Origin of the sequence: Pseudidiomarina sp. (assembly GCF_048267825.1) — a bacterium.
In the GTDB taxonomy this organism is placed as follows: Bacteria; Pseudomonadota; Gammaproteobacteria; order Enterobacterales; family Alteromonadaceae; genus Pseudidiomarina.
In genome coordinates this window covers 1-55,664 of sequence record NZ_JBLWWR010000006.1, presented here as the reverse complement: position 1 = coordinate 55,664, position 55,664 = coordinate 1, and the positions used below count along the sequence as shown (strand labels likewise).

At 47.3% G+C, this 55,664-nt stretch carries 58 protein-coding genes and 1 pseudogene (1 of these 59 running past the window's edge); 34 read left to right on the top strand and 25 right to left on the bottom strand.

Features of this window, described 5'->3' with window-relative positions; all coding sequences use genetic code 11:
- Positions 1 to 26, top strand: partial view of an L-threonylcarbamoyladenylate synthase gene (locus tag ACN0UN_RS06695; RefSeq protein ID WP_417659314.1) — the final stretch only. It extends 541 nt beyond the left edge of the window; only the last 26 of its 567 coding nucleotides appear in the window; its start codon lies beyond the left edge, outside the window; the stop codon is at positions 24 to 26.
- A 2-nt stretch (positions 27 to 28) separates the two neighbouring features.
- On the top strand, positions 29 to 946 hold the full coding sequence (gene hemF, locus ACN0UN_RS06690) for an oxygen-dependent coproporphyrinogen oxidase (RefSeq protein ID WP_417659313.1): 918 nt from the start codon (positions 29 to 31) through the stop codon (positions 944 to 946).
- On the opposite strand, the gene ACN0UN_RS06685 is transcribed toward hemF, so the two are convergent.
- Positions 943 to 1,359, bottom strand: a complete 417-nt coding sequence (locus ACN0UN_RS06685) for a group II truncated hemoglobin (protein ID WP_417659312.1) — start codon at positions 1,357 to 1,359, stop codon at positions 943 to 945. The genes hemF and ACN0UN_RS06685 overlap by 4 nt on opposite strands.
- Between ACN0UN_RS06685 and aroE the strand changes: the two genes are divergently transcribed.
- Positions 1,358 to 2,173, top strand: a complete 816-nt coding sequence (gene aroE, locus ACN0UN_RS06680) for a shikimate dehydrogenase (protein WP_417659311.1) — start codon at positions 1,358 to 1,360, stop codon at positions 2,171 to 2,173. The two genes, ACN0UN_RS06685 and aroE, sit on opposite strands and share 2 nt — an antisense overlap.
- Positions 2,174 to 2,181: 8 nt before the next feature.
- Here aroE and ACN0UN_RS06675 read toward each other — a convergent pair whose 3' ends face one another.
- Positions 2,182 to 2,445, bottom strand: a complete 264-nt coding sequence (locus ACN0UN_RS06675; RefSeq protein ID WP_417659310.1) for a hypothetical protein — start codon at positions 2,443 to 2,445, stop codon at positions 2,182 to 2,184.
- Between the two features lie 558 nt (positions 2,446 to 3,003).
- Between ACN0UN_RS06675 and polA the strand changes: the two genes are divergently transcribed.
- Positions 3,004 to 5,787 (top strand): DNA polymerase I, encoded by a 2,784-nt coding sequence (gene polA / locus ACN0UN_RS06670; protein WP_417659395.1) that lies wholly within the window; start codon positions 3,004 to 3,006, stop codon positions 5,785 to 5,787.
- A 177-nt stretch (positions 5,788 to 5,964) separates the two neighbouring features.
- Here polA and ACN0UN_RS06665 read toward each other — a convergent pair whose 3' ends face one another.
- Both ACN0UN_RS06665 and yihA read right to left on the bottom strand, forming a co-directional pair.
- Entirely contained in the window at positions 5,965 to 6,876 is a 912-nt protein-coding gene (locus ACN0UN_RS06665) for a DMT family transporter (RefSeq protein ID WP_417659309.1), read from the bottom strand.
- On the bottom strand, positions 6,863 to 7,501 hold the full coding sequence (yihA, locus tag ACN0UN_RS06660; RefSeq protein WP_417659308.1) for a ribosome biogenesis GTP-binding protein YihA/YsxC: 639 nt from the start codon (positions 7,499 to 7,501) through the stop codon (positions 6,863 to 6,865). Before yihA ends, ACN0UN_RS06665 begins: the two co-directional genes overlap by 14 nt.
- A 115-nt stretch (positions 7,502 to 7,616) precedes the next feature.
- On the opposite strand from yihA, the gene ACN0UN_RS06655 reads away from it, so the two are divergent.
- The 3 genes from ACN0UN_RS06655 (at position 7,617) to ACN0UN_RS06645 (ending at position 9,750) form a co-directional block, all read left to right on the top strand.
- Positions 7,617 to 8,243 (top strand): c-type cytochrome, encoded by a 627-nt coding sequence (locus tag ACN0UN_RS06655; RefSeq protein WP_417659394.1) that lies wholly within the window; start codon positions 7,617 to 7,619, stop codon positions 8,241 to 8,243.
- Positions 8,244 to 8,783: 540 nt separating this feature from the next.
- A complete protein-coding gene (yihI, locus tag ACN0UN_RS06650; RefSeq protein WP_417659307.1) occupies positions 8,784 to 9,299 on the top strand; it encodes a Der GTPase-activating protein YihI in 516 nt (171 codons plus the stop codon).
- Complete coding sequence (locus tag ACN0UN_RS06645; protein ID WP_417659306.1) at positions 9,286 to 9,750, top strand: DUF2489 domain-containing protein; 465 nt, start codon at positions 9,286 to 9,288, stop codon at positions 9,748 to 9,750. Before yihI ends, ACN0UN_RS06645 begins: the two co-directional genes overlap by 14 nt.
- Positions 9,751 to 9,753: 3 nt before the next feature.
- Here the strand turns inward: ACN0UN_RS06645 and ACN0UN_RS06640 are convergent, their stop codons facing one another.
- Positions 9,754 to 11,028 (bottom strand): amidohydrolase family protein, encoded by a 1,275-nt coding sequence (locus tag ACN0UN_RS06640; RefSeq protein WP_417659305.1) that lies wholly within the window; start codon positions 11,026 to 11,028, stop codon positions 9,754 to 9,756.
- Positions 11,029 to 11,194: 166 nt separating this feature from the next.
- Between ACN0UN_RS06640 and cysE the strand changes: the two genes are divergently transcribed.
- Together cysE and ACN0UN_RS06630 are read left to right on the top strand one after the other, a co-directional pair.
- A complete protein-coding gene (gene cysE, locus ACN0UN_RS06635) occupies positions 11,195 to 12,016 on the top strand; it encodes a serine O-acetyltransferase (RefSeq protein ID WP_417659304.1) in 822 nt (273 codons plus the stop codon).
- Positions 12,017 to 12,053: 37 nt separating this feature from the next.
- Positions 12,054 to 13,241 (top strand): tetratricopeptide repeat protein, encoded by a 1,188-nt coding sequence (locus ACN0UN_RS06630; RefSeq protein ID WP_417659303.1) that lies wholly within the window; start codon positions 12,054 to 12,056, stop codon positions 13,239 to 13,241.
- A 64-nt stretch (positions 13,242 to 13,305) separates the two neighbouring features.
- Here ACN0UN_RS06630 and ACN0UN_RS06625 read toward each other — a convergent pair whose 3' ends face one another.
- Together ACN0UN_RS06625 and ACN0UN_RS06620 are read right to left on the bottom strand one after the other, a co-directional pair.
- Positions 13,306 to 13,512: a cold-shock protein gene (locus ACN0UN_RS06625; RefSeq protein ID WP_055439451.1), complete on the bottom strand. Its 207-nt coding sequence runs from the start codon at positions 13,510 to 13,512 to the stop codon at positions 13,306 to 13,308.
- A gap of 202 nt (positions 13,513 to 13,714) precedes the next feature.
- Positions 13,715 to 14,263 (bottom strand): hydrolase, encoded by a 549-nt coding sequence (locus ACN0UN_RS06620; protein ID WP_417659302.1) that lies wholly within the window; start codon positions 14,261 to 14,263, stop codon positions 13,715 to 13,717.
- A gap of 142 nt (positions 14,264 to 14,405) precedes the next feature.
- Between ACN0UN_RS06620 and ACN0UN_RS06615 the strand changes: the two genes are divergently transcribed.
- The 4 genes from ACN0UN_RS06615 to ACN0UN_RS06600 are packed head-to-tail and all read left to right on the top strand — an operon-like array spanning position 14,406 to position 18,092.
- Positions 14,406 to 15,416: a GGDEF domain-containing protein gene (locus ACN0UN_RS06615; protein ID WP_417659301.1), complete on the top strand. Its 1,011-nt coding sequence runs from the start codon at positions 14,406 to 14,408 to the stop codon at positions 15,414 to 15,416.
- 21 nt (positions 15,417 to 15,437) lie between these two features.
- On the top strand, positions 15,438 to 16,454 hold the full coding sequence (locus tag ACN0UN_RS06610) for a diguanylate cyclase (RefSeq protein WP_417659300.1): 1,017 nt from the start codon (positions 15,438 to 15,440) through the stop codon (positions 16,452 to 16,454).
- A 58-nt stretch (positions 16,455 to 16,512) separates the two neighbouring features.
- Positions 16,513 to 17,007: a 5-(carboxyamino)imidazole ribonucleotide mutase gene (gene purE, locus ACN0UN_RS06605; protein ID WP_417659299.1), complete on the top strand. Its 495-nt coding sequence runs from the start codon at positions 16,513 to 16,515 to the stop codon at positions 17,005 to 17,007.
- Complete coding sequence (locus tag ACN0UN_RS06600; RefSeq protein ID WP_417659298.1) at positions 17,004 to 18,092, top strand: 5-(carboxyamino)imidazole ribonucleotide synthase; 1,089 nt, start codon at positions 17,004 to 17,006, stop codon at positions 18,090 to 18,092. Before purE ends, ACN0UN_RS06600 begins: the two co-directional genes overlap by 4 nt.
- Here the strand turns inward: ACN0UN_RS06600 and ACN0UN_RS06595 are convergent.
- Both ACN0UN_RS06595 and ACN0UN_RS06590 read right to left on the bottom strand, forming a co-directional pair.
- Positions 18,089 to 18,742, bottom strand: coding sequence for an alpha/beta hydrolase (locus ACN0UN_RS06595; protein ID WP_417659297.1), 654 nt, complete (start codon positions 18,740 to 18,742; stop codon positions 18,089 to 18,091). The genes ACN0UN_RS06600 and ACN0UN_RS06595 overlap by 4 nt on opposite strands.
- A gap of 11 nt (positions 18,743 to 18,753) precedes the next feature.
- Positions 18,754 to 19,362: a DUF502 domain-containing protein gene (locus ACN0UN_RS06590; protein ID WP_417659296.1), complete on the bottom strand. Its 609-nt coding sequence runs from the start codon at positions 19,360 to 19,362 to the stop codon at positions 18,754 to 18,756.
- Positions 19,363 to 19,416: 54 nt separating this feature from the next.
- Here ACN0UN_RS06590 and ACN0UN_RS06585 point away from each other — a divergent pair, with 54 nt between their 5' ends.
- Both ACN0UN_RS06585 and ACN0UN_RS06580 read left to right on the top strand, forming a co-directional pair.
- A complete protein-coding gene (locus ACN0UN_RS06585) occupies positions 19,417 to 19,977 on the top strand; it encodes a glutathione S-transferase family protein (RefSeq protein ID WP_417659295.1) in 561 nt (186 codons plus the stop codon).
- 28 nt (positions 19,978 to 20,005) lie between these two features.
- Positions 20,006 to 22,144, top strand: a complete 2,139-nt coding sequence (locus ACN0UN_RS06580; RefSeq protein WP_417659294.1) for a prolyl oligopeptidase family serine peptidase — start codon at positions 20,006 to 20,008, stop codon at positions 22,142 to 22,144.
- A gap of 62 nt (positions 22,145 to 22,206) precedes the next feature.
- Here the strand turns inward: ACN0UN_RS06580 and ACN0UN_RS06575 are convergent, their stop codons facing one another.
- On the bottom strand, positions 22,207 to 24,243 hold the full coding sequence (locus ACN0UN_RS06575) for a diguanylate cyclase domain-containing protein (protein WP_417659293.1): 2,037 nt from the start codon (positions 24,241 to 24,243) through the stop codon (positions 22,207 to 22,209).
- Between the two features lie 247 nt (positions 24,244 to 24,490).
- Between ACN0UN_RS06575 and ACN0UN_RS06570 the strand changes: the two genes are divergently transcribed.
- Positions 24,491 to 26,623, top strand: coding sequence for a S9 family peptidase (locus ACN0UN_RS06570; RefSeq protein ID WP_417659292.1), 2,133 nt, complete (start codon positions 24,491 to 24,493; stop codon positions 26,621 to 26,623).
- A 127-nt stretch (positions 26,624 to 26,750) separates the two neighbouring features.
- Here ACN0UN_RS06570 and ACN0UN_RS06565 read toward each other — a convergent pair whose 3' ends face one another.
- The gene (locus ACN0UN_RS06565; protein ID WP_417659291.1) at positions 26,751 to 27,473 is read right to left on the bottom strand and encodes a YebC/PmpR family DNA-binding transcriptional regulator; all 723 of its coding nucleotides are present in this window, start codon (positions 27,471 to 27,473) and stop codon (positions 26,751 to 26,753) included.
- Between the two features lie 237 nt (positions 27,474 to 27,710).
- Between ACN0UN_RS06565 and ACN0UN_RS06560 the strand changes: the two genes are divergently transcribed.
- From ACN0UN_RS06560 to ACN0UN_RS06545, 4 genes are read left to right on the top strand one after another with little or no spacing between them, the layout of a single operon-like run.
- Positions 27,711 to 28,730: a sensor histidine kinase gene (locus ACN0UN_RS06560; protein WP_417659290.1), complete on the top strand. Its 1,020-nt coding sequence runs from the start codon at positions 27,711 to 27,713 to the stop codon at positions 28,728 to 28,730.
- Positions 28,723 to 29,250 carry a response regulator transcription factor gene (locus tag ACN0UN_RS06555; protein WP_417659289.1) on the top strand — a complete coding sequence of 176 codons (528 nt, stop codon included), beginning with the start codon at positions 28,723 to 28,725 and terminating at the stop codon, positions 29,248 to 29,250. Before ACN0UN_RS06560 ends, ACN0UN_RS06555 begins: the two co-directional genes overlap by 8 nt.
- Before the next feature lie 8 nt (positions 29,251 to 29,258).
- Positions 29,259 to 30,131, top strand: coding sequence for an MBL fold metallo-hydrolase (locus ACN0UN_RS06550; protein WP_417659288.1), 873 nt, complete (start codon positions 29,259 to 29,261; stop codon positions 30,129 to 30,131).
- A gap of 30 nt (positions 30,132 to 30,161) precedes the next feature.
- A complete protein-coding gene (locus tag ACN0UN_RS06545) occupies positions 30,162 to 31,103 on the top strand; it encodes a YeiH family protein (protein ID WP_417659287.1) in 942 nt (313 codons plus the stop codon).
- Here the strand turns inward: ACN0UN_RS06545 and ACN0UN_RS06540 are convergent.
- Positions 31,084 to 31,833 (bottom strand): sulfite exporter TauE/SafE family protein, encoded by a 750-nt coding sequence (locus ACN0UN_RS06540; protein ID WP_417659286.1) that lies wholly within the window; start codon positions 31,831 to 31,833, stop codon positions 31,084 to 31,086. The genes ACN0UN_RS06545 and ACN0UN_RS06540 overlap by 20 nt on opposite strands.
- A 171-nt stretch (positions 31,834 to 32,004) precedes the next feature.
- On the opposite strand from ACN0UN_RS06540, the gene ACN0UN_RS06535 reads away from it, so the two are divergent.
- From ACN0UN_RS06535 to ACN0UN_RS06525, 3 genes are all read left to right on the top strand, one after another.
- Positions 32,005 to 32,637 (top strand): peroxiredoxin, encoded by a 633-nt coding sequence (locus ACN0UN_RS06535; protein WP_417659285.1) that lies wholly within the window; start codon positions 32,005 to 32,007, stop codon positions 32,635 to 32,637.
- 13 nt (positions 32,638 to 32,650) lie between these two features.
- Positions 32,651 to 33,280, top strand: a complete 630-nt coding sequence (locus ACN0UN_RS06530; RefSeq protein WP_417659284.1) for a 4'-phosphopantetheinyl transferase family protein — start codon at positions 32,651 to 32,653, stop codon at positions 33,278 to 33,280.
- Between the two features lie 82 nt (positions 33,281 to 33,362).
- A complete protein-coding gene (locus ACN0UN_RS06525) occupies positions 33,363 to 34,043 on the top strand; it encodes a dUTP diphosphatase (protein WP_417659283.1) in 681 nt (226 codons plus the stop codon).
- On the opposite strand, the gene ACN0UN_RS06520 is transcribed toward ACN0UN_RS06525, so the two are convergent.
- Positions 34,040 to 34,483 carry a YaiI/YqxD family protein gene (locus ACN0UN_RS06520; RefSeq protein WP_417659282.1) on the bottom strand — a complete coding sequence of 148 codons (444 nt, stop codon included), beginning with the start codon at positions 34,481 to 34,483 and terminating at the stop codon, positions 34,040 to 34,042. The two genes, ACN0UN_RS06525 and ACN0UN_RS06520, sit on opposite strands and share 4 nt — an antisense overlap.
- A 28-nt stretch (positions 34,484 to 34,511) precedes the next feature.
- Positions 34,512 to 34,955 carry a hypothetical protein gene (locus ACN0UN_RS06515; RefSeq protein ID WP_417659281.1) on the bottom strand — a complete coding sequence of 148 codons (444 nt, stop codon included), beginning with the start codon at positions 34,953 to 34,955 and terminating at the stop codon, positions 34,512 to 34,514.
- A gap of 220 nt (positions 34,956 to 35,175) precedes the next feature.
- On the opposite strand from ACN0UN_RS06515, the gene ACN0UN_RS06510 reads away from it, so the two are divergent.
- Both ACN0UN_RS06510 and ACN0UN_RS06505 read left to right on the top strand, forming a co-directional pair.
- Positions 35,176 to 35,841: a cupin domain-containing protein gene (locus tag ACN0UN_RS06510; protein WP_417659280.1), complete on the top strand. Its 666-nt coding sequence runs from the start codon at positions 35,176 to 35,178 to the stop codon at positions 35,839 to 35,841.
- The gene (locus ACN0UN_RS06505; protein ID WP_417659279.1) at positions 35,838 to 36,104 is read left to right on the top strand and encodes a TIGR03643 family protein; all 267 of its coding nucleotides are present in this window, start codon (positions 35,838 to 35,840) and stop codon (positions 36,102 to 36,104) included. Before ACN0UN_RS06510 ends, ACN0UN_RS06505 begins: the two co-directional genes overlap by 4 nt.
- A 9-nt stretch (positions 36,105 to 36,113) precedes the next feature.
- Here ACN0UN_RS06505 and ACN0UN_RS06500 read toward each other — a convergent pair whose 3' ends face one another.
- Positions 36,114 to 37,250 carry a DSD1 family PLP-dependent enzyme gene (locus tag ACN0UN_RS06500; protein WP_417659278.1) on the bottom strand — a complete coding sequence of 379 codons (1,137 nt, stop codon included), beginning with the start codon at positions 37,248 to 37,250 and terminating at the stop codon, positions 36,114 to 36,116.
- Between the two features lie 30 nt (positions 37,251 to 37,280).
- Entirely contained in the window at positions 37,281 to 38,180 is a 900-nt protein-coding gene (locus ACN0UN_RS06495) for a LysR family transcriptional regulator (protein WP_417659277.1), read from the bottom strand.
- A 118-nt stretch (positions 38,181 to 38,298) separates the two neighbouring features.
- Between ACN0UN_RS06495 and ACN0UN_RS06490 the strand changes: the two genes are divergently transcribed.
- Entirely contained in the window at positions 38,299 to 39,228 is a 930-nt protein-coding gene (locus ACN0UN_RS06490; protein ID WP_417659276.1) for a sodium-dependent bicarbonate transport family permease, read from the top strand.
- Here ACN0UN_RS06490 and mscL read toward each other — a convergent pair.
- The 3 genes from mscL to ACN0UN_RS06475 form a co-directional block, all read right to left on the bottom strand.
- Positions 39,225 to 39,689, bottom strand: a complete 465-nt coding sequence (gene mscL, locus ACN0UN_RS06485) for a large-conductance mechanosensitive channel protein MscL (RefSeq protein WP_417659275.1) — start codon at positions 39,687 to 39,689, stop codon at positions 39,225 to 39,227. The two genes, ACN0UN_RS06490 and mscL, sit on opposite strands and share 4 nt — an antisense overlap.
- Positions 39,690 to 39,769: 80 nt before the next feature.
- Positions 39,770 to 40,810 (bottom strand): glycosyltransferase, encoded by a 1,041-nt coding sequence (locus ACN0UN_RS06480; protein WP_417659274.1) that lies wholly within the window; start codon positions 40,808 to 40,810, stop codon positions 39,770 to 39,772.
- 31 nt (positions 40,811 to 40,841) lie between these two features.
- Positions 40,842 to 42,113, bottom strand: a complete 1,272-nt coding sequence (locus ACN0UN_RS06475) for a diguanylate cyclase (RefSeq protein WP_417659273.1) — start codon at positions 42,111 to 42,113, stop codon at positions 40,842 to 40,844.
- 179 nt (positions 42,114 to 42,292) lie between these two features.
- On the opposite strand from ACN0UN_RS06475, the gene ACN0UN_RS06470 reads away from it, so the two are divergent.
- Positions 42,293 to 43,879, top strand: coding sequence for an ABC-F family ATPase (locus tag ACN0UN_RS06470; RefSeq protein ID WP_417659272.1), 1,587 nt, complete (start codon positions 42,293 to 42,295; stop codon positions 43,877 to 43,879).
- A gap of 25 nt (positions 43,880 to 43,904) precedes the next feature.
- Here ACN0UN_RS06470 and ACN0UN_RS06465 read toward each other — a convergent pair whose 3' ends face one another.
- Positions 43,905 to 44,984, bottom strand: a complete 1,080-nt coding sequence (locus ACN0UN_RS06465; protein WP_417659271.1) for a branched-chain amino acid aminotransferase — start codon at positions 44,982 to 44,984, stop codon at positions 43,905 to 43,907.
- Positions 44,985 to 45,054: 70 nt separating this feature from the next.
- On the opposite strand from ACN0UN_RS06465, the gene ACN0UN_RS06460 reads away from it, so the two are divergent.
- Together ACN0UN_RS06460 and ACN0UN_RS06455 are read left to right on the top strand one after the other, a co-directional pair.
- Entirely contained in the window at positions 45,055 to 46,140 is a 1,086-nt protein-coding gene (locus ACN0UN_RS06460; RefSeq protein ID WP_417659270.1) for a DUF2891 domain-containing protein, read from the top strand.
- A gap of 143 nt (positions 46,141 to 46,283) precedes the next feature.
- Positions 46,284 to 47,333 (top strand): isopenicillin N synthase family dioxygenase, encoded by a 1,050-nt coding sequence (locus tag ACN0UN_RS06455; RefSeq protein WP_417659269.1) that lies wholly within the window; start codon positions 46,284 to 46,286, stop codon positions 47,331 to 47,333.
- Positions 47,334 to 47,353: 20 nt separating this feature from the next.
- On the opposite strand, the gene ACN0UN_RS06450 is transcribed toward ACN0UN_RS06455, so the two are convergent.
- Together ACN0UN_RS06450 and ACN0UN_RS06445 are read right to left on the bottom strand one after the other, a co-directional pair.
- Positions 47,354 to 48,280 (bottom strand): hypothetical protein, encoded by a 927-nt coding sequence (locus ACN0UN_RS06450; RefSeq protein ID WP_417659268.1) that lies wholly within the window; start codon positions 48,278 to 48,280, stop codon positions 47,354 to 47,356.
- Positions 48,280 to 48,630 carry a PadR family transcriptional regulator gene (locus ACN0UN_RS06445; RefSeq protein WP_417659267.1) on the bottom strand — a complete coding sequence of 117 codons (351 nt, stop codon included), beginning with the start codon at positions 48,628 to 48,630 and terminating at the stop codon, positions 48,280 to 48,282. The genes ACN0UN_RS06450 and ACN0UN_RS06445 overlap by 1 nt, the downstream gene beginning before the upstream one ends.
- A 193-nt stretch (positions 48,631 to 48,823) precedes the next feature.
- Here ACN0UN_RS06445 and ACN0UN_RS06440 point away from each other — a divergent pair, with 193 nt between their 5' ends.
- Positions 48,824 to 49,651 (top strand): MipA/OmpV family protein, encoded by an 828-nt coding sequence (locus tag ACN0UN_RS06440; RefSeq protein WP_417659266.1) that lies wholly within the window; start codon positions 48,824 to 48,826, stop codon positions 49,649 to 49,651.
- A 69-nt stretch (positions 49,652 to 49,720) separates the two neighbouring features.
- Here the strand turns inward: ACN0UN_RS06440 and ACN0UN_RS06435 are convergent, their stop codons facing one another.
- The 3 genes from ACN0UN_RS06435 to ACN0UN_RS06425 form a co-directional block, all read right to left on the bottom strand.
- Positions 49,721 to 51,544, bottom strand: a complete 1,824-nt coding sequence (locus ACN0UN_RS06435; protein ID WP_417659265.1) for an SLC13 family permease — start codon at positions 51,542 to 51,544, stop codon at positions 49,721 to 49,723.
- Between the two features lie 74 nt (positions 51,545 to 51,618).
- Positions 51,619 to 51,894: a YebG family protein gene (locus ACN0UN_RS06430; protein ID WP_339879315.1), complete on the bottom strand. Its 276-nt coding sequence runs from the start codon at positions 51,892 to 51,894 to the stop codon at positions 51,619 to 51,621.
- Positions 51,895 to 52,028: 134 nt separating this feature from the next.
- Entirely contained in the window at positions 52,029 to 52,829 is an 801-nt protein-coding gene (locus ACN0UN_RS06425; RefSeq protein ID WP_417659264.1) for an endonuclease/exonuclease/phosphatase family protein, read from the bottom strand.
- A gap of 303 nt (positions 52,830 to 53,132) precedes the next feature.
- Here ACN0UN_RS06425 and ACN0UN_RS06420 point away from each other — a divergent pair, with 303 nt between their 5' ends.
- The 4 genes and pseudogenes from ACN0UN_RS06420 to ACN0UN_RS06405 all read left to right on the top strand — a co-directional run.
- Complete coding sequence (locus ACN0UN_RS06420; protein WP_417659263.1) at positions 53,133 to 54,350, top strand: diguanylate cyclase domain-containing protein; 1,218 nt, start codon at positions 53,133 to 53,135, stop codon at positions 54,348 to 54,350.
- A gap of 576 nt (positions 54,351 to 54,926) precedes the next feature.
- Complete coding sequence (locus ACN0UN_RS06415) at positions 54,927 to 55,169, top strand: AbiEi antitoxin N-terminal domain-containing protein (RefSeq protein ID WP_241967844.1); 243 nt, start codon at positions 54,927 to 54,929, stop codon at positions 55,167 to 55,169.
- Positions 55,108 to 55,278: a type IV toxin-antitoxin system AbiEi family antitoxin domain-containing protein gene (locus ACN0UN_RS06410; RefSeq protein ID WP_417659262.1), complete on the top strand. Its 171-nt coding sequence runs from the start codon at positions 55,108 to 55,110 to the stop codon at positions 55,276 to 55,278. Before ACN0UN_RS06415 ends, ACN0UN_RS06410 begins: the two co-directional genes overlap by 62 nt.
- 186 nt (positions 55,279 to 55,464) lie before the next feature.
- Positions 55,465 to 55,664 (top strand): annotated as a pseudogene (locus ACN0UN_RS06405) (nucleotidyl transferase AbiEii/AbiGii toxin family protein); the annotation flags it as partial.

Genomic DNA, 55,664 nt, shown 5'->3' with positions numbered 1-55,664 from the left:
TAACCCAACAGATTTTTAGAGACTAGATATGCAAGAAAACATGCTCGATCAGGTCAATCATTACTTAAAAGACTTGCAAGATCGTATTTGCTTGGCACTCGAGCAAGCTGACGGTGTTGGAACATTTAAAGAAGAAGTATGGCAACGCCCTGGTGGCGGCGGTGGTCGTTCGCGTGTATTGCGTGACGGAGCGGTTCTTGAACAGGGCGGCGTTGGTTATTCACATGTATTTGGTGAACAAATGCCGGCCTCGGCTACGGCACATCGGCCGGAGTTAGCGGGGCGAAATTTTAACGCATGCGGCGTGTCATTGGTGATGCATCCGAACAACCCGTATGTGCCGACAAGCCATGCCAACGTGCGGTTCTTTATTGCGGAAAAAGAAGATGCGGAGCCAGTTTGGTGGTTTGGTGGCGGTTTCGACCTTACCCCATTTTATCCGTTTGACGATGACATAAAACATTGGCACCAGGTGGCCCACGATGCACTAAAACCATTTGGTGATGATCTGTACCCGAAGTTCAAAAAATGGTGCGACGATTACTTTTGGCTCAAACACCGCAATGAAACTCGCGGCGTTGGCGGTTTGTTCTTTGATGACCTGAATGATCGCGGTTTTGAAGAAAGCTTTGCAATTATGCGCGCAGTGGGTGACGCCTACCTAAACGCCTACCTACCAATTATTGCAAGGCGCAAGCACACCGAATTTGGCCAACGTGAGCGTGACTTCCAGTTATACCGTCGTGGGCGCTACGTGGAATTTAATTTGGTGTGGGACCGGGGCACATTGTTTGGCTTACAAACCGGCGGGCGCACTGAATCTATTCTTATGTCGATGCCACCGCTGGCACGCTGGGAATACGGTTATCAGCCAGAACCAAATAGCGCTGAGGCGAAATTGTATGCTGACTATTTGCGGCCTCGGGATTGGCTCCAGGAGCTTTAGCCGGTATTGATCATGTGGTGAGCAAGCTGTGTGAACTGGCTGCGTAATTGCATTTTCAGCAAGGGGTCAGAAACTTGTTCATCGAGCACTTGGTACATACAAAGTAACCACTGGTCGCGCAATTTTATATCAATGGTAAAGGGCAGGTGCCTTGCGCGCAGCCTTGGATGCCCATATTTCTTTTCAAACAAAGCCGGACCGCCAAACCAACCACTTAGAAACTCGAAGAATTTTTGCCGAATGCCATGCATTGGTTGCGGGTGAATGGCCAACAAATCCTTTGCGCGCGGGTCGCTCTCCATGACATCATAAAAACGTTCTGCAATGGCACGCACAGCGACTTCACCACCAAGTTGGTCGTAGATTGATTGTGGGCCACTGGCCTTTTTGCTCGAGCGAAGGAAATTAAGCATGGCGTTATTTACTGTCTTTGGTAATCCAATATCTCACAGCTTGTCTCCGCAAATACATTTAGCTTTTGCTAAGCAAGTGGGAGTGAAGCTGAACTATACGCGCAGTTTAACATCGGTTAGCCGGTTTCGCCGAGCGGTTGCTCAATTTTTTCGTGAAGGGGGGGCTGGCGCAAATATTACCCTGCCATTTAAAGAAGAAGCCTATGAACTAGCGACACATGTTACCGCACGGGCGCAGCAAGCAGGCGCAGTAAATACGTTTGTGCCTCTTGGGCTCGGCCAACTGCTCGGCGATAATACCGACGGTATTGGCCTGGTGCGTGATTTGACGCAGAACCTGAAGCAAACTATTGCGCAAAGAGACATTGTTTTACTCGGCGCTGGCGGTGCAGCACGAGGCGTTGTAGGAAACTTACTGGCAGAGAGCCCCAGACAACTGATTATTGCTAACCGCACACACGAAAAAGCGAATGCTATTGTTGAAGCTTTTAAGCATAAAGCACTTGTCGCAGCGCCTTTAAACGAGCTCGTGATACCGCAAGACGCTTTGGTCATCAATGCGACCAGTGCATCGTTAGCCAATCAAACAGTCGCGATTGCGTCGGAACAACTGGGTCGAGCTGGAGCGGTTTACGACATGATGTATGGTGCGGAGCCAACTGCCTTTATGCAGCAGGCGCAAAAAGCGGGTGTGGCTGAAGTTTTTGACGGATTAGGTATGTTGGTTGAGCAAGCAGGGGTTGCGTTTAAGTTGTGGCATGAGGGTGTTGAGCTCAACACTCAAGCTGTTTTACGCGAATTGCGAGCGCAGTAGTGGGCCCGTTAATCACGCAAAACGATGTCTGGGCTTAAATCTACGTCACCCTCATGGTTAACGCTTGCGAATTCGCTACCACGGCGAACCACGGCCAACGGGCCGTCTTCCGTGTTGCGAATAAACGCGAGGTCAAAGCCAAATTTCTGCAATTGGTACACGCCAAACTTCTGGTCCATCGACAGCCTATCCCACCATTCAGAATGATTTAGAGCGATGCGTCGGCGCTCGAACTCTTCGAGTTGGCGCAGCTCATCTTTTGTAAGCTTCATCGATTCTGTTTCCATAGGACCACGTTTGATTAAAGGGATTATTTGTTGTTTTAGCGCAAAGCTGATTGCCTATTCAACACTAGTTCAGATCACATTTGCAAGAACTATGACAAGCAGTATATAGAAAAAGTAAGACAATGTTGATTCCTTTTGCGCATAACGGTTTTCAAGATCGTGTAAAAATTGTTCTAAAGAAATTTGTATTTGTGGCTGGCAATCCATGAGTAATGTGTTAGTCTTCTACTTCGATTCTAATAAGAATTGATGAAACATAATGTGACTCCCACATGTGTGTTTAAAATCAGTTTCCACAACTGAAAAAAATAAGAATAAAACGCTGTCAGGGCTTCAGTAATACTTCGAAACCCTTGTTATTCAAGACATTATGACATAATTCACCGCCAGAGATCCCCGATCTTGAACTGGCAAGTTCCCTCGTTTTCAACAGACTTATCCACAACGTATGCACAGGTTACGCAACTTATCGAGTAGCGAATATACGTGAGCTGTGGCATGCTACAAGGCAATTCAAAGCAGCCAAAATTCGAGATCCCAGCCATGGCCGATTCGTCACCAAAATCATCCCGAAGAACACCGCCCCAAGTTCCGGAAAATCCGTTTATTTTAGTAGACGGCTCTTCGTATTTATTTCGTGCGTTTTATGCACCGCCTCACCTTACCAATTCGTCAGGAGAGCCAACCGGCGCTATCTACGGCGTGGTGAATATGCTGCGTAGCTTATTGAAGAAATATAAGCCATCTCATATGGCGGTTGTGTTTGATGCCAAGGGTAAGACGTTTCGTAACGAAATCTACGATGAATATAAAGCGCACCGTCCACCGATGCCGGAAGACCTGCGACAACAGATTGAACCACTACATAAGATTGTAAAAGCGTTAGGGCTGCCACTTTTATGTATCGACAACGTTGAGGCTGACGATGTCATTGGTACCTTGGCTCAGCAGGCTGGCGACGAAGGCCGCTTCACGCTCATCAGTACCGGTGATAAGGACATGGCACAGCTGGTAAACGACCATGTCATGTTAATCAATACCATGACCGACACCTTGCTCGATTATGATGGCGTGATTGAAAAGTACGGTGTGAAGCCCGAGCAAATTATCGATTTTCTGTCATTGATGGGAGATAGTTCTGACGGTATTCCTGGCATGCCAAAAGTGGGTGAAAAAACCGCGTTGGCTATGTTACAAGGCGTCGAATCCATTGATGCGATGTTGGCTAATCCAGATGCGCTTGCAGAGTTGGATTTTCGTGGCGCGAAAACGATGCCCGCAAAACTGCGTGAGCATAAAGACATCCTGTTGATGTCACGCGAGCTGGCCACGATCAAACTGGATGTTGAGTTGACGACTAAGCCGGACGAATTGACGATTGGACCTGCGAATCGTGATGAGCTGATTGAACTATATAAACAATGTGAATTTCGCCGCTGGCTAGCCGAAGTTTTGGAGGAAGGGCCCGTCACAAATCAAGCGAGCCAACAAACTGATGACACACCGGTTAGTCATGAGCACTACGAAACAGTCACTGATAAGAAGAGCTTCGAGGCTTGGAAAACGGCCTTAGAAAAAGCCAGTTCATATGCGTTTGATACAGAAACGACTAGCCTCAATTACATGGAGGCTGAATTAGTCGGCTTGTCGTTTGCGATTAAGCCGGGGCATGCCTGTTATATCCCAGTTGGACATGACTATCCGGGCGCGCCGGAGCAGCTCGATAGAGATTGGGTATTGGCGCAGCTTAAGCCCTTACTGGAATCGACGTCGGCAAAAGTGATTGGCCAAAATCTGAAATACGATAGCCATATTCTACGTCGGTATGGAATTCGCTTGGGTGCTATTCATAACGATACAATGTTGGCTTCATACGTATATAACAGCGTTGGCTCACGCCATGATATGGATAGTTTAAGTCTGCAATACTTAGGGCATAAGCCGATAGGGTTTGAAGACATTGCCGGCAAAGGCGCGAAGCAACTAACCTTTAACCAGATTGGTTTAGAACAAGCTGCACCATACGCAGCCGAAGATGCTGACGTAACTTTGCGTTTGCATAACAAGTTATGGAAAGTCGTAAGCGCAGAGCAAGCCCTGTTGAATGTATTAACAAAAATTGAACTGCCGTTGCTTCCGGTACTTGTTGATATGGAGCAGCGCGGCGTACAGATTGATGCACCGCTATTGGCGCGCCAAAGTCATGAGATAGCAAAAGAATTGCAACAGCTGGAAAAGGCTGCTTATGACATTGCGGGCGAAGAGTTTAACTTAGGTTCGCCGAAACAACTGCAAACCATCTTATTTGAAAAGCTTCAGTTACCGATTCGAAAAAAGACCCCTAAAGGCGCGCCATCAACCGCTGAAGACGTTCTACAAGAGCTAGCGCTCGATTACCCGTTGCCTGACGTCATCATGCGACACCGCGGCTTGAGTAAGCTTAAATCGACCTATACCGATAAATTGCCGAAAATGGTGAATCCACGTACTAATCGTATCCATACGTCTTACCACCAAGCAGTTACAGCGACAGGTCGATTGTCTTCGAGTGACCCGAATTTACAGAATATTCCAATTCGAACAGAAGCTGGGCGCCGAGTTCGGCAGGCCTTCACAGCGCCCGCCGGTTACAAAATATTAGCCATCGACTATAGCCAAATTGAATTGAGAATCATGGCACACTTGTCGCAAGACCCTGCGCTGGTGGAGGCCTTTTCTAAGGGCCGGGATATTCATAAAGCGACGGCGTCGGAAGTATTCGGTGTGCCTCTTGATCACGTTTCGAGTGAACAACGTCGCCGCGCCAAAGCAGTAAACTTTGGACTTATTTATGGCATGTCGGCGTTCGGTCTGGCGCGGCAATTGGATATACCCCGACACGAAGCACAAGACTACGTGGATAAGTATTTCGACCGCTTTCCAGGCGTTTTGAAATATATGGAAGACACACGTTCGCAGGCAAAACGTGACGGGTATGTCGAAACGATTTATGGTCGTCGTTTACAACTACCTGAAATCAAGTCGCAAAACGGCATGCGCCGCAAAGGTGCCGAACGGGCCGCGATCAATGCACCAATGCAAGGTACAGCAGCTGATATTATTAAGCGGGCAATGATAGCGGTCGCAAAATATCTCAACGAAAATGTACATGCTCAAGAAGTTTGGATGATCATGCAGGTTCACGATGAATTAGTTTTTGAAGTGCGTGAGGATAAGGTGGCTGAGTACCAGCAAAAACTGGTGGAAATCATGGAGCAGGCGGCGGAATTAAAGGTGCCGCTTATTGCAGAAGCCGGAGTTGGGAACAACTGGGACGAGGCACACTAAAAAAAATTTAGATAAATTAAAAAATTTTTTGAACTAATTTTTAAAGGGTCAGTCAGAATCTGTGAAAGGCGCATTAAACGATTCGAGTTCGTTTGTCATTACCTTTCTGAGATGTTCTCTCCCTGGATTGTAAGAACTTTTGCCCGGCTTTATGCCGGGCTTTTTCTTTTCTGGAATTCAAACAGTGGGAGCGACGCGTGGCTTGCGAGCCCGGCGATTCGCAATAAACACACCGACCAATATAGCCGCCATACCAATTGCATGCTCTATCAAGAATGGTTCACCGTCTATTACGCCAAGAATTAGCGCAACGATAGGAATCAGATAGGTAACAGAGCTGGTAAAGGTAGTGTCCGTCATTTTCACCACAGTATTGAAAATCACCAGCGCCATCGCAGTTCCGACAATACCCAATACTAGAATTGCCCCAAGCGAAAACAACACGTCAGGTTGCGTTGCGAGTTGCTCAGTGAACGGCGTTGCGACAAGCAAATAAATTAAAGCGGGCGGCGCCACAAGGAATAAGCTAACACCTGTTATGGTTAACGCACCAAGATCAGGTATATGGTGCTTAATTAGGTTGAGGTTCATGCCATAACAAATGGTTGCGACAATGATGAGTAGCGCAAATGAATTAAATTGTAGCTCACCGCTGGCACTGGCTGTTATCAATACAAAAGTACCGGCCAAGCCGATCAAAACGCCCACCCATTGTTGCATAGCAACCATTTGCCGAAATACCAAAACGCCGATAATCAACGTTGCCAACGGTGTGAAGGTATTAAGTACACCGGTAACACCACTCGCTAATTGCGTTTGTGCAAATGCAAACAAAAATGCAGGAATAAAACTACCAACTAAGCCCACCGAAATTAATTTGGGCCAGTGGTGGCGACGCACTGTTTTGAAGCGTTGCATGAGAAATGGAAGTAGAAAAAAACCGGCTGATGCGATGCGGATTGCGGCCAACTGATCGGGGCGAAAGGCAATGAGCCCTTTCTTAATTAAAATGAATGAACTGCCCCAGATTAATGCGAGCAGCAACAGCAGCAACCAAGCCTTTAGTGGTGGGGCCTCAGTCTGCTGCATCGGCGTTAACCGTTGTCTTGGGCACGCTATTTAGCCACTCAGATAAGATAACTTCAACTTCAGCCAGGCCGATTTTATTCAGCGACGAAAACATTTCAACCTGAACGCCGTCACCGAACACAAGCGCAGCCTCACGTGCTTGTAGCAGTGTACTTTTACGTTGGCTGGGTTTCAGCTTGTCGGCTTTCGTGAGTAAAACTAACACTGGAATTTCGCATTCCGCTGCCCAATGCAGTAAATCCTGATCAGTATCACGGTAGGGATGGCGAATATCCATCAATAATACAAGGCCACGAAGTGACTCACGTTGTTGTAAGTATTCGCTGAGTGCTTGCTGCCATTTTTCTTTAACCGTAATCGGTACCTTGGCATAGCCATAACCGGGTAGGTCGATAAGACGTTTACCAGCTTGCACCTCAAAAACATTAATGAGTTGGGTACGGCCAGGCGTCTTACTTGTACGCGCTAAAGCTTTTTGACGCGTTATGGTGTTTAGTGCGCTTGATTTGCCCGCATTTGAGCGGCCAGCGAACGCAATTTCGACGCCGGTATCGTCAGGCAACTGTCGAATATTTGCCGCGCTCGTGATAAATTTTGTGGGTTGAAAATTCAACGTGGTGTTCATAGACGTGTTTTGGACCTCAATTGAAACGACATAGTATCATGATTAGACGTTTAATCCTTACAACTTTTGTGTAAAATAGCGTCTGTTACAACTACCCAGAGCAGAGATATCGATGATGAAAAAAATCGCAATGTTCGTAGGCCTGTACATTGGCTTAACAGGTGTTGCTATGGCAGCGACCGGTGATGCTGAAGCAGGACAACAAAAAGCCGCTGTGTGTGCTGCATGTCACGGACAAGATGGAAATGCACCATCTGATATGTATCCGAAAATTGCTGGCCAGCACGAAGGTTACCTGCTTAAGCAGCTAACAGACTATAAATTAGCCCACGAAACGGGTGGCGAGCAGGGTCGAGCTAACGCGATAATGCAGGGCCAGGTGGCTATGTTGAGCGAACAAGATATGGCGGATTTAGCGGCATTCTATGCTTCACAAGAAATGGAAGGTGGGGCCGCACCAGAAGATGTCATTGCTGCCGGTAAGAAATTATTTGTGGCAGGCGATGAAGCGCGCGGAATTGCGGCATGTGCAGCATGTCATGGTCCTCGTGGTGACGGCATGGGCTTGGCAAACTTCCCAGACATTTCGGGACAGCATGCAGCCTACACCAAACAGCAACTCGAGCTGTTCCGCAGCGGCGAGCGCGCTAATGATATGAATAATATGATGCGCGACTTAGCGAGCAAATTGACTGACAAAGATATCGAGATCTTGTCGCAATACGTTCAAGGGTTGTACTAAGACGCATCAAAAAGGCAGCATCAGCTGCCTTTTTTGTTTTATTTGTTGCAAAAAAACCGTAAAAAAAGCCCTATAAAAACGCGGGCTTGACAAAAAAGTTATAAGAAAATTCATTTTTAGAAGATAAAAATCATTGATAATTTGGCACGGATGAGTACTCTGAATGCCATTAGATTTTCGCAAGGCCAGATAATATAAGGCTTTGCAGAGTTAAAAGTTTAAAATCCAGGGAATAAAAATACGGCCAGGAGGCCACCTTTTAGTCAGGCAGAATAAAAATAATAGAGCTCGACTAAAGCACTTAACTAATAACAATAATAATAAAAAAGATCACGGACGTTATAATTAAAAACATGGAAGATAATGACAACCGTTCTCGAAATCGCACGTGCGCTGTGTGAAAAATTGAGAATAAATCAGGCGATGGAAACATCGCCTTTTTTATTGCCCGCTAGATAAGGTAAACTATGTGATACTTTACGCACCACTTCACTATTGGAAGTAGCGAAAGTTTCACATTCACCTGTTCTGGAAACACACATGACCCGCGTTAAGAAGACCCGCAAAACTGGACCGCTAGCGCCCGCGAAGCAGCCCCAAAATGATTGGGAAAAGCCGAAAGGCAAAACGGTACCACCGAAAACGACGCAAAAAACCAAAGGACATAAGCCGGGTAGTCGGTCAAATCCGGTTACAGGTAGTGCTAAAGGCTCGGCCAAAGTCGACTCGAGCGCATCACATGATCCGCGTCATGGCAGTAAAAAGCCAATCACATTAATCGATCCAGCTCAGCAGCACGTACAACAAGTTAAGCAGCCTGCTTTCGATCGCAAGGCGGCCTTGGCTGAATTATCAGCGTTAGAGAATGACCAGCGTTTAGAGCAGTTGTTAGACCGCGTTGACGCAGGCGAGACATTGAGCAAAGCCGAAGCTGCATATGTTGAAGAACGCACCGAGCGATTTGCGCAGCTTGCCGATTTGCTGGGCATAGACCTAGACGATGATGATGATTTTGACGACGAATTAGACCTTGAGGATGATGATGCTAGAGATTAATTTGCCAACTTGGGGTTGGTTAGTGGTGGTACTTGGTGTAGTTGTAGTGCTTGGCCTGGCTTTTTACGCCGGTCGTTTACTGGGGCAATTGAAGCAACAAAACCAACGCCGCGATAAAGCTCTGGAAAAACGCAATGAAAACCTCTATGAAAGCATAGTCACCATAGCCAAAGCCATGGACCAAGGGCAGTGTCCGTTGTCTGAGGGCGCGCTGCGGTTGGTTGTGTTACTTGATTTGCGGGTTGAGTCGCAGCAAGCGGGCTACGCAAAGCGTTATCCGGCGTTGCATGATATGTACGAACGCATTAAGCACATGCCAACTCATGAAGCACGAAAGCAGTATCCGAAAGGTGAAATTCGCAAGATGGATTCTGAAAGAGAAGGGTATGAACAAGAGCTGGAAGATGTCATTTTGAAAGACATCCGCCAGCTCTTGAAAGACTTCGGTTAAACCTTACTGTTTATAGACTGTGCCGTCTTTGATAACCAAGTTAATATCGCTTAATAACTCAATGTTATCTAATGGGTTACCTTGCACAGCAACCACATCTGCACGCTTCCCAACCTCGAGCGTGCCTATGTCGGTTACGCCAAGCAGCTTCGACGCTTCGGCCGTTGCGCTACGAATAGCCACCAACGGCGGCATACCCGCTTCAACCATGTAAATGAACTCACGATAGTTTTCGCCGTGGTCATACACGCCAGCATCGGTGCCAAAGGCAATTTTCACACCCGCTTTATAGGCGGCGGCAAAGGTACTTTGAATTTTAGGACCAATAGCTGCAGCTTTCGGGCGCACCAATTCAGGGAAGAAACCGTCAATTTTAGCGCGCTCAGCAACTGAGCGGCCTGCGGTAATTGTAGGTACGTAATACACACCTTTCTTTTTCATGGCGCGCATCACTTCATCGTCCATGTAAGTGCCGTGCTCAATCGAATCTACACCGGCCTCTATCGCGCGCAACATACCTTCTTTACCATGGGCGTGAACGGTAACTTTCATCTCGTAGTCTTTCGCGGTGGCCACAACGGCGTCCAACTCGTCTTTCATAAACTGCGGATTATGGCCGCTTTTTGCAACGCTCAACACACCGCCTGTTACAGTGAGCTTAATCAGGTCTGAACCGTCTTGATAGCGCGCACGAACTGCCTGACGTGCCTCGTATGGACCATTTAATACGCCCTCATAAGGCGTTGGTGGCGCAAACAGGTCACTATGCGCGCCATTAGTAGGGTCGGCATGTCCGCCGGTGGTGGCAAGAGATTTACCCGCAGTATAAACGCGTGGGCCAACTACCTTTCCGGCATTAATAGCATTACGCAGCGCAATGCTGGCGTTATAGGAATCGCCAAGGTCACGTACCGTGGTAAAACCAGCCATTAAGGTCTTGTTGGCATAGTTGACGGCGTTGAGGGTTACATCAGCAGCGCTGTTGGTGAATTTATGCATATAGCTGCCAGGACCTAGCTGTGATGTTAAATGCGTATGCATATCAATAAAGCCAGGCATTACGGTGCCATTGCGACGATCAATTACCACATCACCTTGTTGTGGCTCGCGGTAACCACTTTCAATGGCTTTAATGGTATTACCGTCAATAACTACGGTCATTTCCGATTTTGGATTGGCCTGAGTGCCATCAATCAGGGTTCCCGCGTGAATGAGCGTATCGGCTTGGGCTGTCGACGCTAAGCCTAGCGCGATAGATAATGTAAGAAACTTTCGCATAACAAGCACCTCTCTGTTTTTTGTTATAGTGACCACATTACAGAGCAAAGTCCTAAGCGGTCAATGAAGCTTCAGGCTTTTAACCGCTTATAATGAGTGAATTAACGCAAGAACCACGAGTTCTTGGTATACTAAGCATCTTTTACACCTATAGGCTTCAAGTTACATGTTTAAAGGTATTCGAGAAGACATCCAAAGCGTATTCGCCCGCGACCCTGCGGCGCGTAATGCTTTTGAAGTGTTAACAACGTATCCGGGCCTGCATGCCATTTGGTGGCATCGCATCAGTCACAAGCTCTGGAGTTGGCGCTGGTTTTGGCTTGCTCGATTTACTTCTACCCTATCGCGCTGGTTCACTGGTGTAGAAATTCATCCGGGTGCAAAAATTGGCCGCCGCTTTTTTATCGATCACGGTATGGGTGTGGTGATTGGTGAAACAGCGGAAATTGGTGATGATGTAACCATCTACCACGGGGTAACCTTGGGCGGAACCAGTTGGAGCCAAGGCAAACGCCATCCAACGCTGCGCAATGGCGTGGTGATTGGTGCTGGCGCTAAAGTGTTGGGCCCTATTGAAGTGGGCGAAAATGCCCGTATCGGTTCTAACGCAGTGGTGGTTAAAGATGTACCGGGCGAAGCGACTGTCGTAGGTATTCCAGCGCGCGTTGCGAGTACTACAGAGAATAAAGAAGTGACAAAGCGCCGCGAAGAAATAGCGAAACAGTATGGCTTTGACGCCTATGCAATTTCGGCCGACAACCCCGATCCAGTCGCCACTGCGATTGGTCGTATGCTGGATCATGTGCATCTGCTTGACCAAAAAGTAAGCGATTTATGTTGCGCAGTAAATAAACTTGGCGGTAATGTATGTGAAGAGATACCGGAAGTTGAATTAGACGATATGGACTTCCTCACTGCGGAACAGGAAGCAGCTGAACGTCGCCAAAAAGACCAACAAAAGAAGTCGCAAGGTGAGAGCGATCATTAGTTGACGATTGAACAGTTGCTAGCGGAGGTAATTAAAGATGCTAGCATCACGACTTACTCTTATAGCCCTACTGACAACCCTAACAGCTTGCGCAAGCGCTCCTGATGCGGGCCAGCAAGCCAGTGCTGACACGTCGGTAAAACTTAGCCAACCCCAATTTAATACAGCGCTATTTGAACCAAGAAGCTCTTTGGTGACACCACAACAACTGTTCGCCCTAACGGCGGAGCAGCAACAGGACTTTTTGTTCGATTTTAATGGGCGCTTAGCGCACCTTCCAGAGAACCAGCGAATTAGTGAATACCTGCAAGATTTGACCTATGGGTTTAATTACAAAGAGCAAACCTACACGGCAAGCGAGGCCTTTGCGCTGAGCGCAGGTAACTGCATGGCGTTAGCAATTTTGACAAAAGGGCTTGCGGACTTTGTTGGCGTAGAAATTAAATTTCAACGTGTAACGAATGCACCTGTTTATGACCGCAACAATGACGTGGTTATGGTTTCTGACCATGTTCGCGCACGGCTCTACAAGCCAGAACCTGAAGCCGGAAGTGAGAGTAAAATGTTCATTTTTCAGCGCTCATGGGTTGTGGTTGATTATTTTCCTTCAAAAGACACCCGTAGCACAGGTTTAATAAGTAATGACGAGTTTCTTGCACTCTACTACCGGAATCGTGCTGCAGAGTTAATGATGGCGGGGCAACTTGATGAAGCTTTCGCTTATGCACAAGAAGCATTACGTTACATGCCCAAAGATGCGGACACGTTAAACATTATTGGGTTGCTGCACCGTCGCGCTGGCGATGATCAAACCGCCGAAGCACTGTATCAGTATGCTCTACAGCAAAACCCACACAATTTAAATGTATTACACAACTACCAGACCTTGGCAAAACGTCAGCAACGCAACGTATTGGTGAATGAGCTAACGCAACGTATCCAGGCCATACCGGATAGTAACCCATATACTTGGATAGCATTAGCGGAACGGGCCTTTGAAAAAGGCGAGCTCGATACAGCATTAGTAATGTATAGCAAGGCTGCAGAATCTGCGCCCTACGTACACGAAGCGTATTGGGGGCAGGCGAGGGTGCATGCTGCGAAGGGGGATACTGTGCGTGCCAAGCGGGTATTGGAGCAAGGCTTAAAAGAGGCCCGGCTATCTGCAACGAAGCATACCTACAAGGCTGGTTGGTACAGTTATCAGGGTGTGGAGCAGCCATAAAAAAAGCCGCTCAAGGAGCGGCTTTTTGAAATCTTTTCGCTAATAGCGTTGCGAAGGCAACGTCTTACATAGGTACTACGTTTGAAGCTTGTGGGCCTTTAGGACCTTGTTCGATAGTGAACTGAACAGTTTGGCCTTCAGCTAAGGTTTTGAAACCGTCTGATTGGATAGCAGAGAAATGTACGAATACATCTGCGCCTTGTTCTTGTTCAATGAAACCGAAACCTTTAGCTTCGTTAAAGAATTTTACTTTACCAGTTACTGTAGACATGCTGTGATTCCTCGTATTGCATGTGAAAATCTAAGGTATTGCTAATAAAAATTACGTGTATTACTTGGGGACTTACAAAACGAGGTACAGCAATTGACTTCGTAACAGGCCACAATTAGACAGCCGAATTTTTCTAGCGACGACGAGTATACGCTTATCTTAACCCCTGTCAATTAAAGATTTATTAACCGTTGTTTAAGTCTTAGCCGCGAATCCAGTTTTTGGTGATATGACGAAACTGGTCTGTCCCTGAACGATGTAGCCATTCATAGGCGGCCATCTCAGATGAAATAATAACCACCCCTTCTTGTCGCAGGCGATTTAAAGCGGTTTGTTTGTCGCTATCGCGGCGCGAGCCGACGGCATCTTCAACGACAAAAACTTGATAATCATCAGCTATTAAATCAAGTGCGGTTTGCAGTATGCAAACATGCGTTTCCATACCCATCAGGATAATTTGCGAGCGGTTTTGCTCACTTAATGCATTCGTGAAATTGGGTTCTTGAACTGCGCTGAAATGCATTTTTTCAATAACCTGAGCGTTTTCAATAACCCCAGACAGTGCATCAACACTTAGACCAAGACCTTTGGGGTACTGTTCGGTCACCAATATCGGTACGTCCAATTCGTTGGCAATTTCGCCAAGCCAACGCATACGAGCAATGAGTTGATCACGCTGATGAATAACGGGCGCGAGCTTTTCTTGGGCATCGACAATAACCAGTACACTTTGGTCGGCTTGCATAAGCATGGCAACAACTCCTTCAGGACATTGACTAAAACGGTGTATTCACGTGATTATGCCGTAAAGCAGTTGCTATTCCCAATGCTAGACTATATTTTGAGCAGATTAACTTAACCTTTTCGTCAGGTACGTCAGAAGGAAGCTGGCCATGCCAAAGAACTCTGCAGATGCCTTACTGCAAAGCTTTCGCAACAAAGTTACGCGCAATATGGTGTGGGCTGGAGCCATCACGGAATTGCTCCTTGCAGGGGCGCAGTTGTGGCTTGGCAATTATATGCAATCGGCGATTATATTTACGGCGGGTGTCGTGTTTGCCGCTATTGCTTACACATTTCGCCATGGGCGCATTCCCAATTACTGGCGCCTGGTATTTATGGCGTTGCTCTGCTTGATTTGTGTCATGTCTATTCGCCAGAACGGCACCATCGGTGTTTATTGGACTTATCCATTGCTTGTGGCGAGTTTCTTCATGTTCCGCGACGGCTACGCCATCGCACTTGCCGCTGTCATTACCGTTTTTTTTAGTATAGCCGCGTTAGTGTACATGCCATTTGATGATGGTTGGCGCATAGCCGCCACATTGTCTGTTATTTTGGCCCTTGGCAGCGTTTTTGTGGTGATGCTCGGGCGTATGCAAAAGTTATTACACCAGTTGGTTGTAACTGACACTTTAACCGGTCTGCAGAATCGCCACCGGGTCAATAGCGTACTTAGCGACTTAATAAATAATTTCCGCAGGTATCATCGCGCTGCCAGTCTGATTCTGTTAGATCTCGACCACTTCAAACTCATCAATGACAAATATGGGCACTTGTTTGGCGATCAAATGTTAAAGCAACTGGGACGACGGCTGAAATTGAGTCTGCGCGTTAATGACCAGTTATTTCGCGTTGGCGGCGAAGAATTTTTAATCGTGTTACCGGAAACAGACATTAAAGAGGCCGTAAAGGTAGCTGAAAAAATTAGACAAATAGTGTCGAATACACCGTTTGATGGCAAAGATGCGCAGGTGCGGTTAACGGTTAGTGTCGGCGTTGCCCAACTGCGAGCCGAGCAAACTTGGGCAGAATGGATAAATACCGCAGATACTGCTTTACTTGAGGCAAAGCGCAAAGGGCGCAACCAAGTATGCGCCGCAGAACACTACTCAGCCGAATAGCATAGCGAGAAACCGATCAATATGAATACAGCAAGCGCATCAATGACTTCTACCCTTCCACTGAACCTTTGGCAGCAGTTCCGTCTTGTTGCTATGCGCACCATATACTTTGGTGTCGGGGTGGTGATATTTGTGCTGGCTGGCACAGTAGCCATACAAGGGCAGTGGCTCGAAACAGGGGCCTTAGTCAGTGTTGCACTCGCGTTCATTTTAACGGGGGTAGTTTACCGCAATGAGCTTGCGCCGCAGTGGATAAACTTTCTCTTTATATGTGCCTTAGGAACACTTGTTAGTGTGTCGATGAAAACCAGCGGCATGATGGGCGTCTATTGGATGTATCCAGTGTTGGCTATGGTCTTCTTTATGTTCGACCGCACCATTTTTGTGTTGGTTATCATGTTAATTTACGCGTTGTTTGCAGCGGTTATGTACAATTTTTTACCGTTTGACTACGCGTGGCGAATTGCACTATCAATGCTTGTTTTAATTGGTGTCGGCGCGGTATTTCTTATCATGATGAGCTACATGCAACGTAACTTATCGAAACTATACGCGACAGACCCGCTGACTGGGTTTTATCGACGCGAATACGTGGCTGATATGATGCAACGTGAGCTAGACCGTGCGCAGCGACAGCAGCAGCCGGTGAGCGCAATGCTGCTTGACCTCGATTCTTTTAAAAACGTGAATGACAAATTCGGCTATATGTTTGGTGACGAAGTGTTGCGTGAAACAGCAAGTCGAATCGCCCGTGTCTGCCGTAAAAACGATGTTATGGTGCGCTATGGTGGTGCTGAATTTTTAGTTGTATTCCCAAACACACCTGTCAAAGAGGCTGCGGAGCTAACTGGGCAGATGCTCGATAACCTACGCCATGAGCCCTTTGCCGTAAAAAGTATGATGACCACAGTAACCGCCAGTGCAGGTGTGGCACAGTGGCGGGCCAATCAAACCTGGGGGCAATGGCTTGAAAGCGCTGATGCAGCGAAGGATAAAGCCAAAAGCCAAGGTCGCAATCGGCTGAGAATTGCGCAATAAATTTGCACCCTGAGCCCCAGCTAGCTACAATTCGCTCCTTTGAAAAAGGGAGCATCCAATGGCACCTGTCTTGATTTTAATGGGGTCACAATCTGATTGGCCCGTCATGCAAAATGCAGCGCAAATGCTAAAAGAGCTCGGTGTTGAATGGCGCGCGGAAGTTGTTTCTGCGCATCGCACACCAGATCTGCTTAAAACTACGATGGAACAAGCCGAGCGCGATGGTGTGCCAGTTGTGATCGCTGGCGCAGGTGGTGCCGCGCATTTACCTGGTATGCTCGCAGCGTTTACAGCAATTCCAGTGCTGGGCGTGCCGGTACCAAGCAAACAACTAAAGGGCCTTGATAGTCTGTTATCTATCGTACAAATGCCGAAAGGTGTCGCGGTAGGTACACTCGCCGTTGGCGCCGCAGGTGCTGCCAACGCAGGATTGTTAGCCGCACAAATTATCGGTTCATTCGATGCTAATGTGCGCAAGCGCGTTCATGCGTTTCGTGAGCAGCAGCGCGACAAAGTTATGAGTGGTCCAAAGTTGGAGTTACCGGAGTCATGAAAATTTTGTTTATCGGTGATGGGCAGTTAGGTCAGATGTTGGGCGCTAGCGCCATCAGCCACGGCCATGAGTGTTTGCTATTTAGCACGCGCACCAACACCGTTAAACCGTTGTCTGCGCAAATTGACTTGAGCATGACACTTGCTGAGGCGATAGCGTGGGCTGACACGGTCAGTTGGGAGCATGAAGATATTCCCGCAGACATTTTAGCCGCGGCCCACGACAAATTTTTAATGGACCCGGCGCGGATTAAGAGCCTGACGGATCGTCGCGCAGAAAAGAAGTTATTCGATGACTGCCGCGTACCAACGTCACCTTGGCAAACCTACCGTACCGCCGATGAACTGAAAAAAATTCTCGACAACGCCGAACAACCGCTGGTGTTGAAAGCTGCGCGTGGCGGCTATGACGGTAAAGGCCAATGGCGTTTTAGCATGGCTGATAGTCCGCAGGAGCTCGCGCAACAAGCTGGCCAGGCGCCAGGTATCGCGGAGCATATGATTCCGTTTGAGCGCGAAGTATCACTGGTAGGCGCGCGCAGTAAAGACGGCAGTATTTGCTGTTACCCATTAATTACTAACGTGCACGATCGTGGTATTTTGAGTTACAGCCTTGGCGCCATCGACCCAGTTGACCCAGCGTTGCAACAGCAAGCTGAGGAATGTTTCCGCCGCTTAACCGACGCGCTGCATTATGTGGGTGTATTAGCCATCGAGTTTTTTGTGGTTGTCACAGACAATGACGCAACGCTGCTGGTCAATGAAATTGCACCGCGTGTACACAACTCTGGGCACTGGACCATGACGGGTGCGAACACGAGCCAGTTTGATCTGCATATTCGCGCTTTAACGGGTATGCCATTACCGTTATTACGATTAGAGTCTACCGTAATGATCAATGTTATCGGCGCCGAGCAGATTCCAGCTGGTCTTTGGCACCACGCCGATACCGATTGCCATTGGTACAATAAAGAACCTCGCCCCGGTCGCAAAGTTGGGCATGTAAATATTCGCACCGCAAATCGCGATACAGCCCTTACCTGGGTTGCCCAGTGGGCTGAAAAGCTACAGGTTCTGGCTGATTAAGCTAGAACCTTCTGCAACCAAAGATTAATCGCCTGCACTTGTTCTGCGCACACCTGATGTTGCATGGGGAAGCTTTGATAATCCGCCGTATACCCATGCTGCTGCAGCCATTGATACGCCTGTTTACCGAGTACCTCCGCAACCACAGGGTCTTGCGTGCCATGCTGGACTAAAATGGGCAGCTGCTGGTTTACCTGGTTTGGCTGAATACTTGCGTGTGTTGCCAAGTAAGTGGACAGCGCTAACAATCCGCGAAGCTTTTTCGTATACGTCAGTGCCGCTTCATATGCCACCGCACCACCTTGCGAAAACCCAGCTAACACAATATTCTCAGCCGGAATACCACGCTCTATTTCGCGCTCAATTAATTTGTGTACTTCTGCTGCAGAGGCGCGTAGTTGCTGTTCATCAACTTCACGCTCAATAGACATACTCAAAATGTCGTACCATGCGGGCATACGTACGCCGCCATTAATGGTGACAGGAATTTGAGGCGCATGTGGAAATACAAAACGAACCGCAACCGGTGGTGTTAAATGTGGCACTAATGGCGCGAAGTCATTGCCGTCGGCGCCAAGGCCATGCAACCAAATAATAGCGTGCGTGGCGGGTTGTTTCGGTTCTATTTCTACACAGGGAAGATACGACATGAATACTCCGATTAATCATCTTCAACATTATTACGATTTTTACCTAAGCCACCGCTAATCGTCAGTTGCATAGCATCAGCGGGTGACATATCAAGGGTTTCCACACTGGTTCGCGGCACAATCATCATATAGCCGCCAACGTTGTAACTCATTGGCAAAAATACGGCAATGTGGTCGTCATCAAGCATGGCTGAAAGCCGATCATTCTTTTCGCCTGACCTTTTGGTCACAATACCAATAAGTTTTACATCAGCACCCGGAAGGGTAACCAAAACGACCGATTCATCGGAAAAGCTTTTGCCCGACATGAGGTCGAACACATCATTAATGGTGCCGTACAGGCTGCGCAGTAGGGGCATTTTCTCCATGATGCTGCCGGGTAGTTGCCAAATTTTATTGACGAAGCGCCAGCGGGCGCTATAACCAACAATCAGTGCAATCACCACAAAGCTTAAGAACGCCAGGCCAGGGAAATAATATTGGGTGCCCAGAATCGACTCCCAAATCGGGCGCAGCCAGGTTTCGATAGTTACTAGAAACCAATGCACTAATGCGACGGTCATCACAAGAGGCAGTAATATTGTTAAGCCCTTTAGTAAATAATGTATTACGCGTTTCATTTTGGTAATCTCAAGCACAATGTGTGCATAGCTTAACGTCTTTTAGGGGATATTATGAAGTTATTTGGCAGTTACACCTCGCCGTACGTGCGTCACTGCCGCATTGTATTGGCACAAAATAATGAAACCTTTGATTTTATTCCGACAGATTATGGTCAGAGCGCACAACAATCGCCGACGCAGCGGGTACCATTTTTGCAAGATGGCGAAATTATGTTGTATGACTCAGCGTCAATTGTGCGGCATTTGCGCGAACGCAATCAACAGGCGTTTTGTGACAACGTGCAAGACTTTGATTTGTTTTGTCTCGCGAATACAGCACTTGATACTACGGTGAATTTATTTTTGTTGCAGCGTGATAGTATTACGGGCGAACAAAGTCAGTATTTAACGCGCCAACAGAGCCGAGTTAGCTCTATATTGGCGTTGTTGAATGAACAAGAATGGCCAACGCAAGCGCCATACAGTGATGGGCAATTGCGCTTGGCATGCTTCTTAAGTTGGGCGCAGTTTCGAGAATGTATCAATATTCAAGACTATCCGAACTTGCAACAATTCTTGCTGGCGCTCAATAGCCAGCCGTGGTTTGCGAATACACATCCAGCATTAACCTAAATAAAAATAGCAGGGGAGTTATACCTACATGAAATACATAGCCGCAGTTGCCGGCGTCGCGTTATTAAGCGCGTGTTCGCCGCAACAAGACACCCACACGGAGACAGCCGTGGATGCAAAAATAAGTTATCCAATGACAGTGCGCGGTAACGTAACCGATGAATACTTCGGAAATGTTGTTGCTGACCCGTACCGCTGGTTGGAAGATGACCGTTCAGAAGAAACTGAGGCGTGGGTAAAAGCACAGAACGAGGTAACATTTGATTACCTTGAGCAAATTCCATATCGCGATCAAATTAAAGAACGCCTTGCACAGCTTTGGAATTACGAGAAAGTTGGTGCCCCATTCAAAGAGGGCAACTACACCTATTTCTATAAGAACGATGGGCTGCAAAACCAATATGTGGTTTATCGCACTGATGCTGAAGGCAATACAGAAGTATTTCTAGACCCGAACACCTTTAGCGAAGACGGTACAACGTCACTGGCAACGTTGAGCTTCTCAAAAGATGGCTCATTAGCCGCTTACGCAATTTCTGAAGGCGGCAGTGACTGGCGCAAAATTATCGTGATTGACGTCGAAACGAAAGAGCAACTCGAGCCGACATTGGTTGACGTTAAATTTAGCGGAATCTCTTGGTATGGTAACGATGGTTTCTACTACTCAAGCTACGATAAGCCTGAAGGCAGCGAACTTTCTGCAAAAACCGACCAACACAAACTGTACTATCACAAGCTTGGTACAGAACAAGCCGACGATAAGGTTGTATTTGGTGGCACCGAAGCTGAAAAACACCGTTATGTTGGCGGTCAGGTGACCGACGATGATCGCTATCTGGTGATTACCGCTGCGGTATCAACCTCAGGTAATAAGCTGTTTATTAAAGACTTGAGCCAAGCTGACAGTGAACTTGTTACTGTGCTAGATCACACAGATTCCGATACCTATGTATTGGATAACGTTGACTCAAAACTTTACTTGGTTACTGACTTAGATGCGCCGAACAAACGTGTTGTTACTGTCGATGCGGCGAATCCAACCGCAGAAAACTGGCAGGACTTTATTGCCGAAACTGAGTACGTGTTAAGCCCATCAACCGGCGCAGGCTACATTTTCGCTGAGTACATGGTTGACGCAATCGCGAAAGTTGAGCAATACAACTACGAAGGCGAGCGGGTACGTAACATTGAATTGCCAGGCGTTGGCAGTGTCGGTGGCTTTAGCGCGAAACGCGAAGCAGATGTTGTTTACTACACGTTTACGAACTACAACACGCCGGGCACCATCTATGCTTTTGAACCTGATGCCGGTGAATCAAGTGTTTATGCCGAATCAGAAGCTGAATTTGATAGCTCAGCATATGAGTCAAAGCAGGTATTTTATACCTCGAAAGACGGTACCGAAGTACCGATGATTATCACCTATAAAAAAGGCACTGAACTGGACGGTACGAATCCAACCATCCTCTATGGCTATGGCGGATTCAACATTAGTCTGACGCCATCATTCAGCGTAACCAATGCCATGTGGCTCGAACTGGGTGGCGTGTATGCGGTTGCCAATATACGTGGTGGCGGCGAATATGGTAAAGACTGGCACATTGCGGGCACCAAAATGCAAAAGCAAAATGTGTTTGATGACTTTATTGCTGCAGCCGAATATCTAGTGGATGAAGGCTATACGTCGAATGACAAATTGGCTTTACGTGGTGGCTCAAACGGTGGCTTGTTGGTTGGTGCGGTGATGACGCAACGCCCTGACTTAATGCAAGTGGCACTGCCTGCTGTGGGCGTATTGGACATGCTGCGGTATCACACGTTTACGGCTGGCGCGGGTTGGGCTTACGACTACGGTACTGCCGAAGACAGTGAAGAGATGTTTGAATATCTCAAAGGGTATTCGCCGGTTCATAATGTGAAGCAGGGTACCCATTATCCGGCTACGATGATCACTACAGGTGACCATGATGACCGTGTGGTGCCAGCGCATTCATTTAAGTTTGCTGCTGAACTGCAGGCGAAAGACGCCGGTGCTAACCCACAATTGATTCGCATCGAGACCAATGCGGGACACGGGGCTGGTACGCCGGTTTCAAAAACCATTGAGCAATATGCGGATATCTACGGATTTACGCTGTGGAATATGGGTATTAAAGAGCTTAACTAAGCGTTAAATTAAGCCTCAACACTAGTAGAAACCCGATAAAGCGTTTGCTTCATCGGGTTTTTTTATTTACGTTTTTGCTGCTCTGGGCCGTGGATAATTTCCACCGAAATAGCGTCTTGTTCAATTGCACCAGGCAAATCAGTTTCTAATAGGGTCTGCACATCCGCGAAAGGCTTATTAAGTGCCATAACCCCCCACGCTTGATTGCGGCCATGCACCTTACCGGCATAGAGCACCATGTCGGCCAGCTGTAAGGTTTCTTCCCAGTCCATTTGGTTTTCATGCAAATCAGCAAACGGGTAGCTAATAAATCCAGCGGTAGCGGTGACCGATATTTCACGATCGCCACTTTTGATTGGCGTTGCGCCAATCACATCAATCATGCGTTTAGCCATAATTGGCAACTTCGACTTTTCGGTGTTACTGATGTAAATCAAAAACTCTTCGCCACCCCAGCGCACAACCAAATCGGATTCCCGCGAAACTTGCAATAAACGCTTAGAAACTTCAATCAGTACATCATCCCCAACGGCGTGTCCTAAATTGTCATTAATCCGCTTGAAATGGTCGATATCTAACAACAGCATGGCATCTGGGCTGGCGGGGTGTGGGCTTTTCAGCTTGTCCTGCAGCGCGCGGCGGTTTAATAGGCCGGTTAACGGGTCACGCATTGACTGCTCAGCCAACTTGCTATTGGCTACCTTCAGCTCAAGATTACTACGACGCGCAGCGCGATAGAGCAACGCCACCAAGACCATAGCAAACACTGCAACGATGACAAACAGCAACAAAATTGTGCGCTTTTGGCTTTCGTTCTCGATTAGCTGCTGATTCAGTTCATTCTTTTGCGACAACAGTTCAATTTGCATGGCTTTGTCTTTGCTGTCGTATAAGTTTTGCAGTTCGGCAATACTTTTTTGCTGATCGCCTTGGTAGGCCTTGTTACGTAAATCACGTTGCTCGAGTAAGACCTGTATTGCTTCTTGGTTACGCTGTAAATGCATCAACGCTTCGGCATATTCGCCTAATAACTCTTCGAGTTCGGCTGGTGACCAGGTTTCTCGCGCGTCATCAATGACTTTGCGCATCGCCGCTAAACCTTTGTCGACGTCACCTAAAAACACATCAACATAACCAAGATTAAACAGAATGATTTCTGGATTAAATTGCTGCTGGTTGAGCTGGGCGATGTTGTAGGCCTCATTGAGGACAGCGCGGGCATCTTCATACCGGCCAATACGAATATCCACATCACCCATGTTATTCAACACAGTTAAGTAGCTCGCAATTTCATCTGGGTTATCTTTCAGCATGTTGCTCAGGCGTTGATAAAGCCCCAAAGCGGCATCGTAATTATTGCGTTGGCTCTCAATATAGGCGCGCTCGAACATAAACTCTTGCTGAAAGTCTTCCAGCAAGCCATTTTCTTCAGCAATGCGTTCCGCATCGTCGAGTTGCTCTATCGCTAAATCGTAATTTTTTTGGCGCCCGTATAAATTGGCAATTTGCGTTTTGGTTGACAGCAGTCGAATCAAGGTACGGCCATCATTCGTTTCTGCCACAGCATCGGCGGCATAAATCAAGTGTTCGAGGGAGCGATCGAACTGACTGCGTTGCCCATATAAATAAGCGGCTAAATTGTGCACATAGTACTTAACGCGGGGCAATTGGGCCTGTTCTAGGGGTATCAGGGCGTCATTCAAATTTGCCATGGCCTGCGATATTTTGCCTTGCATGGCTGAAATTAGTAATGCGGTCGCTTCTACTTCGGCCTTGGCATCGGCCAAATTACTTTGGTTGGCGATCATTCGCACTTCAGCAATGGCTTGTTGCGCTTCTTCGTAATTGCCAAGGTAGGCGTGGTCAAGGGCAATATAGCTTAGCGTTCGCACGCGGGTCATTACTGGCGTGTCTGGCGTCAATGAGGCATAAATGTCTTGCAGTTGCTGCATTGAGGTTTCAGTGTTGGCGGCGTTCAACACATCATCAAGACTATCTTCGATGCTTTGATCAACAGCTGGCGCTGTCGTTTCTTGTGCGGTTGCACTGAACAAAAAAACACTCAGTACGAGCGCAATTAGAAACGTAACCTTCGGCATCCGCCCTCCCAGAATATGCTAACTTAATTTACGACTTCATCACTTTGACATAACTGGTCGGACATGTATTCCGAATTGCGTTAAATTGCGCGCTATGAACGTTCGTATGACGAAATGTTAATCTAATGTGTAGTTATCTCGATGATACCTCATTTCAGATGTAAGTGTAACAACTTGTAACATAGATTTTTTGCTTAAAATTTGATGCATCGTATAGTTAAATTTCCACCAACTTGGGAACTCGAACATGGCATTTAAAAATAGCTTTCAACTAAGTGGCTTAGCGTTAACGGCTTTATGGTTAACCGCTTGTGGCCCAACAATTCCAGAGCAAAACGCTGCAAGCAATCCACCTATCGCTGAGCAACGGCCCTATGTGGTCGAGTCGCCGCAAGGTAACCGACAAGACCCCTACTACTGGTTACGTGATGATTCGCGCACTGATCCTGAAATGCTCGCATATTTGGAAGCAGAAAATGCTTATTACGATAGCTACAGAGCTGACTATGCGGAACTGACTGCCCAAGTTGAGCAAGAAATTATTGGGCGAATTAAGCAAGACGATAGCTCAGTGCCGTATCAGAAAGGTGATTATCTTTATTCGGTAAAATATGAAGCAGGTAAAGAATACCCCATTCATGTGCGTACCGACAAAGAGGGCAATGAACAGCTGATGCTTGACGTCAACGTGCTGGCTGAAGGCCAGAGTTACATGAACGTTGGCAACTTAGAGGTTAGCCCCAATCAGAATTTAATGGCCTATATGGTCGACAACACGGGTCGGCGTCAATATGAATTGCGCATTCGCAATTTAGAAACCGGTGAAGATTACGCTCAGACATTAACGGGTTTGTCACCAGCAATTGCGTGGGCGAAAGATAATAAAACCCTGTTTGTCATTGAGAACGACCCACAAACGCTGCTTTCAACCCGCGTTATGAAGTATCGCATTGGCGAGCCAGCCGAAAGCGCCGAGCTTGTCTACGAAGAAACCGATAATACGTTTTATATGTGGGTCAACAACACCACAGACGGCGAGTACGTCCAAATCAACCTCGACCAAACCGTGTCAACCGAAGTGCATGTATTGGATGCGGATTCACCTGACGGCGAGTTCCAGGTTTTAGCGCCGCGTGAACGTGATTTTCAATACAGCGCTGACCACCTTGATGGCCGTTGGATAATTCGCACTGATTTAAATGCACCTAATTTCCAAATTATGGCCGTTGACCACAGTGACATTGGTGACAAGTCAAAGTGGACGCCACTGATTGAACATCGTAACGACGTGTTTATTCAAGACTTCGCTGTGTTCAGTAATTATCTTGCAATTAATGAGCGCAGCGACGGCTTGCGGCGCATTCGTGTCGTGCCGTGGGCTGATTCAGAGCAAGCACAGTTTATTGCTTCCGATGAAGAAGCTTACGTCACCGTATTTGAGCGTAACGTTCAGCAAAATACCGATGTATTGCGTTATACCTACAGTTCGCTCACAACGCCCTCAACCGTTTATGCTTATAATATGGCGACGGGTGAGCGGGAGCTGCTGAAGCAAACTGAAGTTCCAAACTTTGATGCCAGCCTTTATGAAACCGCTCGTACATGGGCTACCGCGAACGATGGCACAAAAATACCAGTGTCGTTGCTGTACAAAAAAGGCTTTCAGCAAGACGGGTCAGCACCGCTTTATCAATATGCGTATGGGTCGTATGGCTCAAGCTCTGATCCGTATTTTCGCTCAACCATTTTCAGCTTAGTTGACCGCGGCTTCGTGTACGCCATTGCACACATCCGCGGTGGTCAGGAAATGGGGCGTCAGTGGTATGAAGATGGAAAGTTACTCAAAAAAATCAATACATTTACCGACTATATCGACGTAACTGAACACTTGGTTGCAGAAAAATATGCACACCCTGAGAAAGTGTTTGGTATGGGCGGCAGTGCTGGTGGATTGTTGATGGGAGCTGTGGCCAATATGGCTCCGGAACATTATCGTGGATTAGTCGCGCATGTGCCTTTTGTCGATGTTGTGACCACCATGTTGGATGAGAGTATCCCGTTAACGACGAATGAGTTTGACGAGTGGGGTAATCCCAAAAACCAACCATACTATGACTACATGCTGTCTTATTCACCGTATGATCAAGTGAAAAAGCAGGATTACCCAGCCATGTTGGTTACTACGGGGTTGCATGACTCACAGGTTCAATACTTTGAGCCAGCCAAGTGGGTGGCAAAACTGCGTACCCATAAAACAGATGCAAACCCGTTAATGTACAAAACGATCATGACTGCTGGGCACGGTGGTAGCAGCGGTCGCTTCGCACGCATGAAAGAAGTTGCGGAAGAGTACGCGTTTATCCTGGATATACTGGAGTAATCGTTATTCGTTAATGGTTATTCGTTAATCGTTAAAAAAAAGGACGAAACCTAGTAATAGGTCTCGTCCTTTTTTGTTTCTTCTTTTCAACGAATAACGAACAACGAACAACGATTAACGCGTTTCGTTACTCCCACTCTGCGCTGTGATAAATATTTTGTACATCATCACAGTCATTAAGCATTTCCAAAAGCTTTTCCATTTGCGCAATGTCTTCTTCGCTGTTCAGCGTTGTCATCATTTGCGGGAGGTACTGAACCTCATCAACCTCAAACTCCAAACCATCGAAGGCGTCTTGCAACGCTTGCTTAGCCTTGTGAGACTCTGTGTGTGGCGCAAATACCGTTATGAATCCGTCGTCGGCTTCCATGTCGGTAACATCGACATCGGCCATCATTAGGGCTTCTAGAACGGCCTCTTCGTCGTCGCCAACAAAGCGCAATATTGCGCAATGATCAAACATGTGCGAAACACTGCCTGGCGCGCCAAGCTTGCATTTGGTTTTGGTAAAGCAGTTACGTACTTCACCAATGGTGCGATTTGGGTTATCAGTTAGTGCATCAACCATTACCATGCAGTTGCCTGGGCCAAAACCTTCGTACATTGCGGGTGAGTAATCCTCGCCGGCGCCACCTTTGGCTTTATCAAGTGCTTTATCGATAACGTGGGCGGGTACTTGGTCTTTTTTCGCATTATCAATCAGACTGCGCAGTTGCAAGTTTGCGTCTGGGTCGACACCTCCTTGTTTGGCGACCACGTAAATCTGGCGGCCGTACTTGCTATATACCTTGCTTTTTGCAGCAGCGGTTTTTGCTATCGACTCTTTTCGGTTTTGATACGCGCGACCCATAAATTGCTCTCGTTTGTTGCTGGTTAATGACAAAGGTGGCAATTTTATACCCAGTTACAGGTGATAATCCAGCTTAAACCAGAAAGTACGGCCAGGTTCGTTGACCTGTGTGGTTTGTTCAAACCCAGAAACCGCAGCACCAGCTTGATTTCAAAAGGGATGTGGCAAAGTGTCGCAGCTGGAATTCTGGTCAAACTCATGCATACTTAAGAGGTACTTCGAAAGGAGCTAAAGCACGTGACCATACGGGATATTTTGACAGCACTGGTGCTATTGCTGATTACCGTTATTGCCAATAGTTTTATCTGGCTAAACGGCGCAGCAACGAACCCCTATGCCGTACTGATACTGGTACCTATGGCAGCTGCTATGCTCCTGCTACCATTTCGATTGGCATGGTTGGTCATTGTGGTGGGGGTGGTGGGGCAGTTGCTGCAGTTGCAAGCACCACTACCTACTCATCATCAAATGGATACCCACTATAGGGCGATGGTATATGGGCAAGTATTCGCCGCGCTGTTGCTAGGAATTACGTTACATTTATTGCGAATTCGTATAGTTCGCCAGCAGCAAGCGATTCGCGCGCTACACCAGCGTCAGCATCGCGATGAGCAGCTCGTAACTATCGGCACCGCAGCGGCACAGTTCAGTCACGAAGTTGCTACGCCGATTCAGACCATTCAATTTATGCTCGAAGACGTGCGCCAACGCTATCCGAATGACGAAGATTTACAACGTGCTGAGCAACAGATACGGCGTATTCACAATCTCTTGCTAGACTGGCGGCAAGTTGCAGAAGATGTCAGAACCAATCGAATACTGGAACTTCAAGTAAATGAATTGGTGCAACAGGTCAAAGACGCGCTCTTAATCGTGCGCCCAGATATTCGGGTTATGTGGCGCGATGATGAACAACCGGGTTGCGTTGTTCGAGCTGACCGAACACTCATTCCGGCTATTTTGAGTTTACTTCATAATGCTGCCGATGCTGCACCGGTAGATTCGAAAATCGAAGTGCGAACTGAAGTTTCTGAACAGAGCTGGCGCATGACGATTCGCAATCAGGGTGAGCCGCTCGACGCTTTTCGTAAGCAAGGATTAGGCCGTGAATTGCTGCCGAGCAGCCGCGGTGTGGGTGCAGGTGCTTTGTTGAGCTATGCAACGTTTGAGCGTTTTGGTGGCATTGTGACTTGGCGTGCTGAGCAAGGTTATACGGTCACCGAAATACGCATGCCAATTGAGGTGATTCATGGCTGAAACGGTTCTGATCATTGACGATGACATTAATTTATTGCAGGCACTTACAAGCCGTCTTGAGCGGGCTGGCTATAAAGTCCGCACGGCAGCAACGAAAACTGAACTTGACCAGGTTAATCTGCCCAATGTGGAGCATATACTGCTCGACTTAAAATTTGGTGAAACCAATGGGCTGGAACTCATCGAGCCCTTGCAGCGCCGGTTCAAGCCAGAAAACCTTGTTGTTTTGACGGGTTACGCCAGCATCGCAACGTCGGTAGCAGCTATCAAAGCGGGTGCCACGGATTATCTGGCAAAACCAATACAAACTGCCGTGTTGCTGAATTGTTTAACACCCGAATCAGAATTGATGCCACTACCCAGTGCGCAGCCAATGACACCCGCTCAGTTGGAATGGGAGCACATCCAACGCGTGATGCACGAACATCAAGGCAATATATCCGCGACAGCACGAGCTTTGGGAATGCATCGTCGCACGCTTCAACGCAAATTGAGTAAATATTCCCCAATCAAGAATTAGGAGCATTGATGATAGGTAACGCATTGAAAGTAAAAGCATTTCTTGACGAGGACAGTGAAACGTTTAGCTATGTGTTGTACCACCAAGACGAGAAACAGGCCGTGGTTATCGACCCTGTTTTAGATTTTGATTACAAATCAGGGCGCACAAATACGAAAGGGGCGCAGCGGATAGTTGATTTCGTTAATTCCGAAGGTTTACATGTTGCATGGGTGCTTGAAACGCATGCTCATGCAGATCACCTCTCAGCGGCTCCGTTTGTAAAAGAACACGTTGGTGGGCATATCGGCATTGGTGAACACATCAAAGACGTACAAAAAATCTTTAAAGACGTATTTGATCTTGAAAAAGAGTTTCTACCGAACGGTCATCAATTCGACCACCTGTTTAAAGACGGTGAAACCTTTAATGTCGGCGCCATGAATTTTCGCGTATTGCACACGCCAGGTCATACACCGGCTGACTTGTGTTACGTCGTTAACGAGCAAATGATATTCGTTGGCGATACCTTGTTTATGCCGGATGTTGGCACAGCGCGTTGTGATTTCCCGGGGGGCAGTGCAGCAACTCTGTTCCAATCGATCAAGAAGATACTAGCGCTGCCAGAAGCTACTGAAATATATATTTGTCATGATTATCCGCCAGCTGGGCGTGGGCATGAGTATAAAACCACAGTGGGAGCGCAGCGCAAACACAGTAAACATGTGCATGATGGCGTAAGTGAGGCTGAATTTGTTAAGATGCGCGAAGAGCGCGATGCGAGCCTTGAAATGCCACGGTTAATTTTGCCGTCAATACAGGTGAACATTCGTGCTGGGCATATGCCGCCAGCTGACGAAAACGGTAAGGTGTATTTAAAATTACCAATCGATCAACTTTAACTTGGTCGCAATAAACCACACGAGTGCATTTTGATAAAAGTTGGACCGGTAGTGTTTTGGATAATCGGCGCAATCACGCTTTCCCCGTGGATAAGTGCGCCGATAGCGCTTTTACTTGGATTTCTAATGGCAAGCTTGGGCTGGGTGCCGCAGTCTATTCAGCCCAGTGTTTGGGTTAAAAAGCTACTTGCACTAGCCATTGTCGCGCTAGGTTTCGGCGTTCAGATAAATGTTGCGTGGCAAGTTACGAGTGACTATTTCGGTCTCATGGTAACGACTATTGTTGTAACGCTATGCGCGGCGTTGTTACTTGGCCGGTTGCTGAAAGTTGATAGTATCACCAGCCATTTACTCGGTTCAGGTACAGCGATATGCGGTGGTAGTGCGATTGCCGCTGTTGCCCCCGCTGTTCACGCGCGCAATGATCAAATAGCCTTAGCGTTAGCGAGCGTTTTTACTTTAAATGCTGTGGCGTTACTCATATTTCCACTGATTGGCCGTGCCTTGGCATTGGATGACCAAACATTTGGCGCCTGGGCGGCTATCGCCATCCATGACACGTCGTCGGTGGTTGGTGCTGCGCAGGCCTACAGCGACGAGGCGCTGCAAACCGCAACCACATTGAAGCTAGCGCGTGCGCTTTGGATTGTGCCGCTGGCGCTGCTATCGGCATTGGTCTACCAACGTTTTAGCCACACCGAAACGCAAACTCGGGTGAAAATACCGCTGTTTATTGTAGGTTATGTGGTTGCCATGCTGGTTAGTTCAGCATGGCCTCAGTTTCATGAGCTTTACAGCGTGACGTTCGGCGCAGGCAAAAGCCTTTTGGTATTTTGCCTTTATTTGGTTGGCGCCAGCATTACTGTCACCCGGTTAAAAGCAGCAGGACCAAGACCGCTTCTACTGGCTGTTGTGCTGTGGGTACTCATTGCAACGCTTTCGTTGGCTTGGCTTACAATACGGACTGGCTAAGCACAACCACAGCCATAATCAGCAAGAATACAGCGAAGGCTTTTTGCAACTTTTGGCGCGGCAGTCTGGCGCCAATCCACGCACCTGCATAACTGCCCACTATTCCGGCCACGGTAATTATCGCGATTACTGTCCAGTCAAATTCAAAACCTTGCGCAGTTAACGCACTGTAGTATTTTGCAAATCCCACGAAGGACTTCAACGCGATAATCATTAAGCTGGTGCCAATCGCCAGTATCATGGGTACCCCACCCAATAACACTAAAGCGGGAACAATTAGAAAACCGCCACCAACCCCGACAAATCCAGTAATCGCCCCAACAATCAGGCCATCAAGAATAACCCGTACCACTTTCACGTTTTTTGGGGTTTCAATGTTGCTACGCCCACGCCACATCATGACCGCCGCAATAGCCATGAGCACCACAAATACCAGCAATTGAATGCGCGGATCAACAGCAGTACCGCCCCAGGCGCCCGCGTACGCACCGACCATTCCGGGTATACCAAACAGCCAAACGTGTGGCCACGAAACAAGCTTTTTACGGGCGCTCAGCAGGCCGCCGAACAAACTGATAAAGGCTACAATAACTAAAGACGAAGCGATAGCTAAGTTGGCCGGCATGTCAGCTAAATAGAGTAAAACAGGAACGGTTAAAATAGACCCGCCAGAGCCAAAAATACCTAAACTTAAGCCGATAAGCACAGCACCAAGAATTGCCTGAATCACACTATTCACCTCTTATTTGCATCTGCGTAAAAACACCCAACAGCCAATGAACTATCATTGAAATAAACGATTACTGCTATCGCTTGTCATAACTTGATAAATAACAGCATAGCAACTAATTTAGTTAAATACGAAATACAATTAATTTTAACCCAAAGTGAGGATATGAACATGGGACTACGTATTGGCGATATGGCACCAAACTTTAAAATTGATACCACCCAAGGTGAAATCGATTTTCACGCTTGGTCGAAAGGTTCTTGGGTGTTTTTCTTCAGCCACCCGGCCGACTATACACCAGTGTGCACCACTGAAATGGGTCGCACTGCGCAGCTAGCCGGCGAATTTGAGAAGCGTGGCGTGAAGCCATTAGGGCTATCAACAGACACCGTTGAAGAGCACAACGGCTGGATCAAAGACGTGAATGAAACTCAAAATACCAACCTTGAGTTTCCAATTGTTGCGGATAAAGATCGCAAGGTTGCGGCGTTGTACGACATGATTCACCCAGGTGAAAGCGAAACGGCTGCCGTTCGTTCAGTGTTTATCATTGACCCGAACCACAAAATTCGCTTAACCATGACCTACCCAATGAGCGTTGGCCGTAACTTCACCGAGATTTTACGCGTTATCGATGCATTGCAAACCGGTGATCAGTTCGGTGTTGCGTGCCCGGCGGACTGGCAGGTTGGTGGGGATGTGATCATTCCACCGAGTGTTTCTATGGAAGATGCAGAGAAGAAATTCCCGCAAGGATTTAAAACAGTTAAGCCGTATTTGCGTTACACTAGCGTAAACAAATAACAGCTTAAGATGAATGATAGCGACAGCCTTTTCGACAGACTTTAATACCGTATTGCCCGCACTTGATGCGTGGGTAACTTCGGCTGAACAAGAAGCTGCGCTGCTTTATCGACAACAGCCACGCCAACAGCAATTTCTTGCTGGGCGTGGCTTTTTACGTTGGCTGGTTTGTCAGCAATGGCATTGCGCAGCCGGTGCGGTCGCTATTTCGCGTCAAGACAATGGCGCACCACTGCTGAGCGTCGGAGGGCAACAGTGGCAATGCTCCATTAGCCATACCAAGGGCGGTGTTTTGGTCGCCGCAAGCCCAGAATATGTTGTCGGTGTTGATATTGAAGTTGTGAAGCCGCGGCGGCGCTTGGTCGAGTTGGTGGAACAATACCAAGACGGCTTTTTTTCGAATCTGGATGGCTCAGACTGGCAGCTGTTTTATCAGCGCTGGACGCTCGCGGAAGCAGTTACCAAAGCAGAGCAGGGGCTGTTACTGAGTACTTTAAAGCGCCCCGTAGATGACTACCAAGAGCGCGCTGAGCATGCACTTAGCAACGATTATATGTTGTGCTGCTATACCGAAGACACTAGGTCAGGAGCGTTACTTCGTGAAGTAACCGCCACCGCCGAAGGACTGGTTTTCGCTGAATAAAAATAGGCGCTTTAACCGATACCATGGCGATGGTAATCTTGTCTCTATTCAGACCAATGATCACTCAGAAAATGAGCAAACCATGACCCCAGAACAAGCAAAACAATTGATTGAAATGCAAATTGCCTTCAATCAGGTAATCGATCCTGCCTATCCCGAAAACCCGCAAGTTAAGCGTGATGACGTGAAAGCTATTTTGGTCGAGTTAGGCGAATACTTTGAACACACCGCCTACAAGTGGTGGAAAAAACAATCTGCCGACTGGGCGCAAGCCAACATGGAGTTGATTGATATTCTGCACTTTGCAATTTCGGATGCAGTTGAGAATGCATGTGCACGCGGCTTAAATCATGACCAGGCAGCTGAAGAGGTTGCGGCATTAGTGCTAGCCGGCGCAACCGGCAAAGCGCCTATTGCAGACGGAAAAGAATTGATTGTTGCACTGGCACAAGACGGTACGAGCGAGAAGCCGTTGCAGTGTGGCGCGGCATTTTTTGACAAGCTATTTTCCGCATTAGTAGACGCTTACGGCGATGCCAACACGGTTTATTTAACCTATATTGGTAAAAACGCGTTGAATAATCTGCGCCAACAGCGCGGCTATAAGCAGGGTACTTACGTGAAAATGTGGCAGGGCCGTGAAGACAACGAAGTGATGATGGACTTGTTAGCAAGCCATGAAGCCGAGATTATTAACGCTGACCAACCGCTGGCGCGAGCGCAGCAATTGTTGCTGAGCCACTATGACGCGAACGTGGCTTAAGCGCGCGCTAAAATCCGGTCTAAATGATTGCCAAATTGCATGCGGTCACGCTGATTTAACGGCGGCGGGCCGCCACTTTGCACGCCACTTGCGCGCATCGTGTCCATAAAGTCGCGAATATTTAACCGCCCACGGATATTCTCTTTGGTGAATAGCTCACCGCGCGGGCTTAAGGCCTGGCCGCCTTTTTCAATAACCTCTGCAGCAAGCGGTATGTCGGCCGTAATGACCAAATCACCCGCTTCCGACAAACGCACAATCTCATCATCGGCAACGTCAAACCCGCTGCTGACTGTGCGAGCCGAAATAAACCGTGAAGGCGGAACCCGCAGCGGCTGGTTGGCGATAAGTATTAGCTCAAGCTGCTTTCGCTCAGCCGCACGGTACAGAATGTCTTTAATAACTGTTGGGCATGCATCCGCATCCACGTATATTTTCATCTTTAGCGAAACCGCATGCAGGTTAATATTAGTTACCGTTGTCTTTCTTACGGTCTTTTGAGTTTTTACGCTGTTCTTTTTCGGCCTTTTTCATTTCTTTTTGAGCTTCACGCTCTTGTTTGTGCATTTCGCGCATCATCAGCCACTCTTCCTTGTGCTTTTGTTGCAGCGCTTTTTGCTCTTCTTTATGAATTTGCTCCAAGCTCTTACGCTCATTTTTAGCCATTTCCGAATCGGCTTTTCGTGAGTCTTTGCGGGCTTCTTTGCGCATTTCCATTTCTGCTTTGCGTTGCTCGCGCGCTGCCTCCATTTCAGCCATGCGTGCTTCACGCTCGGCTTCATTCATCATTTCAGACTGCTCTTTTGCCCGCTCCGCAGCTTGCTCTTGCTCATCCGATTGCGTTTGTTGTGCGACTGCTGGCAAAGCGAATGCGCAACACATAAGCAAAACGGCTAAATTTAAAGTTTTCATAAAATATTTCTCCGTCGTGAATCCGTTATTCACTACTATAAATTAGTTTACAAAATGACTTTATGTAAGCTGCTTTACATGTGCTTTAACCTTACAAAGGTAATCATTGTGCCCTATCATTGTTTCTACCGCCAAATTTTCATTGTAGCGATCTGTAAACGGCCTTTTTTAGTATTAATGAGTAGAAAATAAGCTGAAATGAACTGGAATAAGTAACGCCATGATTAATATGGATTTCTCCAAAAAAGTTGTTGTACGCAGCGCCGAAGCTGACTGGCAGCCAAGCCCTGCTGCAGGGGTTGAGCGCAAACCCTTAGAACGAGAAGATGCCGAGCGTGGGCGCGCATCTAGCATTGTTCGTTATGCACCGGGTGCTAGGTTTGCGACGCATCAACATCCGTTGGGCGAGGAGATTTTTGTGCTTGAGGGCGTGTTCTCTGACGAAGCGGGAGACTATCCGGCTGGCACCTATATTCGCAACCCACCAGGCTCGCAACATGCCCCTTTTAGCAATGAAGGCTGCACGTTATTTGTAAAGTTGCACCAGTTTGCCAGTGCTGATAACGCCACGGTGCGAATTAACACCAACACCAGCCCGTGGCTGCAGGGGCAAGGGGGACTGCAAGTCATGCCATTGCACAGCTTTGAAACGGAACACTGTGCGTTAGTGAAATGGCCGGCAGGCGAGGTATTTAAGCCGCATCGTCACTTTGGCGGCGAAGAGATACTCGTACTTAGTGGTGAGTTCATGGATGAACACGGCCGCTATCCCGCAGGCACATGGATACGTAGTCCACACAATAGTGCGCATACACCATTCGTAGAAAAAGAAACCATTATCTACGTGAAAACTGGGCATCTACCCGTCGCAGAGAGTCACCTGTGAAGAGATCTGGATTTGAGCATCTGACAGAGAGTGATATATCACGCGTAATTGAGATGGCTTGGGAAGATCGCACTGCGTTCGAGGCGATAGAGCGCCTTTATCAGCTCAAGGAATCGCACGTTATTCAAGTGATGCGTCAGCAATTAAAGCACAACTCATTTAAGCTCTGGCGCAAACGCGTGCAGGGCCGAGTGACTAAACATGAACAGTTAAGAGACCCGTCTGTTTCACGCGCGTACTGCCCAACTCAGTACAAACGTTAACGTTGAGTTTTACCAGCCCAATATACGAGGCCAAACTTCTAACTCACCGGTGTTTTTTAACACCATATAATGTTGATGCATGGCTGCTGTTGCACAAGCATGATTTGGAAGTATCCGCAGCTGCGCACCGATAGGAAACTCATCAACGGTGTGTGTTGCCGGTAATGCGATGACGCCATGTTCTTGATTGACCGACGTGACACAAACCCCTTCATAAGGGGTGCCTAAATCGTTGCAGACTAAGCCATAACCATAATCAGTACGCTGGCTTGCAGTGCCACGATCGCGCGACAACGCCATCCAGCCAGCATCTATCAACACCCAGTTTTTCTCTTTATTATGACCAATCACGGTGGTTACCACTGACATGGCAATGTCATCAAGGCTACAAACGCCAAGGTTCAGCATAACCAAGTCGAACGTGATATAAACACCGGCTCGAACTTCACTGATGTCGTTAAAGTCCTCAGCAAAATGCGCTGTGGGTGTTGAGCCGACGCTGACAATTGGGCAAGGAACGCCTGCTGCGCGAATCGCCTCCGCAGCATAACGAACTGCTTCGCACTCTTGCGCTGCCGCCGCACGAATTTCGTCCGTCGAATGCGAGGAATATGAGCCACCGGCGTGCGTCATAACACCGGTTAATTGCGCGCCATTGGCATTGATATGTTGAGCAATTTGGGCAATCAGTGGGTTATTGGGTGCGAGACCGCCACGGTGGCCGTCGCTATCAATTTCGATAAATACTGAAAATATAACGCCATGCTGCTGACCGAATTGGGTCACCGTTTGCGCTTGCTCGAGGCTGTCGAGTAAAATATGAAAATTAATGCCCCGTCTTAGTAATGCGGCCGCTCGTTCCAATTTGTTGCTTGTTATACCAACGGCATAGAGCAGATCGGTATAGCCCGCATCGGCAAACGCCTCAGCTTCCGCCAACGTTGATACAGTGGCCGGCGAATTCAAATTGGGCAGCATGTCATGAGCAGCGTCAACAGAACGTAATGTTTTAAGGTGAGGCCGCAGAGCACAGCCACGTTCCGAAATTCGCTGCTGAAGGTAAGTAAGGTTACGCATAAACCGCGCATGATCAATGAGCAAAAACGGGGTTTGCTGGGTGCTTAACCTATTTTTATTTACCGGCATGTAGAACTCCTCGACGGTTCAGTGAATAACTTAACGCGGCGAATTTACGTTTGCGAGTGCAATATCACGAAAGTGCTCAATGACTTGCTGTCGCATGCTGTCACGACGGCTCACAATATACCACTGTCCGGGAAGTGGAAAACCCTTCACATTCAGCGTAGCAACAGGGTCGCTGCCATGCTCAACGATATGCTGCGAAAGAACCGCCAAGCCGCTGCCTGAGGCAACACTTAATCGAATGGCCTCGTTGCTTTCAATTTGCGTACGGTGACTAAGTTGAATGCCTTGACCGGCAAGCCATGTGTCGAAAACCATACGCGTTGCTGAGCCATTTTCTCTGATCAAAAAGCGCTCATTTTGCAAGGCATGAAACTCAAGGTTTGTGCGTTGTGCTGCCCAATGTGTTGGTGGCGCAATCAGCACCAACTGATTTTGCATAAAGGCATAAGCTTCCGCATATTCATCGGTTGGCGGATGACTAAACAAGTAAATATCGTCCTTATTGGAAAAATACCGCTGCAGTGTCGACTCGCGATTACCAATACTTAGTTCTACCTGAATATCCGGAAATTGCTGGGTAAACTGAGCAACCAGCTGCGGAAGTACATATTGTGCGGTATTCACCAGTGCAATATTCAGCTGGCCAGCCATACCGCCTTTTATGGCCGATAATTTTTCACCACAATCTTTTAGTCTGCGAATGGCATCGCCAGCGGCTCGGTAAAGCTCTTGACCAGCGGCGGTCGGTACCATGCGTCGCCCCTGTTGCAGGAGTAACTTACTGTCAAAAACTTCCTCTAAGCGGCGGATTTGAGACGACACTGTGGGTTGCGTCAGGTATAGCCGCCGCGCAGCTCCGGAGATACTTTGCTGTTCCACAACCTGCGTAAATACTTCAAGCAGTCGAAAATTGAGATGACGAATATCCATCGCAGGACCTTACAGTTTATATATAGATAAATATCTATACAAATATGCTGTCTTATTTATTTTTAATAATACACATATTTTTGCATACTGGCGCGCAATTTAAACAACAGGACTTCTTATGCCAGATATTGTCATTGCATTTTTTATCCTTGGTCTTATTGCGGGCGTGGTCAAGTCAGACTTGAAAGTGCCTGGCCAGATCTACGAGATTCTCTCAATATTATTGATGCTGAGTATTGGTATCAAAGGTGGTTTAGCGCTACACAGCGAACAGCAAACCATCATTTGGTTACACCTAGCGGCCATTATGCTGCTTGGCCTCGTGATTCCAATTGTCCTGTTGCCCGTACTGAAGAAATGGGTGCGTCTCGCCCATGTTGATGCGATTAGCATTGCCGCTCACTATGGTTCAGTAAGTGCTGGAACCTTTGCGGTTGCTTGGGCTTTAGCTGAAAGTTTTAAGTTACCAATATCGGCTGACGCAACGCTGTATTTGGTGATACTGGAATTGCCTGCAATTATCTTAATGTTAGCGCTGTATCACTGGAAGCTGGGCGCAGATGGTAAAAGTACAAATATGCTGGCCATATGGCACGAAGCATTTACCAGTCGTGGCGTTATTCTCTTGATGGGCGGGGTAGCCCTTGGTTGGCTGTATGGCCCGAGTGGGCTCAGTGCGATAGCACCATTGGTCGTTGACGGATTCAAGGTTCTGCTTGCGTTATTCCTACTTGAAATGGGATTAACAACTGCGCGAATCTGCCGCCCTCTACCACTGGCACATTGGCGCTTGGTTCTATTTGCAGCACTAGCGCCGTTAGCATTAGTGTGGCCGGGCTTGTTGCTTGGTAGCTATCTGGAATTGCAGTCAGGCAGTGTACTTATTTTGGCTGCGCTCACTGCGAGTGCTTCTTATATTGCCGCGCCGGCGGCCATCCGTGCGGCAATTCCGGATGCCAACATCAGTAAAGCAATGTTGGCATCTCTGGGGGTTACGTTTCCGTTGAACGTGATTGTTTATATTCCGTTTTTGGCCACCCAGCTTTAGTTTTTTATCGGCAGCTCTGAGGTGCAGGCCGGGCAGCGCGTTGCGGCTAACGGAATTGAAGAGCAGCAAAAGTCACAGTTTTTAGTGGTGACGGGCGCGGGCTCTTCTTTCGTACGTAAGCTGTTCATGCCTTTAATGAGCCAAAACACCGCAAAGGCTACGATAATAAAGCTGATTGTGTTGGTAATGAATACACCGTAGTTGATGGTGACAGCCCCTGCAGCTTGCGCATCAGCGAGTGCAACGTAGGGGCCGGCGGTTTCTACACCTTCGCGCAATACTATAAACATGTCAGTGAAGTCGACACCGCCGAGCATTAAGCCAATAGGTGGCATAATAATATCGGCGACAAAGCTTTTCACGATAGTGCTAAAGGCACCCCCGATAATAATGCCCACCGCCATATCGACAACATTGCCTTTCATGGCAAACTTTTTGAATTCATTCAACATAATTGTCATCTCGCATGAAAGCTGCTTACACACTGTAAGCAGACATTGAATAACTTATAGAACAAAACGGTAAGAAAAGGTAATAGGTTTTAGTGTGTGCTATTGCCAAAAACAAGTTTCTTCTGAAAACGATAGCTCAGCAAAAACACAATCACTTCTGCCAGCGGTTTGCCGATGAAGGGGGTAACACCCAGCCATAAAAGCCCCTTGGTAAAGATATAGTTTAAGCCCACTAAAGTGACTGCAAGCAGCGTGTATTTCGTCGCATCACGCGTTAGCGAGCTGCCGCGTCCGAACACCCATTGACGATTTAATGTGAAATTAAAGATACCTGAGACCAAGCGGGCCGCTGCGATAGCGACTAAGATCTCCCCAGTTAAACCATAAATTAGCGCAAATAAACCATAGTCGATGCCAGCCGACGCAATACCGACGCCAGAGAACTTAAGGAAATTTTTATAGATGATTATGGAATCTTGCAGCGGCTTAAAATGGCTACTCGAGTTGCCTTGTTCATACACTGTGGTTATCTCAACGCTACAAAACTGAAGGCCTTGCCGTTTTGCCAAAATCAGCATATCGAGCTCAAACTCGTAGTGGTCACTGGGTGTGTTGATAAGGTCAGTAAGTAACGCACGAGGAATTCCCCGAAGCCCAGTTTGGGTATCCGGTACTTTTATCCGTAACCCAAGCTGAAACGTATAACGAGCAAAGGTATTGCCAAGCCATGATCGAAACGGAATGCCTTTTTCTTTGAAATTGCGGCTGCCGAGCCATAGTGCCTGAGGCTGTTTTTTAAAGGCTTGTAAGACTTTTATAATATCTTCGGGTAAATGCTGGCCATCCGCATCCGCGGTGATCACCCCGGAAGCACTCGGCGCTTGATCAATTACCCAACGAATGGCTGTTTTCAACGCCGCGCCTTTACCACTATTTTTAGCATGGCTAAGTACATGTAAATTTTCTGCCGAAGGTAAGGCATTAAATATTTGAACGGCATTGCTACCATCGTTAACGATTACAATGCTTTGGAATAATTCTCGATGCTTTTGCAAATCCGCGACTAATTGCAGCAGACGCTGATCAGGGTTAAACGCGGGGATAACAATAACAGGAAGGCTTGAGTTCAAATTGTCCTCGTTGAATTATGTGCTAGTGCGTTCACGAACAAGCAACCGCTTGGTTGCGTCCATTTTCTTTGGCTTGGTACAAGGCTTTGTCGACGCGTAGTATCCAAGCATCCAAGTCATCCCCCGGCCTTGCCGCGCAAACACCTAGAGACACGGAAATGGTCGATACGTCATCGCAGAAATTTGTTTTGTGAATTGATTTTCGCAGTGACTCCGCAAACTGCATGGCACCCTCGAGTTCAGTGTTAGGCAAAAGAACTAAAAACTCTTCGCCACCCCATCGAATTAAAACATCCGACTCTCTAAGTCTGGCTTGGGTGAATTGGACTAAATTTTTTAATACCGCATCGCCAGCTAAATGCCCAAAAGAATCGTTTATTTGTTTAAAAAAGTCGATATCGAATATTAATAGTGATGCTGAAACCCCGTAACGTTGCGCGCGTGCAAGTTCAGCCCTTAAAATAGAATCACCAAAGCGGCGATTATAAGCCCCTGTCAGTTGGTCGTGTTCGGCAGCCCGTTTCAGGTCCTGCTCAATTTTCAACTGTTCAGAAATGTCACGAAAGATAAAAACACCACCAAAGTGCATATTGGTATTGGTCATTAAAGGCGTCACGGATACTTCAACTGGAAAGCAGGTATCTGCCTTGGTCCAGAAGGAGTCACGCCAGTTTCTCAGCGGTTGGCGTGTTTTGATGGCCTTGTGAACTTGACAGTCACCCAAAGCGAAGGGGTCACCGTTTGGGTGGCTGTGGTGAAATAATGCATGACTGGGCTTGCCAATAATCTCTTGCTCATCATCATAACCAAGTGCTTTTAGCGCTACAGGGTTTACGAAGGTGCACATACCGTTTAAATCAATACCGACAACGCCTTCTGGAAGGCTATCCAAAATCTGCTCATTGAACTTCTCAAGTTCACTTTCGTGGGTAATGTCACGCTGAATGGAAACAAAATGAGTTATTTTGCCCGCGGCGTTATGAACAGGACTGATACTCCAGCGCACAATATAAGCTGAACCGTCTTTTCGGTAGTTTACGGTGGAACCCTCGAAGCGCTCGCCGTCGATAAGATTCTGGCGTAAACGGTTGAGCACATCTCTGTCGGTAAGAGGGCCTTGTAAAATACGGGGTGACTGACCAACAAGTTCTTGTAAACTGTACCCCGTTTTACGACAAAACGCCGCATTTGCATACAGAATACGTGGCCCCGGGCTTTCTAGAGCGGCATCAGTGATCAGGACAGAGTCATAGGCCTGTTCAACTGCGTACTCAAAAACCTTGTTATCGATTGGATCGGCCATGGGTGTAGTATCCTTTAAAACGCATGACGTTAAGACTATGTGGCAAAAGGGAAAAACACAAGGAAATCAAGGCGAGTGCGAAGCATTAGCTTCGACTCGACATAACACCGTAAACTTCCTTTGTAATTTGCCGCTAAAACACGTAGATTACGCGCCTATTTTTTGTTCGGGTGTACAACGTGATTTCTGCTGCAAATATCACCATGCAATTTGGTGCAAAACCTCTTTTTGAAAATATCTCTGTTAAGTTTGGCGAAGGCAATCGATACGGTTTGATTGGCGCAAATGGCTGCGGCAAATCTACGTTTATGCGCATTCTTAGTGGTGAACTTGAGCCATCAGCCGGCAACGTTTCGGTTGAGCCAAATATGCGCGTCGGTAAATTACGCCAAGATCAGTTCGCCTATGAGCAGTACAGTGTAATTGACACTGTAATCATGGGCCATGAAGAGCTGTGGAAGGTTAAAGCAGAGCGTGATCGCATTTATGGCATGGCCGACATGAGTGAAGACGATGGCATGCGCGTTGCAGACCTTGAGGTCGCGTTTGCGGAAATGGACGGTTACACGTCGGAGTCGCGTGCAGGTGAACTATTGCTTGGCGTTGGCATACCGCTGGAAGCGCACTTTGGATTGATGAGTGATATTGCACCAGGTCTTAAATTACGAGTGTTGCTGGCGCAGGTGCTGTTTTCTGAACCGGACATCATGTTGCTTGACGAACCAACCAACAACTTGGATATCAATACCATTCGTTGGCTCGAAAATGTGCTGAATGAGCGTCAAGCCACCATGATCATTATTTCGCACGACCGCCACTTCTTAAATAGTGTGTGTACGCATATGGCGGATATTGATTATGGCGAATTGCGCGTTTACCCAGGCAATTATGATCAATATATGTTTGCAGCCACGCAAGCACGCGAACAGTTATTGAATGAAAATACTAAAAAGAAAGAGAAGATTGCCGAGCTGCAACAGTTTGTGAGCCGCTTCTCTGCGAATGCTTCAAAAGCAAAACAAGCAACTTCACGCGCCAAGCAAATTGAAAAAATTCAGCTTGCTGAGGTGAAGGCTTCAAGTCGCGTCAGTCCATTCATTCGATTTGAGCAAGAGAAAAAGCTCTATCGGCTGGCGCTAGAAATAGAAGGCTTGAATAAGTCTTTTGATGATTTGAAGGTGCTAAAAAACCTGAGCACAATGATTGAAGTTGGCGAGAAAGTCGCAATTTTAGGCGCCAACGGTATTGGCAAAACCACCTTGCTGAAATGCTTAGTCGGCCAGCACACACCAGAAAGCGGACTTATCAAATGGTCTGAAAACGTCAGTATTGGTTACTATGCACAAGACCACGCAGATTGGTTTAAAGATAAAATCAGTGTATTTGATTGGATGAGTCAATGGAAACAACCGCATCATGACGAGCAGGCTATACGCGGTGTGCTTGGGCGTATGCTGTTTTCGCAAGACGACATTAAAAAGCCTGTCACGATTCTTTCAGGTGGTGAAAAAGGCCGCATGATATTTGGCAAATTAATCATGCAACGGCCAAACATCTTGATTATGGATGAACCAACCAACCACTTGGATATGGAGTCCATTGAAGCCTTAAACTTGGCGCTTGAACACTACGAAGGCACCTTGTTGTTTGTGAGCCATGACCGCGAATTTGTATCATCGCTGGCGTCGCGCATTATTGAGCTGACTGATCAGGGCATGCGTGACTTCTCTGGCACTTATGATGATTACCTGCGGCAGCAACTCTAACGAGTTACTGTAGCAAGCTTGGTACTTAAACGCGGGTCAACCAGCCGTAAGGGTCGGGCGCTTTCCCCCATTGCAGCGCGTTTAACGCGCTGCGAAGCTTATCAATTGTGGGCGTTTTCGCACCACCACTGCCCACGGTATAGTCTTTGCCGTTGTGGATTAAGGTGCCAACCGGCGTCATCACCGCTGCGGTACCTGACAATGATGCTTCGGTATGTGGCTTGCTTGCGCGCTGCAGTAGCTCATCCACGCTAAGTTTTCGCTCACTTACTTGCATGCCCATATCGCGCGCGAGTGTTAGTAACGAGTCACGCGTAATGCCGTGTAAAAAGCTGGTGTCGAGGTCTTTGGTAATAATTTCATTGCCATCGATTAAGAGGAAGTTCGCGGCCCCCGTTTCTTGCACATCACCATTTGGACAAAACAAAACTTGATCGGCATTTACCGCCTGCTTCGCTTGAAGAATGGGTTGCAAGGCGCTGGCGTAATTGCCCCCACTTTTAACCATGCCCATATGCGGCGCGCAGCGCATGCCATCTTGTTCCAATAGCAGACGCAGTGGTTTTGCACCGCCACTAAAGTAGTCACCGACAGGTGAAAGAAGTACATAGAGCATTGATGTCGCGCTTGGCGCCGCCGCTTTGCCAATCGTTGGCTCAGTACCAATATGGGTAGGCCGAATGTACATAGAACCCGGAGGTTCAGGCACTTCAGTCGCAAAACGTTTAACGATGCCAACAATCATTTCTTCAATTAATTCGGAAGAAAACGAAGGCAACGTAAGTAAGTGGGTGCTTTGAGCTAACCGTTTGATATTCGCGTCCATTCGGAAAATATTAATCGACCCGTCTTCATGCCGAAACGCTTTCAGCCCCTCAAAACAGGTGCTGGCATAATGCAGTACATGGGCGCCCGGGTGCAGGCTAATTTTATCTGCCGCCACGTTTTGCGCTGCGCTCCAGTGCTCACCATTGAAGGTGCTCAGCGCCATTTCAGGCATAAATACACTACCAAAAGCAGCCATAACTTCACTCAGTTGTTTTTTTGTTGGTTGTATATTGAGTTTACTGGGCAGGCAGCCGAACCGCAAAATTAATGTCAACATTGCCCGGTCATTTGTTTTAAGCTGTAGCGCATATCCTCAGAATTAACTCAACTTTCAGAAAGGAAATAAGATGAACAAAAGCTATCTTATCAGCAGTGCATTATTTATAGCATTGGGGTTTTCTGGCCAAGCGTTCGCCAGCAATGACTCGGAGAACAAGTTAACGCTGAGTGAAGCAGATAAGTTAGTGGCGCTACCCCTACATTGTGTTGAAACGCCTTACCCTTATAAAACCGGCATTGTGCTTGGCAGTGCTGAAGATTTGCAAGAACCTTCGCAGCATCATCCGATATTTTATGGATGCTTTGACTGGCACAGTGCAGCACATGGTTACTGGTCGTTGGTAACGTTGTTGCGACAATTTCCTGATATGGAGAACGCCGAACAGGCGCGGGAAGTCTTAAAACGCAATATCACGCAAGAAAACGGGTTGCGCGAGGCAGCATTCTTTAGCAAGGAGATTAATAAAACGTTCGAGCGTACTTATGGCTGGGCGTGGCTGTTAAAGCTCGCGGACGAGTTGAATGCATGGGAAGATCCGTTCGGACAAGAATTGGCTGCTAATTTACAGCCATTGACGGATGTCATTATTGATCGTTATCTCAAATTTTTGCCGCAATTACTCTACCCAGTGCGCGTGGGTGAGCACACCAATACAGCGTTTGGCTTAAGCTTCGCCTATGACTACGCAGTCAATCATGAGCTGAGCGAACTGCAGACACTGATTGAACAGCGCGCCAAAACGTATTTTATTGCTGATAAAAACTGCCCAATCAGCTGGGAGCCGAGTGGTTATGATTTCATTTCACCGTGTCTTGAAGAAATGGGCTTGATGCAACGGGTGTTGCCAAAGCAAGAGTTCTTGACGTGGTTAAACGCATTTATGCCGCAATTGGCTGATAAAAACTACAGCTTAGAAGTGGGTAAAGTAAGTGACCGCAGCGACGGTAAACTGGTGCACTTGGACGGTTTAAATTTTAGCCGTGCCTGGAACCTTTATGCCTTAGCAAACGAATTCCCGCAATATGCTCATTTGAGCGCTGTGGCAGATGCGCATATGGCGTATTCGTACCCGAACTTGATAGGTGACAGCTACGAAGGTGGGCATTGGTTGGGAAGTTTCGCAATTCAGGCCTTGAATAAAGCGCAGGACTAACCTGCGCACGCGAGAAAATGCCAGCCCCAGAATATTAAAAGCCTCCAGCTATAGCGAAACAATCTAACATAGACGGATTCGTTCGTTCATAAATTATAGCGAGTGTCATATATTGAGCGCCACTACGCTACTAGGAGGCGCTTATGAACGCTGCGACATTACCGATTATTTCTATGGCATCGCTCGATTCTGTCGATGGCTTGAATAAATTGCGCCACGCTGCCAGCGAAGTCGGCTTTTTCTACCTTGTTGATCACGGCATAACGAATCAAGCTCAGCACGAATACCTTGAATTGAGTCGCGCGTTCTTTCAACTCTCGGCGGAAGAAAAACAAAGGGTTGATATGATTCAGTCGCCCCATTTTCGTGGCTATAACGCCATGGGCAACGAAATGACCGCAGGTCGACTTGATGCCCGTGAGCAATTTGATTGGATGAATGAAGAACAGGCACTGCCTGAGCAACAGTTGCAGTACCCTTGGCAAAAGCTCATTGGACCGAACTTGTGGCCGAGTGCCATGCCAAAACTCAAGCCTAAATTAACGACACTGCAACATAAGTTAAGTGGCATAACAGTTAATTTACTGCAGAAACTCTGCGAGTCGTTAGGCGTAGACCGCAATGCACTGGATCATACTATTGGTGGACAACCCTATACACACGCCAAGCTGATTCGTTATCCCGCGCAGGAGTCACGCCAGCAAGGTGTGGGCGCGCATAAAGACCCCGGATACCTCACGCTGGTTATGCAAGACTCACAAAGTGGTCTTAAAGTGGAGCGTGATCATGAATGGATTGACGTGGCACCCATTCCTGGTGCGCTGGTTGTTAATATAGGTGAACTCTTAGAGCTCGCTTCCAATGGGTTATTGAAAGCGACAAATCATAAAGTTGAGAGCCCCATAGACGGCGTTGAACGGTATTCGATAGCGTTTTTCATGGCTGCGCAACTGTCAGCTACAGTGCCGGTACTGGCTTTGCCACCTGAACTTAAAGCAAAAGCTTCAGGGCCAACAACCGATCCAAATAATCCATTACTGACCGACGTTGGCAATAACGTTCTAAAAGGACGCTTGCGCTCACACACGCATGTAACCCGTAAGCATTACTGCGATGAGTCAGTGCGACACCTGATGGCAAAAAGCTTCGCTTACGCGGCAACAACCGAAATTTGTGGCGATTGCCGCGCTTAGTTTGCGCACTCAGATGACTCTCACAAGCGCCGGATTCGGCGCGCATCGCGAATAACTTCGTAAGAAGAAATAACCGCAACCGCAATCAAAATTGTATTAATGCCATACTGGGCAACGTTTATTCCCCAATCGCCGAGAGTTGGCAAAGACTCGACTTGTAGCACTTTAGTTTGCATCAAAATAAGTGAAACAACTAAAAATGCCGCATTCACACCTATATTCAGCCATAACATGCTGGCGCTCCACAACCGCACACGAAGTTGCCACAGGCTGTGTACTACCGCCACAACAATCACCGGCGTGAACCACCGTAAAATTTCCAGTGCGTCGGCAGAGAATAAGGAATTACTGTCGCTTCGCCACAGTGGATACCATATGAGTAAAATCAAAAAAAGCAGGGTGGCTAAGTCAGTGAAAATGTTGTCTAAGCCGATATGTTGCCAGCTTTTGCTGGCAGTCGGCAGTTTCTCTGGACTCCAGCGGCACGTGCGAGGTTTATTTCCGTTGGTTTGACTGCGAGACATGACAGCAAACGAAATAGTGATGGCACTAAACGCGAAAAAGGCACTATTGATAAAGTCGCTCGCAATAGCCAGAACAAAGCGAATTATGCCCATGCTATTCCCACCTAACCAGTTGCTGGTTACTTCTATGACGGAGATAACAAAGAGCACACCAAGCACCATATATAAGGTACTTGCGTAGAGTCGCATTAATGAAGTAGCAATGAGTGGCTTGGGTGGGTAATACGTTATAGCAACGTCTCGCGGGTGCCCCATAGAAAGGAGCAAACTGGACACATCACTATCATTGAACTGACCTTGTTGCGCTTCGAGGGCCTCTATTTGATCAAGGATATTGGCCTTTAATTCGCGGCCTATATCATCGCGTTTATCTTCAGGAAGCTCGCGCTGTACTGCTGCTATATAGCGTTCTACCATATCCATTAGTTTTGCTCCTTATCGTTGTTACCGGTTAGCAAGGGGGTAACAGCACCATTTAATGTCTGCCACTCTTGAATGAGTTGCTCAAGTAATTCAGCACCAAGTTCCGATAATTGATAGTAGCGGCGTTCGCGGCCGTCACCTTGTTGCCATTCACTATCAAGTAAGCCTTGATCAGCCAGTCGGCGAATAAGCGGGTAAAGCGTGCCTTCGTCAATGTCGACACCTGCTTCGTGCAGTTGTTTGCGCAAGGAGTAGCCGTAGTGCGGTGTCTTTAACGATGCGAGTACCGCCAAAACTAACACGCCACGCCTCAGTTCAAGCTTCAGTTTATCCAGTTGTGCTGTTGTCATGTGGAATCCTAATAAGTACTGTGTACTACATACTGTATATAACACAGTAAAGTATACTAGGTGACGCATAGTAAAAATGCAAGTACGTTTAAAAATATAAAATGGGTGCATGTGATCTACTCAAATAATCCTTAAGTAATATGCTTATGCTTTAAGAAGTCTTTCTATACCAACACATGTTGGAGGAGTTCACATGAAAAAGGTTACAGGTCTATTGTTGGCATTGTGCACAAGCGCCCTTTGCTTTCAGACAGCATCAGCACAGGAAGAAAATGCAGCTTTGGTGCCTTTGCCGTCGCTTGATGATTTTACCAAGGGTCAAGATGGCTGGGCCGTTGGATTAGGCTTGGGTGTTGAATACGAGTCTGCCTATGAAGGTTCGGATGAGTTCGGCTTAGAAGCCCAACCTGCTGGCGCAGTGCAGTGGCGTAGAGGGGATGACATCTTTTTCTTTGCCGGTGAGGCGTTGGGGTGGCGCGGACTTCGTTCTGACACCTGGCTATTAGAAGCCATCGTGGGCTTCGAAGAAGGGCGTGAAGAAAGCGATTCCGATGACGGTCGGTTGGACGGACTCGGCGCCACAGATGAAGGGGTTGAGTTCGCCTTCCAAGCGCGTCGGGCTTTCGATGCTGACTGGCGTTATTGGTTGGATGGCCGCGTTGTAGCCGGTGAAAACGGAAATCTTGGTATTTTTGGCGTGGGTCGTCGCTTCGGCGAGCAGATCGACGGGTCTGGTTCTGAGCTTTCTGTCGTTGCGGTTTTTCACGACAGCGATCTTGCCAATACTGACTTTGGCATCGACGCAGCACAAGCAACTGCATCGGGTCTGGATGAAACCAACCTAGACGGAGGTTTCCGTTCAATTGGTGTGCATTACAATTACCGTAATTATATCAATGATAATTGGCAGGTTTTCGTCGAGGCGCTCTATGAGCGATACAGTAACGATATTTCGGACAGCCCAATAGCTCGCAATAATTATGAAGCCGAAGTCGGCGTTGGGTTCATTTACATATTCTAGACAGCGATGAGCCCCGTATGCCAGTGGCGCGGGGCTGATTGCGGTTTGGTCGGTTGAAACTACGTTTAATTAAAGCGGCCACACGATAAGAAGCAGAGGCATCGAAACGGCAACCACGAGCACTTGGATGGGTAGGCCCAACTTCCAGTAGTCGCCGAATCGGAATCCACCAGGCCCTAATATCAGCGTATTGTTCTGATGCCCAATTGGCGTTAAAAACGCACACGAAGCGCCGATGGCAACGGCCATCAGAAATGAATCCGGGTTTACGTTGAGTACGGATGAAATACTGATTGCTATGGGGCACATCACCGCTGCGGTGGCGGCATTGTTCATTAAATCGGACAAGAACATCGTCACCAACAAAATAGCAAGCAATCCAATGATGGCGTTGCCCTGGGCAACGCTATCGACCAGGAATGTGGCTATAAGCGCAGCGGTTCCCGTTGATTCCATGGCCCCGGCAACAGGTATCAATGCGCCCAAGAGAACAATGACCGGCCAATCGACCGCTTCGTACACTTTGCGTAGCGACACCGTTCCCAATGCCATCGAGGCGAGTACACCAAGAGCAAACGACACCGCGGCTGGAAGCCACCCAAGCGCGGCGACAGCGATAGCGCCCAACATGATTGAACTAGCTTGCCAAATCTTGGCTTTGCTTGGAATGCGAAGCTCGCGTTGTGCCAACGGTACGCAGCCGTTGTCTGCGGCGAACTCCGCAATAGCCTCAGGTGGGCCTTGCATCAGCAGCAAATCACCAGATTGAAAGTTGATGGCACGCAGCCGCTTCATTGAACGCTTACCCTCGCGTGAAAATGCGAGCAAATTAATGCCATATCGCGTGCGCAGTAGGATGTCTTTCGCAGAGTGGCCTACGAGTCGAGAGCTCGGTTGAACGACTAACTCTAAAAGAACAATTTCGCTTTGTTTGCTCTCTTCGCTGTCGTCGTCTTCGTCGGTTTTTGTTTCATCGTTCGAGTCAGTTTCTTCTTCTTGGTCTTCGACTGACTCTTCCAGCTTAAGCCCCAGTATGGATAATACATCCTTGAGCGCATCGGCTTCTGCTTCCAGCATTAATATGTCGCCAGCATGAACGCGACGCCCTGGGTTTGCGGCAATGATTTTCACTTCGTGCTGCACAATCCCAATTATCTGTGCATCGACATCTTTCAATTCAGCCTCAATCTCATGCAACGATAAGCCGTCAGACTTGCTCCCTTCGTCAACTCGAACCTCGGTGATGTACGCACCTGACTCAAAGCCTTCGACTCCCGCTTGCTTGCGTGCAGGTACCAATCGCCAGCCAATGACAGCGGTAAAAATCACGCCCGCTGCGGCAACGGCAACGCCAATAGGCGTGAAGTCAAACATACCGAAACTACCTAGGCCTGCTTCGGCTCGAAAGCCTGACACAATGATATTAGGTGGTGTTCCCACCAGCGTTGTCATACCACCTAAAATGGTACCGAAAGCGAGGGGCATCAATACTTGGCCTGGGGTGAGCTCAAGTCGTTTCGAAACATGCACAGCAACTGGCATTAACAACGCCATAGCGCCAACATTATTCATAAAGCCCGAGAGCAGGGCACCTAAGCCAATCAACGCACTGATGCTTAGGGTCGTACCTGCATTAGCGGGCAAAGCGACTCGTGTTAAAGCGTCAACCGCGCCTGAGTTTTGTAGGCCTTGACTCAATATGAGTACACAGGCTACGGTTATGACAGCTGGGTGGCCAAAGCCGCTGAATGCAGCAGAACCATCAACAAGCCCCGCAATAACGCAGGCTAAAAGTGCCGCCAACGCAACCATGTCGTGCCGCCAGCGACCTATCAAGAACATCACCACGGTTGCCACAAGAATTGCGAGAATAAGCCACTGATCTAGAGTCATAAGTCGGTAACCGCCTTGATTTCAAGTTGCCACCACACTGAGAGGAAGCCCTGCGTTTTAATAACAGCTTAATATCATTTAGCCGGCACGTCCGCAGGTTTCGAGGTTTTTTTCTTCGCCGGTTTTTTTGCGCCTAAGGCAATTAATACATGTTCGCGTTCGCGCGCTAGAAAAACGGCAAGGTCTTCAAGCATTTTTTCATCGGTGATTGTTTCGCTACGCTCGAGCAGGGGAAGCAGCCCATCGACCATGTCCAACATCTTGTCGTGGGCATCGGCCTCAGCTTTCGTGGTAAATGTCATCTTTTCCTCTCCGTCTCGCACAACAACGTATTGAGTTACTACCGCCATAGTTCATCCTTATGGATAGTTAAAAAACACTGTATATTTATACAGTTACAGGTGAGCTGTTGCAACCTTTTATTTGTAAAGGACACAAGTTGGTCGTACTAGCTGAGCACCTGTAAGCCAAGCTGAATGCGTCGCTATAACTTAAATCGTGCATAAAGAGGATTATGGTCAGAAACTTTATTTGTATCGATCGCTGAGGTTCCTTGCAGTGACAGGTCGCGGTAGAAGATGAAGTCGAGAGGGTGCTGCCGGTAGGTTTTAATATGATGAGGGTCGACCATAATAGCTTGTCGTAGACCCACGCTGCGACAAAATTGCAGCAATCGCAACCGGCGTTGACGGCTCCACACGTTAAAATCACCAGCCACAATAAGCGGTCCTTGGTGCCCTAATATCTCTTCTTTGATGAACTCTATTTCTTGAGAAAATTGGTTCACACGAACGAAGTTCATCGCATGAACATTGACAACTAATAATGAGCCACCTTCTGCTAACGCGTGATACGAGAGCATGTAACTTTTGTGTGTTGCGAACATGCCTTCGCGCTTTCTGCTCAGTCGAGTTTGAGCTTCTGTAAAAGCATACTGGCTTGCGGTGAGTACACCATAAACAGAGCGACGTGTTTGCATATTTGGAGCAATAGCATAAGACCATTGCGGTAGTAGCCAGTTATTTTTCGGTGTCAGCTTTGCCTCTTGAAGCAACAAAAATAGACAGGGGTAGCTTGCTAAAATGCCAGCCAAAACACGTTGAAAATCTGATGTTTCGGTAAGTTTCTGAGTATTCCAACACAACACACCAAATTCTTCGCCATGATGAATTGGTTGCTCGTGTATGAACTGCTGAGGAATCACGATTTTTGGTTTAAGCACAGCTCCGACTCCGGTAAAGGTCAGCGACGACATAACGCCGTGCTGAATAAGCAAAGCGATCATGTCATGTGGTTTTTCATCGTAAAATTCCTTAGTTTTAGTTTAAAAGAAATTCTACGAGTGAGCTGTATTATTTTTCGGGGTAGTTACACCTGAGTTTTACATATTGCAGGGTTATGAGTTTTAAGGTAAACCTATAAAATAATCGAATAAAAAGCGACACAGGACTTATTTTTGAACTTACGCAAGCGCACTATCGCTGGAATACTGTCATTATTTGGGCTCGGACTCCTTATTGTTATATACCTTACGAGTTCCGTTGTTACGCTCCTTGACGATAGATTAAAAAGTGAAAGAGTAGAGGAGTTGAATAGTCAATTTCTGCTTGCTAAGTCTAATTTAGAATCAAGTTTGTTTCGTGATGTGTTTTTGGTCGATAGCCTTGCTACAGTTTTTAACATTGACCCTAAGAGTGCGGCAGAAAACTTCGACGAAATCGGTAACAGATTACTGCAAAAATCAAAGCATGTTCGCAGCATAGGCATGGGGCCAAACGATGTGCTGGTTCATGTTATTCCTTTTGAAGGCAACGAGAAGGCCATAGGCCTCGACTTCCGAACAGTTCCCGAACAATACAAAACTGTAATTGCCGCTCGAGAAAGGGGGGATATATATCTTGCAGGGCCCGTCGATCTTGTGCAAGGTGGGCGAGGACTTATTGCTCGAATCCCGGTCTTTAACGATTATCCGGTTAATTTAGACTACTGGGGCACGGTTAGCGTTGTTATTGATTATGAGCAACTGATTAATGACGCAGGATTGTTCAGAATTGAGAACACCAAAATTGCTATACGTGGCATCAATGGTACTGGTAAATCCGGTCAAACTTTTGAAGGGGACGAAGCATTATTTAATGTGGCCGATTACAGCGGGAAACTTTTAATCCCGAATGGCGAGTGGTGGATTGCGGTTGAATTTTTTCCGATACTTGAGAAGAATCAAACCCTATTTCTTGCATTGGTACGTTGGGGGAGCCTACTTGTCTATGTACTGCTATTTGGCCTAGTCACGTTACTGTGGGCATATTATCTCGCTGAACGACAACGAGCAAATGCTGATTCGTTGACCCATCTTGTCAACCGTAGGTTTACTGTAGACTATCTAAACCGAAGATTTGCAGATAAAAATCCAAAAGACGACTTTTTTGTCGTTGCAATCGATCTCAATTATTTTAAAGAGATCAATGATAATCTAGGTCATTATGCTGGCGATGAGGTCCTTCGGTGTGTGGCGCAACGTATGCAAGCGGCTGTTCGCAGCACTGATTTAGTAGCTCGCATGGGAGGTGACGAATTCCTAGTAGTTTTAAACCGCATAAGAGACTCCAAAATAGCCGATATACTCGTAGCTAAAATTCGTCAAACTGTAGAAGGTAGCGAACTTGTGGTCGATGGCGTACCTATCCATCTATCTATCAGTATAGGTGTAGCCTGCAGCACAGAAGAGGTAAATTCAGTAGACAGCCTGTTAAAGCTTGCTGATATGCGAATGTATGAAAACAAGGCCGCAAATAAAACATTGTAATCCGCCAGAAAAGTGGAAGGCTAGACGTCAAGATTAGAGTGTCTTGCTGGAATACGAAATGAAATGGTCCCAAAGTGGTCCCATAAAGCGTTTAGTTAGCGGACACTATTGCGTTTAAGGCCCTGATATATGGCGCACCCGACAGGAGTCGAACCTGTGACCTCTGCCTCCGGAGGGCAGTCACGGGTTCGGTGGTAAATCGTTAAAGCTAGGCGTAGCAAGGGATTAAACGGTGTTTTGACTTTCTGTGTTGCGTCGAAATCGACACTTTTGAGACCGTTTAATGACAAAATTGGTCACAGGATACCGACTCTGAAATTTCAATTTTTGACCTTTGCCTCGCGACAAAAAATTCTGAACCTTCCGAAAAACCTGAGTTTTTAGGTGGAAAAAATTCCACCTTTTTGGCTTGGTTTTAGGCCAGAAGGAACAGGAAATATTTAGTCGGGTGACAATTTATCTAAATCCTCGATAGGCTTTGGGGTTTGAAATTTAATAAAAATTAGCACCATTAGTACTGACATAATTGAAAATATAAACCAACCTGTAGTTTGAAATGATTAACAGGTTGGTACCATGAGTGCGGATATATCATCAAAATTAAACCGGCTGCTGAGCTCCCAACCATTGGGCGTCGTGCTCTGTTCATCTTGGCTTGTTGAAAATGGCTACAGCCTCGACTTGCAGCAACGCTATAAAAAAAGCCAGTGGTTTGAGAGCATCGGGGCGGGTGCATTAATACGCTATGGCGACAAAAGTGAAACGCTTATTTCTTTATCTGGCCGAGAAAGCAAATCACGACTGGGTGCAATATCTTGATTTAAGCAGTGTAAACCTAGGCTCGGGTAAGCGTGCGATAGTAGCCAACGGTGTTTACATCCCGAAATACCAAATCACTGTACCAAAGGAACTGGAGTCAATGGAATGAACGAAGCTTATAAAAGACAGGTAAAGCTGCTACTCGATGTGTTGCCGGAAATTGCGAAAGAGGTTTACTGATGAAATCAAACGGGGCTTGTTATTCGCGCTGATTAGTAGCAATCGACCAACACATGAAATGCTTGCCCTCAACTTACTTGACCAAAGGGCAGCTTTTGAGAACCGGTTTGAAGGCATGAGTAATGTTGTATTTAATTATACTGATTTTGAAGCAACACGAAACAAGCTGATAAAGACGATACGTCGGAGTTTGAACGAGGCGGATAAGCAATTTCTGCTTAGTTTTAACGGCTTAGAACCGGACTGGTCTGTTTATGATTATCATCAATTTCCATCGGTAAAATGGAAGTTGATGAATTTGGCGAAGTTTACAAG

Coding starts and splice junctions, on each gene's coding strand:
- hemF (WP_417659313.1), top strand. CDS start 29: ATGCAAGAAAACATGCTCGATCAGGTCAATCATTACTTAAAAGACTTG.
- aroE (WP_417659311.1), top strand. CDS start 1,358: ATGGCGTTATTTACTGTCTTTGGTAATCCAATATCTCACAGCTTGTCT.
- ACN0UN_RS06685 (WP_417659312.1), bottom strand. CDS start 1,359: ATGCTTAATTTCCTTCGCTCGAGCAAAAAGGCCAGTGGCCCACAATCA.
- ACN0UN_RS06675 (WP_417659310.1), bottom strand. CDS start 2,445: ATGAAGCTTACAAAAGATGAGCTGCGCCAACTCGAAGAGTTCGAGCGC.
- polA (WP_417659395.1), top strand. CDS start 3,004: ATGGCCGATTCGTCACCAAAATCATCCCGAAGAACACCGCCCCAAGTT.
- ACN0UN_RS06665 (WP_417659309.1), bottom strand. CDS start 6,876: ATGCAGCAGACTGAGGCCCCACCACTAAAGGCTTGGTTGCTGCTGTTG.
- yihA (WP_417659308.1), bottom strand. CDS start 7,501: ATGAACACCACGTTGAATTTTCAACCCACAAAATTTATCACGAGCGCG.
- ACN0UN_RS06655 (WP_417659394.1), top strand. CDS start 7,617: ATGAAAAAAATCGCAATGTTCGTAGGCCTGTACATTGGCTTAACAGGT.
- yihI (WP_417659307.1), top strand. CDS start 8,784: ATGACCCGCGTTAAGAAGACCCGCAAAACTGGACCGCTAGCGCCCGCG.
- ACN0UN_RS06645 (WP_417659306.1), top strand. CDS start 9,286: ATGCTAGAGATTAATTTGCCAACTTGGGGTTGGTTAGTGGTGGTACTT.
- ACN0UN_RS06640 (WP_417659305.1), bottom strand. CDS start 11,028: ATGCGAAAGTTTCTTACATTATCTATCGCGCTAGGCTTAGCGTCGACA.
- cysE (WP_417659304.1), top strand. CDS start 11,195: ATGTTTAAAGGTATTCGAGAAGACATCCAAAGCGTATTCGCCCGCGAC.
- ACN0UN_RS06630 (WP_417659303.1), top strand. CDS start 12,054: ATGCTAGCATCACGACTTACTCTTATAGCCCTACTGACAACCCTAACA.
- ACN0UN_RS06625 (WP_055439451.1), bottom strand. CDS start 13,512: ATGTCTACAGTAACTGGTAAAGTAAAATTCTTTAACGAAGCTAAAGGT.
- ACN0UN_RS06620 (WP_417659302.1), bottom strand. CDS start 14,263: ATGCTTATGCAAGCCGACCAAAGTGTACTGGTTATTGTCGATGCCCAA.
- ACN0UN_RS06615 (WP_417659301.1), top strand. CDS start 14,406: ATGCCAAAGAACTCTGCAGATGCCTTACTGCAAAGCTTTCGCAACAAA.
- ACN0UN_RS06610 (WP_417659300.1), top strand. CDS start 15,438: ATGAATACAGCAAGCGCATCAATGACTTCTACCCTTCCACTGAACCTT.
- purE (WP_417659299.1), top strand. CDS start 16,513: ATGGCACCTGTCTTGATTTTAATGGGGTCACAATCTGATTGGCCCGTC.
- ACN0UN_RS06600 (WP_417659298.1), top strand. CDS start 17,004: ATGAAAATTTTGTTTATCGGTGATGGGCAGTTAGGTCAGATGTTGGGC.
- ACN0UN_RS06595 (WP_417659297.1), bottom strand. CDS start 18,742: ATGTCGTATCTTCCCTGTGTAGAAATAGAACCGAAACAACCCGCCACG.
- ACN0UN_RS06590 (WP_417659296.1), bottom strand. CDS start 19,362: ATGAAACGCGTAATACATTATTTACTAAAGGGCTTAACAATATTACTG.
- ACN0UN_RS06585 (WP_417659295.1), top strand. CDS start 19,417: ATGAAGTTATTTGGCAGTTACACCTCGCCGTACGTGCGTCACTGCCGC.
- ACN0UN_RS06580 (WP_417659294.1), top strand. CDS start 20,006: ATGAAATACATAGCCGCAGTTGCCGGCGTCGCGTTATTAAGCGCGTGT.
- ACN0UN_RS06575 (WP_417659293.1), bottom strand. CDS start 24,243: ATGCCGAAGGTTACGTTTCTAATTGCGCTCGTACTGAGTGTTTTTTTG.
- ACN0UN_RS06570 (WP_417659292.1), top strand. CDS start 24,491: ATGGCATTTAAAAATAGCTTTCAACTAAGTGGCTTAGCGTTAACGGCT.
- ACN0UN_RS06565 (WP_417659291.1), bottom strand. CDS start 27,473: ATGGGTCGCGCGTATCAAAACCGAAAAGAGTCGATAGCAAAAACCGCT.
- ACN0UN_RS06555 (WP_417659289.1), top strand. CDS start 28,723: ATGGCTGAAACGGTTCTGATCATTGACGATGACATTAATTTATTGCAG.
- ACN0UN_RS06550 (WP_417659288.1), top strand. CDS start 29,259: ATGATAGGTAACGCATTGAAAGTAAAAGCATTTCTTGACGAGGACAGT.
- ACN0UN_RS06535 (WP_417659285.1), top strand. CDS start 32,005: ATGGGACTACGTATTGGCGATATGGCACCAAACTTTAAAATTGATACC.
- ACN0UN_RS06530 (WP_417659284.1), top strand. CDS start 32,651: ATGATAGCGACAGCCTTTTCGACAGACTTTAATACCGTATTGCCCGCA.
- ACN0UN_RS06525 (WP_417659283.1), top strand. CDS start 33,363: ATGACCCCAGAACAAGCAAAACAATTGATTGAAATGCAAATTGCCTTC.
- ACN0UN_RS06520 (WP_417659282.1), bottom strand. CDS start 34,483: ATGAAAATATACGTGGATGCGGATGCATGCCCAACAGTTATTAAAGAC.
- ACN0UN_RS06515 (WP_417659281.1), bottom strand. CDS start 34,955: ATGAAAACTTTAAATTTAGCCGTTTTGCTTATGTGTTGCGCATTCGCT.
- ACN0UN_RS06510 (WP_417659280.1), top strand. CDS start 35,176: ATGATTAATATGGATTTCTCCAAAAAAGTTGTTGTACGCAGCGCCGAA.
- ACN0UN_RS06500 (WP_417659278.1), bottom strand. CDS start 37,250: ATGCCGGTAAATAAAAATAGGTTAAGCACCCAGCAAACCCCGTTTTTG.
- ACN0UN_RS06495 (WP_417659277.1), bottom strand. CDS start 38,180: ATGGATATTCGTCATCTCAATTTTCGACTGCTTGAAGTATTTACGCAG.
- ACN0UN_RS06490 (WP_417659276.1), top strand. CDS start 38,299: ATGCCAGATATTGTCATTGCATTTTTTATCCTTGGTCTTATTGCGGGC.
- mscL (WP_417659275.1), bottom strand. CDS start 39,689: ATGACAATTATGTTGAATGAATTCAAAAAGTTTGCCATGAAAGGCAAT.
- ACN0UN_RS06475 (WP_417659273.1), bottom strand. CDS start 42,113: ATGGCCGATCCAATCGATAACAAGGTTTTTGAGTACGCAGTTGAACAG.
- ACN0UN_RS06465 (WP_417659271.1), bottom strand. CDS start 44,984: ATGTTGACATTAATTTTGCGGTTCGGCTGCCTGCCCAGTAAACTCAAT.
- ACN0UN_RS06460 (WP_417659270.1), top strand. CDS start 45,055: ATGAACAAAAGCTATCTTATCAGCAGTGCATTATTTATAGCATTGGGG.
- ACN0UN_RS06455 (WP_417659269.1), top strand. CDS start 46,284: ATGAACGCTGCGACATTACCGATTATTTCTATGGCATCGCTCGATTCT.
- ACN0UN_RS06450 (WP_417659268.1), bottom strand. CDS start 48,280: ATGGATATGGTAGAACGCTATATAGCAGCAGTACAGCGCGAGCTTCCT.
- ACN0UN_RS06445 (WP_417659267.1), bottom strand. CDS start 48,630: ATGACAACAGCACAACTGGATAAACTGAAGCTTGAACTGAGGCGTGGC.
- ACN0UN_RS06440 (WP_417659266.1), top strand. CDS start 48,824: ATGAAAAAGGTTACAGGTCTATTGTTGGCATTGTGCACAAGCGCCCTT.
- ACN0UN_RS06435 (WP_417659265.1), bottom strand. CDS start 51,544: ATGACTCTAGATCAGTGGCTTATTCTCGCAATTCTTGTGGCAACCGTG.
- ACN0UN_RS06430 (WP_339879315.1), bottom strand. CDS start 51,894: ATGGCGGTAGTAACTCAATACGTTGTTGTGCGAGACGGAGAGGAAAAG.
- ACN0UN_RS06425 (WP_417659264.1), bottom strand. CDS start 52,829: ATGATCGCTTTGCTTATTCAGCACGGCGTTATGTCGTCGCTGACCTTT.
- ACN0UN_RS06415 (WP_241967844.1), top strand. CDS start 54,927: ATGAGTGCGGATATATCATCAAAATTAAACCGGCTGCTGAGCTCCCAA.